Raw genomic sequence first — 56,371 nt, 5'->3', positions numbered from 1 at the left:
CGACGGCGCGGTACTTCACGGCGTGGGCCTCCTAGTGAAGGGGTTCAGACGACATCCCTGACTGGGGTGGATATCGCACACAGGTATCTCTCACCCTATCGGATTGCGAGCGCCTCGTGGCGGCGGCGAACCTTACCACTGGTTGATCGTGATAGACTCGATGTGAAAAGGGGTATCTATTTATGCAGTTTGAGGTCGGGGAGACGGTCGTCTACCCCCATCACGGAGCAGCAACCATCGCCGAGGTGAAGACTCGGAAGATCAAGGGCGAAGAGAAGCTCTTTCTCAAGCTCAACGTCGCGCAGGGCGATCTCGTCATTGAGGTTCCGGCAGACAACGTCGATCTCGTCGGCGTCCGCGATGTGATCGGCAAGGAAGGCCTCGAAGAGGTTTTCGACGTGCTTCGTGCTCCCATCACCGAAGAGCCGACCAACTGGTCGCGCCGCTACAAGTCCAACCTTGAGAAGCTCGCCTCGGGCGACGTCATCAAAGTCTCGGAGGTAGTGCGCGACCTGTGGCGCCGCGATCAAGACCGAGGTCTCTCGGCTGGTGAGAAGCGCATGCTTGCGAAGGCACGCCAGATTCTCATCTCGGAGCTTGCCCTCGCAGAGAAGACCGACGAAGAGCGCGCCTCGGAGCGCCTCGACGAGGTTCTCGCCTCCTAAGGTTTCGTGCGAAGCGGCCAGACGGTTCTCTGTCTGGCCGCTTCGTTGTGTCTGGGTACACGTTGCGATTCCACAATTGGTCAGTTCTAGAGGGGTATGAGCCGCATATGTGGACATCGGCCCGAAAACTGACCAATTGTGGCGGGAAACGTGCGATGCGGGGACGACTCGTGCCGGTTACCCTGGGGGGCGTGAGCGTCGCAGCAGACTCAGCCCTTGCCGGCCCCCGCACCGGCGTCGTGATCGTCGCCGCCGGAAGCGGCACGCGACTTGGCGCCGGCCAGCCGAAGGCCTTCGTTCCGGTCGCCGGCGTGCCGATGCTCGAACGGGCGTTGTGGTCATTCGTGGGCCTCCCAGGGGAGTGGGAGCTCGCGATCGTCGTCCCCGAGGGCTTCGAGGATGAAGCGCGACAGCTCGCTGAGCGGGCGTTCGGAGAATACGAATCGTCGCGCATGACCCTTCACCTCTGTCTCGGCGGGGAGAGCCGCCAAGCATCTGTGCGGGAAGGGCTTCGGTGCCTGAGTGAGCAGTGCGACGTCATCCTCGTCCATGACGCGGCCCGCTGCATGGCCTCGTCCGCACTCATTGAGCGTGTGGCCGGAGCAGTGCGAGCCACTCACGCAGGCGTCATCCCAGCGCTACCTGTCGTGGACACCATCAAACGCGTCCGGACGAACCCGAGTGGCTCCGAATCAATTGCAGAGACCGTCTCGCGAACGCCATTGCGTGCGGTGCAAACGCCCCAAGGATTCCCCGCTGCTGCCCTTCGACGTGCGTATGAAATGGCTGCTGAGGAATACACCGACGACGCGGCGATTGTCAGTGCGTGCGGCTACCAGGTGTCAACCATCCCGGGCGAGGGGGATGCGTTCAAGATCACGACCCCCGCAGATCTTCGACGTGCCGAGCAGCATGTTGAGTCGTTTGCTCCCGGGGTTCCGCTGCCCTCCGTCGGGTTCGGCGTGGATGCACACGCCTTTGACCCGTCGTGCGAGCTCTGGTTAGCGGGTCTTCACTGGCCTGGTGAGATTGGCCTTTCTGGCCACTCTGACGGTGACGCGGTGGCGCACGCCATGTGCGATGCCCTCCTGTCAGCTGCCGGGCTCGGGGACATCGGCGAAATATTCGGGACCGAGGACCCAGAACTTGAGGGGGCCCACGGCGAAGTCTTTCTCCGGCGTACGCGTGAACGCCTTGAATCTCACGGATATGTGATCTGCGGCGTCTCTGCTCAGTTTGTCAGCCAGCGACCGCGCTTCGCCTCGCGGAGGATTGAAGCGGAACGCGCTCTGAGTGCTGTCTTGGGTGCGCCCGTGAGCTGTTCTGCGACGACATCGGACCGCCTCGGCTTCATGGGGCGTGAAGAGGGCGTCCTCGCGTTCGCGGTTGCCACGGTGCAATTCCGGCAGTAGCGACGCGAGACTCGGCTGAGCCGGTGTCACAATGTCGGTGGTCCTCAATAGACTGGCGAAGTGACTCAACAGATCTATGACACCAAGGCGCAAGCCCTCCGCCCCTTCGAGCCTCGAGTTCCCGGCGAGGTGTCGCTGTATGTCTGTGGTCCCACCGTGCAGTCCGCGCCGCACATCGGCCACCTGCGCTCCGCGCTCGTCTACGACCAGGTCCGCCGCTGGTTCGAATACCAGGGCTTGCGCGTGACGCTCGTCCGCAACGTCACCGACATTGACGACAAGACGCTCGCGAACGCCACCGAAACCGAGCCCTGGTGGGCACTTGCGTACCGCGTGGAGGGCCTTTTTACGCAGGCTTACGATGCGCTTGGCATCCGTCGCCCCACCTACGAACCCCGCGCGACGGCATCCATCATGGAGATGCAGCAGATCATCCAGACCCTCATCGAGCGCGGCCACGCCTACGCCGCCGAAGACGGCTCGGGTGACGTCTACTTCGACGCCGCAAGCTGGCCCGAATACGGGGAGCTCACGAACCAGCGTCCGGACGACATGGAAGCTGCAGCCGACGGCCCCGCCCGCGCCAAGCGCAGCCCGCAAGACTTCGCCCTCTGGAAGGGACGCAAGGAGTCCGAGCCGGAGGATGCCTCGTGGTCGTCGCCGTGGGGCCCGGGTCGTCCCGGCTGGCACATCGAATGCTCGGCGATGTCGACGAAGTACCTCGGCACCGCCTTCGACATTCACGGTGGCGGCCGCGACCTTCGCTTCCCGCACCACGAGAACGAACTCGCGCAGTCGCGCGCGGCAGGCCACGAGTTCGCTGCCTTCTGGATGCACAACGGCCTCGTCTCGATCTCTGGCCAGAAGATGTCGAAGTCGATCGGCAACACCGTCTCGGGCCACGAACTGCTTGAACTCGCACGACCCATCGTCATCCGCTACTTCCTCGGCAGCGCGCACTACCGCTCGACGATCGAATTCTCGACCGATGCGATCGCTGAGGCCGACGCCGCGTTCTCACGCATTGAAGGCTTCCTCGAGCGCTCCGCCCGCCTCGATGGTGTGACGGATGCCGAATCCGACGCGCCCAAGCAGGTGCCGGATGCCTTCGAAGCGGCTATGCTCGACGACTTCGGCATTCCGCAGGCGCTCGCGGCGCTCCACGAAGAAGTCACGCTCGGCAACCAGGCAATCGACCGGGCAGATGTGGCAGAGATCGCACGTCGCCGCGCAGCAGTTCGCGCCATGCTCGGTGTCCTCGGGCTCGACCCGGAGGCACCCGAGTGGCAGAGCGAAAGTGCTGGCGGTGCGGCAGGCGAGCACGAAGCGCTCGACTCGCTCGTGCAGGCGCTCGTGGCAGAGCGTGCCCAGGCGCGTGCCGAAAAGGACTTTGCTCGAGCTGACCGCATCCGCGACCAGCTCGCCGACGCAGGAATTCAGGTCGAAGACTCGGCCCAGGGAACACATTGGAGCATCGCACGATGAGCAGCTTGAAGAAGAAGGGCCCCCAGAAGGGCACTGGCGGTCACGGCCGCAAGGCACTCGAGGGCCGCGGCCCGACGCCGAAGGCAGAGGACCGTTCGTGGCACGTTGCCGGTAAGCGCAAGGCTGCCCGCGAGCGTCTCGCCGCGGCCGGTGGCGGCAAGGGCGCGCGCAAACTGCAGTCGCACAGCAGCCGTCCGGCAGGCCGTGACGGTGGCGCGCCGCGTCGTCGCCCCGCCGACGAGCATGAGCTCGTGACCGGCCGCAATTCCGTGCTCGAAGCGCTGCGTGCAGGCATCCCCGCCACCGCGCTCTACCTCGCCATGCGCACCGAAATGGATGAGCGCATGAAGGAGATCGTGCAGATCGCCTCCAAGCGCGGCATCGCGATCATGGAGATCATGCGTCCCGAGCTTGATCGCATGTGCGGGCGGGATGCCGTCCACCAGGGCGTCGCGATCAAGGTCCCGCCGTACGAATACAAGGATCCGATGGACCTGCTCGACGCGAGCTTCGACCGTGCCGAGCAGCCGCTCTTCGTCGCGCTCGACGGCGTGACCGATCCGCGCAACCTCGGCGCGATCATCCGCTCGGTGGCAGCATTTGGTGGACACGGTGTCATCGTTCCGCAGCGTCGCGCTGCGGGCGTCACGGCATCCGCGTGGAAGACGTCCGCCGGCGCCGCATCCCGTCTCCCCGTCGCGATGGCCGCGAACCTCACTCAGACCATCAAGGCCTACAAGCAGGCGGGTGTGTTCGTGATCGGTCTCGACGGCGACGGAGACACGACACTTCCTGGTTTTGAACTCGCGACCTCGCCGCTGCTCGTTGTGGTCGGCTCGGAAGGGAAGGGCCTGTCGCGCCTCGTGACCGAACACTGTGACGCCGTCGTGTCGATCCCGATCGATGGCGCGACCGAATCGCTCAACGCTGGCATTGCGGCCTCGATCACCATGTACGAGGTCGCGAAGCTGCGCGCAGAGGCTGCCGCGCGCCGCTAGAGGCAACCTCCGCGCCGCCAGTAGCCCATCACGCTCGTTTCTTCGCGTGAGTAGCTTGCGCGGAGGGCACGGCGGATGCTTCGAACCCACCCACATTCGCCAGCAACCCAGGCGTAGCGTTCGCGGCCGAGGCCTTCATCCCAAAGTTTCGCAGTGCAGTCATCGGCTGTTTCCTCGGCACGACAGGGGAGAAGCGTCGTCCTCGGAAGATCGTCAAGAGCACTGTGCCCGTCTGCGCGCACGCGCCACTCAACGGTCATGCGCTGTGGGATGTCGAGCAAGCGCACGTCGCCGGCCTCGGCCACTTCAATCACGAGCCGCCCGCATGCTGTGGCGGGCAGCGTCGGAACGATGTTGGCGACGGCAGGGAGTGCCGTTTCATCAGCGATGATGAGGAAATCGTCTGCTGTGCCCGGCGTCCACGCCACTCCTAAGGTTTCGTGGCCCTCGCGGCGGGCATCGGCAGCTAGGAGCCCCACTTTCGTGCCGGGCGTGCCGTATCGGGCGAAATCTGACCCTGGCCCCGAAACGTCTGCATGGATTGCAACATCGATGCAGGCAAAGGGGCCCCGCTCATCCTCCGCGAGGGCGGAAAAGGTATACGTGCGCACGATGGGGCGGTCGTCCCCGAGGTCGCTCCATGCGGCATACCAGCGATCGTCAGCGCGTTTGAGGTGCTCGAGATGTTCTTCGCTCCCGAGGACAAGCTTCATGCGCTGGTCAAGCATGGTACGCCCGATGTGTTCGAGGCCTGGGGCCCGGAACGTGAGGCGAACAAAGCTCGGACTCAGGATGCGCCGTTCGGTGAACTCAGCCAGGAACAGGGAATAACTCGTCATGAGGAAACTCGCATTCGATGAAGGAGCCAGGCGAAGAACGGGAGGCCGACGAGGGCACACACAATGCCAACAGGCAACTGGATCGGGGAGAGCACGGTACGCGCAACGGCATCGGCGAACACGACCAGGAGCGCTCCGAGGATAGCTGTGAGCGGAAGGTGGACGCGGTGCCGCCCACCGAGCAGCATGCGGGACGCGTGGGGTGCGGCAAGTCCAACGAAGCTGATGACTCCGATGGCCGAGGTTGCGGCAGCCGTGAGGACGACCGCTACGACGAGGACGACGGCCCGGGTATGTTTCGGTTTCGCTCCGACGACCGCAGGTGTGACGGCATCCAATTGGATGAGGTCCAGACGTCGATGCAGCACCACTGCTATGAAGGTTGCCGCCCCGAGTGCCACGAGCACGGGGACAGCGCGGTCAAGCTGTGCGCCGTAGCTCGATCCACCGAGCCACGTCACTGCCCGCGTCTTGTTCCACGGATCGGTTGACACGATGAGGAACGTGGTGAGCGCACCGCTGGCAGCGTTGAGGCCAAGCCCTGCAAGGACGAGGCGGGTGGGATCCCATCCACTGCGAGCAGCAAGCAGGAACAGTAGGGCTGCACTCACCGTCGCGCCGGTCAAGGCGCCAAATGACAGGATGAGTGACCCCGTGCCAGTGCTCGTGATCACCATGAGGGCACCGACCCCCGCACCGCCGGACACACCCAGCAATCCGGGGTCAGCGAGCGGGTTTCGAGTGACGGCCTGGACGAGTGCCCCCGCAAGAGCTAAGGCAGCCCCTGCAGCGAGCGAGACGACGACTCGCGCGAAGCGTGCGTCGAGCATCCAGGTGATCCGGGATGAAGCCTGGGCTTGCAGCCAGTTCGCGACATCGCCGAGCAAAAGGGGGAGTTCTCCGGGAAGGAGCGCCAGCGTGGCGGTTACGAGGAGTGCGACGAGGGCCGCGACAATCGTGACGACGGGATGCCGACTTGGCCAGCCTCGACCAGCGATCGCGGCTGGCGAGTCACCGACGGTCCCGGATCGCATTGATCTCCCCAAGATGAGCAGGGCGAGACCGCCCATGAGTGTGGTCACCACACCGCTCGGAACTTCGACCGCAGCTTGGGCTCCAAGCACGGCTCGAAGGAGGACGTCCGCGCCGAGCAAGAGCAACGCGCCGGTGAGTGCTGCAAGGCTGAGCTGCCACGGCATCCGATTGGGGTACCGGAGTCTGCGGGCAATCCAGCGAGCGATTGGCGGCGAGCACAATCCCAAGAATCCGACGGGCCCCGCGATTGTGACGGCACAGGCAGCCAACATGACTGCCGCAATGGTGAACGCAATGCGGGTGCGGCCGATGTGGACGCCGAGCGCCCGCGCGGTGTCGTCGCCGAGCTGAAGGAGATCAAGGAGGTCTCCACGAACGATGAGCCCGGTCAATGTGAGCAGGATGAGCGGTGCGAGCTGTATGACGGCATCCAAGCCAGGCTGGGAGAGCGTTCCCGCACCCCACGCAAACAGTCCCTGCGTTTCTTCGGACGCCACGAGAATGAGGGCAGACGCGATCGCCATCAACCCGAGCGTGAGGGCTGACCCCGCGAGCACGAGTCGCACCGGAGAGCCTGTGCGTCCTGCCAACATAAGGACAAGTCCGGCGGCTGCGAGTCCGCCGAAGAACGCTGTCGCTGTGTCGAACCACAGGCCGAGGTGGAGGCCGCAGGCCGCCGTCACCGTGAGGCCGAGCTTTGCACCTGCGTTGACTGCGAGCGTATCCGGCGAAGCGAGTGGGTTTCTCGCGAGGGCCTGCATCGTGGTGCCGGCAGCGCCGAGAGCAAGCCCGACAAGGATCGCAGCGAGAAGTCGCGGAATGCGGGACGCGACGAGCACGTCGAAGGTGAGATGCGCGGCGTTGCCCTGGGTGAGATGGATAGCGCCGAGGCCAGCCACGAGGGTGAGCGCGCCGAGCAGCACGAGCGCGTGCTGTGCAGTGGGCGCAGCGTGCTCACGAGCGGTGACTGGCCTCGGGGAAGGGAGTGTGAGGGTCATGCCGAGGTCATGACGGCGGCGAGTTCGTTCGCCCACTGCGCCATCGAGGCAGGCCCGCCGTAAATCCAGACGCCGTTGGCGACATCGTGAACCCTGCCAGCAGCAACGGCAGGGTGCTGGGACCAGAGCGGGTTGTCCTTGAGCGTGCTTTGGGCACTGCCCTCGCCTCCGCTTGTCCAACTCAAAATCGTGATGTCGTCGGGAAGGTTGCTGAATCCTTCAAGGTCCAGGGACCCGGTTCCCCAATCACTTTCATCGGGGCCATCCCACGCGTTTTCGAGGCCGAGTTCTTGAGCGAGAGCGGCGGTCTGGGCGCGGTCGGAGTGCATGCGGATGCCGACGTTGTTGCCGGTGACGTTGAAGTACGCGAAGACGTACTTCTTGTTCTCGATCTTCGCGATCTGTTCGCGAGCGTCGGCGAGTGCAGCATCCAACTCGGTGAGCTTGGCTTCGGCCACATCGCTCTTGCCGAGCAAGTTCGCAACGGTGGTGAAGTTGTTGCGCATCATGTCGAGGGGAGCATTGGGGTCAGCATCCTTGAGGAGCACGACCGGGGCGATTTGCTCGACCTGCTCGATGGCGTCCTCGGGAATGGAGCCCACGTCGCCGAGAATGAGGTCGGGATTCGCCTGCGCAATCGCTTCAATGTTCGGCTCGGTGCGAAGTCCGACATCGACAGGATCTCCGCTGACCTTCACGGCGGTGTCCCACTTACTGAAACCGTCGATGTCGGCGATGCCGACCGGTTCAACGCCGAGATGCAACACGTTCTCGGTGGCACCCCACTCGAGCGTGACGACACGCTCTGCCGGGCCGTCAATCGTGACGCTCTTGCCGTTCCCGTCAGTGACGGTGATGGCGGCTCCTGCGGGGGCGGCTTGGTCTGGTGTCGCTGCATCGGTGGTGCCGCAACCGGTGAGCGCGGCGAGGATCGCCCCGCATAGGGCTGTCATGCCAAGCCCTCGTTGAATGTTCATACCGTCATGTCGCTTTCTGTCATGGTGGTGGCTTTCGCGGTGGGGGACATGGGGGAGGTTGGAGGCGTGGCCCGTGGGCGAGTCTGCTGCGCGTGTGCGGATGCCACGTCTGGCAGAGGTGCGTCAAGTGAGCGCAGTGCATCGATGCTGATGCGAGGGCCATTGCGTGTCACTGCGACCGGGATCTCATAGCACTGGCTGAGTATCGTTTGGGTCAGGACCTCGTGCGGGGCTCCCTGTGCTGCGATGCGTCCTTCGTGAAGGAGCACGAGGCGATCAGCGACGGCGGCCGCCTGGTTGAGGTCATGCAGTACCACTCCGACTGCGACGTCGTGATCGTCAGCGAGACGTCGTATGAGACGCAGCAGCTCGACCTGATGGCGGAGATCCAGGTGGTTTGTCGGCTCATCGAGCAGCAGCGTCGTGGCCTGTTGAGCAAGACAGCTCGCAAGCCACACGCGCTGGATCTGGCCTCCGGAAAGCTCATCGACGTACTCATCGGCGAGGTCATCGAGTCCTGTCATGAGCAGTGCCTGCCTGACGTGTTCCGCGCCTTCGGCGTCGCGGCCAAAGAGCCCATAGCGGTGTGGATGGCGTCCATAGTGGACGGCTTCGCGAACCGTGACTCCGGCAGGGGTCGGGCGATGCTGGGCCAGGAGTGTGAGGCGCTGGGCGAGTGTTCGTGCGCTGAAGGTTTCGAGGGGTGCGCCGTCGAGCGTGATGGCACCGCTCTCGACGTGATGGAGTCGTGCGAGGGCTCGGAGCAGCGTTGATTTGCCAGAGCCATTTGGGCCGACAAGTGCCGTCACGCTGCCGTGGCGGAGGCGAAGGCTCGCGTTCACAACGGTGACGCGATCGCCGTACGACAAGGTCAGCTTCTGGGCATCGAGCGCGGCATAATCGGACATGAGTGTAAGGTTAGGCTTACCTAACTCACTGTTGCAAGTGGAGGGTTGTTGTGGGTGTGTGGGTTGTGTCGCGCGCGAGTTCCGTGTCATGACTAGACTGATGAGCCGCTCGAGGTCCCTCGGGCGTAGGCCGGCTTAGCTCAGTTGGTAGAGCAGTGCTCTTGTAAAGCGAAGGTCGCGGGTTCGAGTCCCGCAGTCGGCCCCACCCCTTTACCGCTCAGGTCGCAGTTTCGACCTCAGGTCGCGCGACCTAGGGTCGAAACTGCGACCTGAGCGGGGATGAGCCAGGAAGAGGCGGAGAAGGCACGGAACGGGCACACGTTCTGGACGTCTTGCAGCGCCATGGTGTGCAGTATTCGATCGTCGAATACCCCGCTGTCGAGACAACGGCGCTCGCGGACGAGTTCATCGAGGGATACGAGGGCGTTCGGACGAAGAGTTTGTTTCTCGTCAATCGCAAGAAGAACCGTTCGTACCTCGTCATCATGGACGGCGCGAAGGAACTCGACCTTGATTCGCTGGCCGAGCAGTTCGGTGAATCGCGACTGTCGTTTGGGTCGCCGGAACGTCTCCAACCTGCCCTCGGGCTCGAGCCCGGCATCGTTTCATCGTTCGAGATGCTTGATCCGGACCCACGGGAGGTGAAGCTCTGCTTCGATGAAGTGATACTCACCGAGCGGTCTTGACGTTTCACCCGGGTGACAATAGGGGACGGTGTTTGTTGAGACGGATGCATTCCTCAAGATGCTCGCGGCGGAGGAGATCGCCTACGAGTGGATCAACATTGAGTGACGGGCCGGATCGGAGGGGCCGCGTGAAGACCGAGAAATCGAATGTCGGTGGTCCCTCATAGCCTCAGGACATGATCCGAGAACTCCCGCAGAACCCCTGGAAACCCAAGGTCGAACTCATGCTGCGCTCACTTCATCGTGAAGCCGAGCGCGAGCTCAACGAAGCTGCCGATGTCGATGCGGCGATGGCCGCTTACGAACGCGAGCAACTCCTTGAACTGCTGCTGCGCACGCTCCGCGAATCCGGTCCTGATGCCTCGGGGCTTCGCCGCTTCCGCCACCACATCGTTGCGGCCGAACGGCACGCACGCGCGGAACTGCATCCGTTGCTCGTTTCAATTGCCGAGCGTGTACCAAGCGAAGTTGAAGAGCTTGCTGCGCAGCCAACTCCCTTCTGCCCTGGGAAGCGCCGTTTCGCCACGCGGCTTGACGCTGAACTTGTCGTGGCGAATTCGGCCCTTCGTAGCAAGCTTGGCAACGAACGACGCAATGAGTACCGAAGCTACTTCTGCCGCTCATGCAATGCCTGGCACGTTTCCAGTCGTCACCGGTGGAGCTACGAGGAACGCCGCGCGCACGAAGCCGAGCGCCTCGCGGCTGCGGCCTAGCTTCGGTGCATTGTGTGGCTGTGGCTGCCGTTGTAGTTGCTGGTGTGGCTGGGGCGGGACGTGGCCGTGTCGCGGTCCTCGCACAGACGGCCAGTCCGGTGATCCCTTCCGCACCCCGGTGCGGGGGAGCATCGTCACTCCGAGCTCCATCACGGGCCCGACGCAGCTCACTCATCCTTGCCCACCTGCGGTATCCCGCATGTGTGCAGGTAGACGGCGAACTCGTGCTTGCCTATCCCTGCCCGGCCGGCACCACAGATCTCCGCTACGACCGGGGCATCGAGTACCTCGGCGAAGCGCTCGCCGCCCGCGGCTTCACGGTGCTCATCCCGGAACTCTCACCGCTCTACCTCAACGCCTTCACCGAAACCTACGACCAGACGCAAGGTTTCCTCGCCGAGTAGGACCTTATGAACACCGAGCTCGGTGCGGCCAACGTGGGCGCGCCCAACCGGCTCGAACTCAACTTCTACGGCCAGCTTGACAGCTCCTGCATCGGCTTCATGGGCTACTCACGTTCCGGCAGCCTGGTGCCTGAGCTGGTCGAACCGTGTGCCGCAGGGGCTACGCCCATCGCGAGCATCGCCAACTACGGTGCCTCGTACCCCGTCCCTGACTCACTAGACGTACCCTGGGCAGCACCACTCGCTGCCGACATCCCCGTCTTGGACGTCATGGGGTCACTGACGGTGACGTGTACGGAGCCCCGCGCTCTTCGCCTCGACCTACCCGAGCAACACCCTGCGCTTCGTCCTCCCCACCGAAGCCCGAAACAGCACGATCGCCTCGCTCACCATCTCAAGTGACGACGCCGCCGTGCTGTCGCTCCAACAAGTGGACGTCCTCCGCGAGTCGTAGCGAAGCCCCGACGTCAGCGCTCGTCGTCGTCCGTCTCGTCCGCCTCAAAGCTCAGCGCGAGCGAGTTCATGCAGTAACGGTCTCCGGTCGGCGTACCGAACCCGTCCGGAAACACATGCCCAAGGTGGGAACCGCACCGTGCACAACGCACCTCGGTGCGGAGCATCCCGAGCGAACGGTCCTCACGCAACTCCACCGCTTCCGGGCGAATCGTGTCGTAGAACGACGGCCACCCGCAGCCTGACTCAAACTTCGTCCCCGAACGAAACAGCTCCGCATCACACGCACCACAGCGGTACAAACCATCCCGGTGTTCGCCGAGCAACTCGCCGGTTCCAGATCGCTCCGTGCCAGCACGCCGAAGCACCTCAAACGCTTCCGGACCCAGGCGCGCGCGCCACTGCTCGTCGGTGAGAGAAAATTCGTAACTCATCGGGGGGAATCCTTCGCTCGGGGGAGGGAGTGTGGGATTTCCCGAGTGTATGCGCGCCCTCCGAAACTGCGCTCAGAGATCGTCATAGACTGGCCCGATCATGCGTTCGTGACCGTGACGCGAAGCGGAGGAGGATCGCCCTATGGGATATGCCCTTCCGCATGCAGTCCACGATCCGCACTACGAGACGTCTGATACTCCGAGCAGGGAAGCACACCCCGATCAAGCGGACGCAGCGTCGAATCTCAGCGACTTGGAACAGGTTGTCCTCCGCCTCGAGAATCAGTTCCCACGCCACAGCGCACGAAAGAACGAGCGCATCCGTCGAGATCTTCGCATCTCCACGACGCGGTACTACCAAATCCTCGGTACGCTCATTGAGAAGCCGGAAGCGCTTGCGTTTGATCCCACGCTGGTTGCGCGTTTGCGTCGGCTCCAGCACACTCGAGCGAGCGAACGTCTCGCCCGCCGTGAGATTCGACAGTCCCTTTCGCGAGCCACACAAGAAAAGATCCGGTAAGGCATGAGCAACTACCCCAAGGACCGATTCGACGATCTTCCCGTTGATCTGGATCGTCGAGGCGCCCACCGTGCACCGCGCAGCCGCGGCGCCAAACTGGCATCGTTCCTGTGGGGCCTCGCCGCCGTCGCTGTGCTCGTGATCATCGGCCTGGTCGCGATGAACATCATCGACAACATCGTCTCGGGCCGAGCGGGCGGCGAACAGCCGGCCGCGACGGAAACCACCGGCGCAACGCCCACGAGCACGCCGACCCCGACATCGGCGGTCGACCCGAACCTGTCGCTCACGGTGCTCAACGGCACCGACATCGGTCAGGTCGCCGCGAACTTCACCGCCACGCTTGAAGAAAAGGGCTGGTCCGTTGACGTCACGGACGGCGCCGATTCCTCGAGCTACGACACCACCACGGTGTACTACCCGAGCGACGACACAAAGGCTGCCGCAGAGCAGATCATCAGCGACATCGGAGGCGGCGAAGCCGTCATGAGTTCCGAGATTGCTGGCGAAGGACAAATCGTTGTCGTCATCGGCTACGACCTCGCGCAAGGCTAGATCTTCACGCGCTCATCGGCCCCGGTTCGCTGCCTGCGAATCGGGGCCGATGAGGTTTGCACTCACTGGGGCAGAGTGCCAATATTGGATTCGCACTCGGTCGCCTCGAGTGCCAACTCAGAACGCTCGTAGACGTCCGGGAAAGGACGAACCACATGGCAAAGATCATCGCTTTCGATGAAGAGGCCCGTCGCGGTCTTGAGCGCGGTCTCAACACGCTCGCCGACGCGGTCAAGGTCACGCTCGGCCCGCGCGGTCGCAACGTTGTCCTCGAGAAGAAGTGGGGCGCCCCCACGATCACGAACGACGGTGTGTCGATCGCCAAGGAGATCGAGCTCGAGGAGCCGTTCGAGAAGATCGGTGCTGAGCTCGTCAAGGAGGTCGCCAAGAAGACCGACGACGTCGCCGGTGACGGTACGACCACCGCAACCGTGCTCGCCCAGGCACTCGTCCGTGAGGGCCTCCGCAACGTCGCCGCTGGTGCAGACCCCGTCTCGCTCAAGCGCGGTATCGACAAGGCCGTTGAGGCTGTCACGCAGGAACTCCTCGCGTCAGCCAAGGACGTCGAGACCAAGGAGCAGATCGCTGCGACCGCTTCGATCTCGGCTGCTGACCCGCAGATCGGTGAGATCATCGCCGAGGCCATCGACAAGGTTGGCAAGGAAGGCGTCGTCACCGTCGAAGAGTCGAACACCTTCGGCACGACGCTCGAGCTCACGGAGGGTATGCGCTTCGACAAGGGCTACCTCTCGCAGTACTTCGTCACCGACCCGGAGCGCCAGGAAGCCGTCTTCGAGGACGCCTACATCCTCATCGTCAACTCGAAGGTCTCGAACATCAAGGACCTCCTCCCTGTTGTCGACAAGGTCATCCAGGCCGGCAAGCAGCTCCTCATCATTGCTGAGGACGTCGACGGCGAAGCACTCGCAACCCTCGTCGTGAACAAGATCCGCGGCATCTTCAAGTCGGTTGCCGTGAAGGCTCCGGGCTTCGGCGACCGCCGCAAGGCCATGCTCCAGGACATCGCCATCCTCACCGGTGGCCAGGTCATCTCGGAGGAGGTCGGCCTCAAGCTCGAGAACACGACCCTCGAGATGCTCGGTCGCGCACGCAAGGTTGTCATCACCAAGGACGAGACCACCATCGTCGAGGGCGCTGGCGACCCCGAGGCCATCGCTGGCCGCGTTGCCCAGATCCGCTCGGAGATCGCGAACACCGACTCGGACTACGACCGCGAGAAGCTCCAGGAGCGCCTCGCCAAGCTCGCCGGTGGCGTCGCCGTCATCAAGGCTGGTGCTGCAACCGAGGTCGAGCTCAAGGAGCGCAAGCACCGCATTGAGGACGCCGTCCGCAACGCGAAGGCTGCTGTTGAAGAGGGCATCGTCGCCGGTGGTGGTGTCGCCCTCATCCAGGCTTCGGCGAAGGTTCTCGACGCGCTCGAGCTCTCGGGCGACGAGGCAACCGGTGCCAACATCGTCAAGGTTGCGGTTGAGGCTCCGCTCAAGCAGATCGCCCTGAACGCTGGCCTCGAGCCGGGCGTTGTCGCCGACCGTGTGAAGGACCTCGAGGTCGGCAACGGTCTCAACGCTGCCACGGGCGAGTACGTCGACATGATCGGCGCGGGCATCCTCGACCCGGTGAAGGTCACCCGCTCGGCGCTGCAGAACGCGGCATCGATTGCTGGCCTCTTCCTCACCACCGAGGCTGTCGTCGCCGACAAGCCGGAGCCGGCGGCTGCTGCTGGCCCCGACATGTCGGGCGCACCGGACATGGGCTTCTAAGCACCTTCCACACTGAGCGGCGGGCGGTTCCTCACTTCGAGGGGCCGCCCGCCGCCGTTGTGCTGGGAGTGCAACGCACGAAGACGGGGACAGGGCCTTGGCGTGCGTGTGTACGCAGCAGATGGGCGCGGCACCTAGGCGGCGAACATTGCGTGGACGTCCTGTTCGACGCTGCCGTAGCTTGCCGACGCGGTACCGAGCGCCGCGTTGATGTTCTCGAGCGACTGCTCCACTGTGAGCTGGGTGGCGCGCCAGTCTTCGACGACCGTCTGGAACGCCGAGGAGGCGCCACCCTGCCACGTGGTCTGGAGGCCTTCGAGTCGAGTGAGGAGCGTCTGCACTTCCGCGCGGACGGTTTCGATAGAGGTCTGAGTGTTCGTGACGGTGAGATCCATCTCATCCGAGTCGACGCTGAACACAGCCATGATGCTTCCTTTCCTCGGTGCCGCCTGGCCGGGTGCCGGGCTTGGTGCAACCGAGAAGGACGCTAGGCGTCTGCCGTGTTTCCCGCAGATTTCCGCTGCAGAACTGTAGAAAGTTCGTTTTCCACATCCTCGGCGAGGAGCAAAGGGAAGATCAGACGGAAGGTCGCGCCGCCACCGGGCGTATCGACCACGTCGACCTTGCCGCCGTGCGATTTCATAATTGCGACCACGATCGCGAGGCCAAGGCCCGAGCCGCCAGTTTCACGAGCACGCGAGGTGTCGGCCCGCCAGAACCGTTCAAAGATCTTCTCGCGGATTTGCTCCGGCACACCCTCACCGTGGTCAATGATCTCGACGCTTGCCTCGCGGCGGGCCGGGTCGATGACGACGCCGAGCTCGAGCGGGCTGCCATCGGGGGAGTAGCGCATGGCGTTGCCGACGATGTTCTGGATGCACTGGCGAACCTTGTTCTGCTCGCCGTGAATCATCGCCGGAATTTCGACGAGCTCCTGCGGGATCGGTGCATCACCGGGGGTCGACGGAGCGACATTCGGTGCGGGGGCGGGCGTCGGGGCGCTCTGCGCGCGGCGGGAGCGCAGGAGCTTCCGGCTGCGAGGTGCGACGGCGGTCGCGCCAGCGGAGCCGGTGCCGCGTCCATCCATCGTGTTCCGGGACGCCGACTTCGAGGCTTCTACGGGTGCTGCCGGCGCCGAGGCGGCATCCGCCACCTTCTTCGAACGCCAGCGGAAGCGGCGTGCATTCGACACAGCATGATCCGCCGACTTCGAGCGGAAGGACTTCGCTTTCTCATCCTTCTCGCGGCGGTCGCGTTCGGCTTCCTCCGGGCTGATGATCGCGAAGGACTGCGTCGCGAGGATGTCGGAGACGGCAGCACCGCGGCGGTCCCGCTCGGCCTGATCGATGAGCAGCTCTTCGGGGATCTCGAGGCGCTTGCCGCCAACGAGGACGGTCGTCGGCGCATCCGGCGACGCATCCAGCGTTGCGAGGTGTGAGCCGGTGCCCTTTTTCGGCTGCTGCGGAGCCTGGGCGAACTCGTCACCGAAAATGACGCGCACGGGGAGCACCTGGACGGGACGGTCGGGGGCGCTCGCGTGCGCATCCATGGCTGCGTCTTCAACGAGGGATTCCAGATCGAGGAGTTCGCGCTCGGCCGCGGTCGACTCGTCGAGGCGCGCCAGTTGGAGAAGACCCTCGACGAGCGCCGTCATGCGCTTTGCCTCGGACTCGATGCGATCCATGGCGAGCGCGACCTTCTCTTCTTCGTCCAGCGCGCCCATGCGGTAGAGTTCGCCGTAGCCGCGCACCGTCACGAGGGGAGTGCGCAGCTCGTGGCTCGCGTCGCCAATGAAGCGGCGCATCCGCTCAATCGTCCGGTCGCGCTCCTCCAGCGCGGTGTCGATGCGGCCGAGCATTGCGTTGAGGGCACGCGAGAGACGCCCCACCTCGGTGTTCGGGGCGGCGCCAGGAAGACGCGCGTCAAAGTCACCCGCGGCGAAGGACATCGCCGTCGATTCGACGCGGCGCAGCGGCTGCAGGGTGGCGCTCACGAGCAAACGCGTGAGCGCAGCTCCAAAAATAACGACCGAAATACCGAAGCCCAAGAAAATGGCGAGGAAGGACGCCATCGTCGCGTTGACGTTCGACATCGGCAGCGCCATGACGAGCTGCCCGCTCAATTGCTGCCCGGAAGTCGACTCGACAGGCACGGGGATACCACGCCACGAGCCACCAACAGCGTCGTGCAGCGTGATGATCTCTTCGCCGGTGTCGGCCGGATCCTGAGCGAGTACCGCGAGCTCGCTCACATCCGGTGCGAGTGCGCGAGGTTCATCGCCCCAGTTGTCGACGAGCACCGTGCCCGTGTCGGTCAAGAGCGCCACATAGTAGGGGCGTGGTGCCGAACGAACATTTTCGAAGCCGAATCGGTTCGTTGTCGCGCTGCCACCAATGACGGTCTCAGGTTCGGCTGCGGCAGAGCGCAGCTGTGAGTCCATCTGGTCGACCAGCGTCGGGCGAAGCAGCAGCGTTGTCCCGATGCCAGCAACAATCAATCCGAGTGTCAGCAGCGCAATGATGACGAGCGTCAGCTTGTTGCGCAGCGACATCCGGCTCCAACGGAGCCCTCGAGTTGGCATGAATGGGGTACCGAGGGGAGAAGCTTAGGAAGCCTTACCCGCGGTGGGCACCTTGAGCATGTAGCCGAAGCCGCGCTTGGTCTGGATGAGCGGCTCTTCCGTGTGCTGGTCGAGCTTACGGCGAAGGTACGAGATGTACGACTCGACGATGCCGGCGTCGCCGTTGAAGTCGTACTCCCAGACGTGGTCGAGGATCTGCGACTTCGAAAGCACGCGGTTCGGGTTGAGCATGAGGTAACGCAGGAGCTTGAACTCGGTCGGCGAGAGGTCGATCGAGATGTCGCCGAGGAAGACCTCGTGCGTGTCCTGGTCCATGGTGAGTTCGCCCGTGCGGATCACAGCCTCTTCGTCCTCGGCCATGGTGCGGCGGAGGATCGCCTTGATGCGGGCCACGATCTCGTCGAGCGAGAAGGGCTTCGTGACGTAGTCGTCGCCGCCAGCGTTGAGGCCCTCAATCTTGTCTTCGGTGTCGTCCTTCGCCGTGAGGAAGAGGATCGGCGAGGTGAAGCCCGAAGCGCGAAGACGCTTGGTGACGCCGAAGCCGTTCATGTCCGGGAGCATGACGTCGAGGACGATGAGATCGGGCTCTTCTTCGATCACGGCCGAAATCGCGGCTGCACCATTGCCCACTGCGCGAACCATGAAGCCCGAGAAACGCAGGCTCGTCGCGAGCAGCTCGCGGATGTTCGGTTCGTCGTCAACAACAAGGATCTTGGGTCCGTCGCTCATGAGATCAAGTATGCCGCCACATCCCCTGGAGAAAAGCTGATGAGGGGCTGATTGACGGGCTGGATCGTCGCGGGCAGCTCATGGGGAGTGCTCCCCATCGCAGTTATGTGAGGTGTCGACGACACTGGAGGCAACGATCGGCGGCATCGCGGATCGAGAGGGGATCTCATGCTCGCCGCGCACCGCGGATCGGGATGGCCAACCAGGGGTGGGTGGCCGTCCCTGAGCTGAGCTTTCATGCGAGTGTTCGCTGGGCAGCAACGACGCGCCCAGGCCACCAGACCGCTATTCCGTGTCGGGTCCGGTCACCGTGTGGCCGTCGAGGATCGAGTACGCGTAGCCCTGCTCAGCAAGGAAGCGCTGACGGTTCTGGGCGAAGTCCTGGTCGACCGTGTCGCGCGTGACGATCGTGTAGAACGACGCGGAGACACCACTCGAGCTCGGTCGCAGCAAGCGCCCGAGGCGCTGTGCCTCTTCTTGGCGCGAGCCGTAGGAGCCGGAGATCTGAATCGCGACGGATGCGTCGGGCAGATCGACCGAGAAGTTCGCGACCTTTGAGACGACGAGCACGCGTTCCTGGCCTTCGCGGAACGCGGCGAACAGTTCTTCACGCTCGGCGACCGGGGTCTGGCCCGTGAGCTTCGGCGCGCCAATGTGCTCGGACACCTCGTCGAGCTGGTCGAGGTACTGGCCGATGATGAGGATGCGTTCCTCGCGGTGCTTTTCGAGGAGCGCGTCGATGACGGGGAGCTTCGCGGCGGCTGAGGCGGCGAGGCGGTAGCGCGCGTCGTCATCCGCTGCGGCGTACTCCATCCGCTCCTCGTAGGGCAGATTCACGCGGATCTCGAAACACTCAGCCGGCGAGATGAAGCCTTGGGCTTCGATGTCCTTCCACGGTGCATCAAAGCGCTTCGGCCCGATGAGCGAGAACACATCGCCTTCGCGGCCGTCTTCGCGCACGAGCGTCGCAGTGAGCCCGAGTCGGCGACGGGCCTGCAGCTCCGCGGTGAGCTTAAACACGGGGGCCGGCAGCAGGTGCACTTCGTCGTAGACGATAAGCCCCCAGTCGAGTGCATCGAGCAGCGAGAGGTGCGCGTACTGGCCCTTCCGGCGCGAGGTGAGGATTTGGTACGTCGCGATCGTGACGGGCTTGATTTCCTTCATCTCGCCCGAATATTCGCCGATTTCGTCTTCCGTGAGGCTCGTGCGGCGGAGCAGCTCTGCCCGCCATTGACGTGCCGACACCGTGTTCGTCACGAGGATGAGCGTGGTCGTGTCGGCGGCGGCCATGGCACCCGCGCCGACAATCGTCTTGCCCGCACCACAGGGCAGGACGACGACCCCGGAGCCGCCCTCGAAGAACTGAGCGACTGCCTGCTGCTGGTACCCGCGCATTGCCCAACCGTCCTCGACGAGGTCAATGTCGTGCGGGGTGCCGGGCGTGTAGCCGGCGAGGTCTTCGGCGGGCCAGCCGAGCTTCACGAGGCGCTGCTTGAGTTCACCGCGTGCCCAGTCCTGAACGCGGATGGCGTCGTTGCCAAGAGTCGCACCGAGGAGCTCCTTCACCTTCGCGTTGCCGGAGACCTGGCGGAGGACGGCTTCGTCGTGAGAGCGCAGCACGAGCCCCTCATCATCCCGTTCAATGACGAGCCGGCCGTAGCGGTTCACCGTTTCGGTGAGGTCGAGCGCCACCGAGGGGGGCACCGGGAACTTGGCGAAACGATTGAGGGTGTCGAGCATTTCCTCGGCCGTGTGGCCCGCAGCACGCGCATTCCAGAGTCCGAGACGCGTGAGGCGGTACGTGTGGATGTGCTCGGGTGCCCGCTCGAGTTCCGCAAACACTGCGAGCGCGTGACGAGCTTCCTCCGCCTCGGGATGCGCAATCTCGAGGAGGACGGTGCGGTCACTTTGGACGATGAGCGGTCCGTTCGGCATAGCGGACAAGGGTAGCAATGCCGGGTGAGGCAGAGCCCTAGTCGTCGGTGTCGTGGACGCCGGTGAGAGCGGAGAAGGGGATGGTGCGTTCCACGTCCGCTTCGAGATCGCGTCCACGGAACCGCGGGCCCGTCACGCTCGTCGGGACAAGCTCGAGCGAGCGGATGTCGCGGCCCATATTCACGTCGACCCGCACCGCACGCTTGTCGCGGCGGGCGCGGTCGAGTTGGCGGCGCAGCCACGCTTCCTCACCGTCACGGGCTTCTTCACGCTCGACGTCGTCGAGGAGTGCGTCGACAAGGCGCTCTTGCGACGGCGACAGCGTGGGTGCAGCGGCGACCGCCGTGCGCGGCACGTCGATCCGCCAGGGCGATCCATCCACGTGCTCGGCCGCGACGGGGACCTTGGCTTCGAGGAGCGAGTGGTAGACGCCCTCCGGATGCACGCGCGCCGAAAGCTCGTGCTGCCCGTGGCGGCGGAGGCCGAGCGCGGCGAGGGAGCGGTCAACTTCGAGCGCGTCAAGCAGTTTCGGGTCGTCGGCGAGGACACGGCATCCCCTCGCGAAGGGATCGTCGTGAGGGCGCACGCGAATCTCACCGTAGTGTTCGGCCACGTCGCGGATGAGGTAGTCGATGGGCTGCGGGATGCCGCCGATGCTCATGGCGTCGAAGGCTTTGCGAAGCGCATCCGGGGAGTCTCCGGCGGCGAGCGCGCGCGTGAGCGACTGCCGCGTCACGCGGAAGCGTGTGGCAATCCCGGACTGCTCAATCTCTGCCCGTGCGCGGAGCTGCTCATCAATCTGCGGCACGAGCGGACCGGGTGCGATGACGGCGCCATCGGCCTGGAAATACACCTGGTCAACGGCGTGCGGAAAGAGTTCAGTGAGGAGATCGCGCGCGGCGTCGACGTCGCCGTCGAGGACGAGCGCGCCGATGCTGCTGAGCGCGGTGCCCGAGTCGGGGTGCTCGGCGATGACCCCGAGCGCGTGCGCGGAATCGAGCTGCGCGGCGCTCGGCGTACCGGTAAGGAGCAGAGCGCGTTCGTGTGCGGTGACGGAGGTGAGCCAGCTCGTTGCAAGCGTGTGCCAGCGCTCGGGCATGCTTGCGAGGAGCCAGTCGCGTCCCGCCTGCGTGAGGGCGAGCGAGTCGCCGCGCTCGGCCATGACCCCAGCTCGGATCGCAAGTGATGAGAGGGCCGAAATGCTTTCGTGCCGGGCCTCGAGGCTCGCGGCGAGGCGGCGCACGTCGACACCTGCCATCCGCACGCCGCGGCGGTCATTGCGGGATGCGATCTGGCCCGTGTCGACGCGGTGGAGGAGTTCTGCGGCAAGCTGCAGCGCAGTGAAGGACTGCTCAGCAGCCGAAGCATCCAGTTGGCGCTGCACCGCGTCATCCTCTGGGTCCCCGGCACGTGCGGGGCCACCGTCCGCGGCACGGAGCTCCTCGAGCAGCCGCGCGACCTCGGGGAGGAGCTCGCCATCGTGATTGGTCAAAAGGAGCGCCCGCGCCTGGGTCATGGCATCGGCCTCACGGCCTTGCATGGCGACGACATCGCGCCAGGGGAGACGGCCGAGCGCCTCGGCAAGCTGCTCGGGATCAACGAGCCACTCGGCGAGGTCGATGAGCCCAGTGATGCCGCGGCTCGGTACCGCGCGCGCCTGCACAAGCTGTGCGAGCGATTCGCGATCAAGGTCGCGAAGCGCCGGCAGAAGCTCGAGCGGGGTGGTCACGAGGTGATCGACTCGCTTGCTTCGCGGCGTCGCGTGTTCGCGAGGATGCGGCGCACGAGCAGCACGATCGTTGCGGTGAGGGCGAGAGGAAGACCCCAGTACGCGATCGTGAAGCACACCACCCACTGCGGTTCGTGCCAGGTGCTCGCGCTCGTACCGTTCATTGTGGCGATCATGACGATGGCGAAGGCGATGAGTGCTGCGATGGAGCACACGACAGCGACGGCGACCAGAATCCGGTCAATGATCGGCGAATTGCTGCGTGAAGGCACCGAATCAGTTTAGGGGACGGGGCCTGTGCAACATGAGAGGAAGGGCACCCGGATGATCTCCGGGTGCCCTCGAACAGGCTGCGAGACGAGCGAATTACGCCTTCTTTTCTGCATCCTCGATCGTCGGGATGGCATCCGTGAGCTCAACGTCGGCCATGTGGCGGCGAATCCACGGCGACATTGCGAACAGCGCGATCGCGAAGACCGTCGTCATGCCACCAAGAATCCAGTAGAAGACCGTGTCCGACTGGTCCTCGAGGCCCGAGATGAACTGAGCAGCGAGGCTCTGGCCCACCGCCGAGGTGAGGAACCAGAGCGCCATAGCCTGCGAGGCGAAGGCGCGCGGAGCCATACGGGTCGTGGCCGAGAGGCCAACGGGGGACAGGCACAGCTCGCCGACGGTCTGGATGAGGAAGGCGACGGCGAGGATCCACCACGGCGAGGTCGCGCCCGGGAACATGTCCGAGGTGATCGCGAGGAACACGAACGAGAGGCCCGCGAGGAGCACACCGATCGAGAACTTCTGCGCGGTTGAAGGGAACTTGCCCGCAAGCTTCACCCAGAGCACGGCCATGAGCGGCGAGAGGAGCACGATGCCGGCCGGGTTCACCGACTGGTAGAGCTCGGGGTTGATGACGAACAGACCCGTGTCGAGGTTCGTGCGCGACTCGGCGTAGGTCGCCATCTTCGCGGCAGCCTGCTCAAAGATCATGAAGAAGAGCATCGCGCCGATCCACAGCGGCACGTAGGCCATGAGGTGGCTGCGCTCGTTCGCGGTGACCTTCTTGCTGCGGAACATGAGCACGAAGTAGCCAATCGAGAGTGCGATCGACACGAGGCTGATGGCATCCACGACACCACCGAGGATGATCTCCTGCGTGAAGCCCTCCGAGAGCGCGCCGCGGAGCATGGCCGCGATGAAGAAGACGGCGACGCAGGCGAGGACGATGCCGAGGAACTTGAACGGCAGCTTCTTAAGGTCGTCCGAGGACAGCGGGTTCGAGATGTCGTCCACCGTCGAGGTGAGCTGCTTGCGGCCGAACACGAGGGTGATGAGGGCGAGGGCCATACCAATGGCGGCGGCGAGGAAGCCCAGGTGGTATCCACCGACCATGCGCAGCGCACTCACCACGAAGGGTGCGAGGAGCGAGCCGATGTTGACCGACATGTAGAAGATCGCGAAGGCACTGTCGCGGCGCGCATCCTTCATCGAGTAGAGGTGGCTCACGAGCGTCGACACGTTCGGCTTCAGGAAGCCCGTACCGAAGGCAACGAGGATGAGGCCGAGCCAAGCCGTCTGCTCCATCGGCAGTGAGAGGAAGATGTGACCGGCCATGATGACGACGCCACCGTAGAGCGTTGCCCGTCGTGCACCGAGCATGCGGTCGGCTGCCCAACCACCCACGACGGTGAGGAGGTAGACGGAGGCACCATAGGTCGTGACGATCGCTTCACCGAGCGACTGGTCGAGTCCGAGACCGCCGTTGGCGATCGTGTCGACGATGAAGTAGAGCAGGATGGCGCGCATACCGTAGTAGGAGAAGCGCTCCCACAGCTCGGTGTTAAAGAGGAATGCCAGGCCAATGGGGTGGCCGACGAATCGCCGGTCGCTGAGGATCGCGGCGTCGCGCTCGCTCGGCGAAGACGGTGCCTTGGGCGTCGTCACAGTGGTGCCTTTCACAGGGCGACGACGGTCATGGAACCGTCGCCGCAAATGGATGCCCCCACCTATGGAAGGGGTACTACATAGGAGCGGCCCATGTTAGGTGAGTGACGCTGAGAGCGAAATAGCGCTGTTGAATGTCGCACGATCTCGACCGAGCAGGCCCCTCCGGTGGTGGGCCTCGTACAATAGGGAGCGCGATCGCGTCATCCAGCGCGCCGAGTCCGCCGGATGAGCGAGACGTTGCGCGGGAAGCGATCCCTGAAGAAGGAGTACGCATGCCCACCGGCAAGGTGAAGTTTTACGACGAGGACAAGGGTTTCGGGTTCGTTCAGGCGGACGACGGTCAAGAGGTGTACCTCCACCGCACCGCACTCCCGGCCGGCGTGACCTCGCTGCGCACTGGTGCGCGCCTCGAATTCGGTATCGCTGATGGCCGCCGCGGTGCCCAGGCGCTCTCGGTGCGTCTGCTCGAGCAGCCGCCGAGCGTCGTCAAGATGAAGCGCAAGCCCGCTGACGACATGGCCGTCATCGTGGAAGATCTCGTGAAGCTCCTCGACGGCGTTGGTGCGCAGCTTCGCCGCGGACGCTACCCCGAGGGCCGCAACGCTGAAAAGGTCGCCGCGGTGCTTCGCCGCGTCGCTGACGAACTCGACGCGTAGCCCTCGAGACGCGCGCCGCACACGAACGCTAAGGAGTACCGCATGGATGTCGATGAGCAGATCGACGCCTTCGACGACCCGGAGGCCCTCGTCCCTGTGTATGCGGGGCCGGAGCTTGACCCTGAGCGTGAAGCCGTCGCCGTGAAGCCCGCCCCGATCGACCGCGAGCTCAACGACCCTGAGCTTGCGCCGTCGATCGAGCTGGCTCGTGCTGCGCTCGCGGAGGTTACGAACCCGGACGACCTCGGCGAGCTCTGCGGCATCGTCGATGAGGGCGAAGGTGTCTACTCGCTGCAGTTTGAGACGAAGCGTCCCGGCTACCCCGACTGGCGGTGGACGGTCAGCCTCATCCACCTCGCGGATGAAGAGGCGCCGACGGTGCTCGAGACGGAACTGCTGCCGAGCGAAGACTCGCTCCTTGCACCGAGCTGGCGTCCGTGGGCGGAGCGCCTCGCCGAGTTCGAAGAGGCGGTCGCTGAGCGTGAGGCTGCGGAAGCTGCTGCTGCCGAGGGTAGCGAAGGGGAGGATGGCGAAGGCCGCCCGGTTCGCCGTGTGCAGCGTATTGAACGCACGCGCCGTCGCCGTCGCACCCGCAGCGGTGAGGTCATTATCGAGGACTCCGCGGATGCTGCTGCTCCCGCTGCTGAGGCTGAAGCTGAGGCGACTGAGTCGCAGGACGTGGCCGACGTCGAGCAGGACGACGCAGCCTCGGTTGCCGAGGTGGCAGCGGCAGAGGCGGAGGCAGCGCCCGAGCCGCAGGCTGAGGACACATCCGAGGGTGCCGAGCCTGCTGACGACGCGAGCCAGGCTGAAGAAGCCGCTCCTGTCGCCGAGACAGCACCGGCGACGCCCGCCAAACGCCGTGGCCGTCGCCGCATCGTCGTCGACTCAGCGAGTGAGTAAGGACCGACACAAACAACTGGGGAGTCACCAATCCAGTGACCCCCAGTGTTCGTCTGACGCTCGTTACGCGAGGCGTTCGACGACCCAGTCGATGGCCTTCGTGAGGCGCTTAATGTCGCTCGGGTCGATCGAGGTGAAGCACGCGATGCGCAGCTGGTTGCGCCCGAGCTTCCGATACGGCTCCGTGTCGAGGATGCCGTTCTCACGGAGCACAGCCGATGCCTTCGCCGCATCCACGCGCTCGTCGAGGTCAATCGTGGCGACGACGCTCGAGCGAATCTCGGGGCGGCTCACGAACGGGGTCGCGAAGGACGACGCCTCAGCCCACTCGTACATGATCGCGGAGGAAGCGTTCGTGCGGGATGCCGCAAAGTCCATGCCACCCGAGGCATTGAGCCACTCGAGCTGCGATTCGAGGAGCAGGAGCGAGGCGATCGCCGGTGTATTCAGCGTCTGGTTCTTCCGCGAGTTGTCGACCGCGTGCTTGAGCGAGAGGAACTCAGGGATGTAGCGGTCGCTGGCGGCAATCCGCTCGATCCGCTCGATTGCGGCGGGGGAGACGGCCGCGAACCAGAGCCCGCCGTCGCCACCGAAGTTCTTCTGCGGGGCGAAGTAGTAGACATCGGTCTCGGCGAGGTCGACCTTCGTGCCACCGGCCGCACTCGTGGCGTCCACGACCGTCAGCGCGCCGTCTGCGGCGACACGTCGCACCGGGAGCATCGCACCCGTCGAGGTCTCGTTCTGCGGGTAGGCGTAGACGTCGATGCCCTCTGCTGGTGCACACTCGATCGCGTCGCCCACTGGCGCTTCGCGAACCTCAGGCTTCTCGAGCCACGGAGCTCGTGCAGCCTTGGCGAACTTGCCACCGAACTCACCGAACACGGCGAGCTGGGCGCGGCGCTCAATGAGGCCAAAGGAGGCGGCATCCCAAAACGCGGTCGAGCCGCCGTTTGCGAGGAGGATCTCATAGCCGTCGGGGAGCTCGAAGAAGGTTGCGAGGCCCTCGCGCACGCGCCCGACGACATCCTTCACGGCAGGCTTCCGATGCGAGGTGCCCATGATCGACTGCCAGGAGTTGGCGATGTGCTCGGTCTGTTGTTTGCGAACGAGCGACGGTCCACAGCCAAAGCGTCCGTCGGAGGGGAGAAGATCGGTGGGAAGCTGCAGATCGGTCATGTCATCACCCTAGAAGCTGGCACCGAGCAGGACAGTCATCCAGTGGCGATAAGCTGACGAGCGCTCGTGCGGAAAAGGAGGGAGGCGGTATGGCAAATCTGGTCGACACGACTGAGATGTACCTTCGCACCATCCTCGACCTCGAAGAAGAGGGCATCACGCCGCTGCGTGCGCGCATTTCAGAGCGTCTTGGGCACTCTGGCCCGACCGTCTCGCAGACGATCGCCCGCATGGAACGGGACGGCCTGGTCGCCGTGGCGAAGGACCGCCGGCTCGAGCTCACGGACGAGGGGCGCGAGGTGGCTGTTCGGGTGCTCCGCAAGCACCGTCTCGCTGAGGGACTCCTCTCACAGGTGATTGGCCTTGGGCTCGACCAGGTGCACGACGAGGCCTGCCGCTGGGAGCACGTCATGAGTGACGAGGCGGAAGTGAAAATCTTCGAACTGCTGGGCCGCCCGAGCCAGTCGCCGTATGGCACGCCCATCCCGGGGCTCGAAGCCTTGGGTGCGCCGGCGGCCTGTGACTTCTTGGCCGGGGTGGATTCCGTGGGTGAGCTCGCGTCGAACTCGGTCGAAGGGGAGCGCTCCTCCGAGGTGATCGTTCGTCGTCTCGGGGAGCCGATCCAGTCCGACCAGGCAAGCCTTGAGGTGCTCGTCGAGGCGGGTGTGCTGCCGGATGCGCGAATCACGATCGAGCGCGTGCCGGATGGTGTCGCGGTGTTCCGAACGGGATCGGACGCCGGTGTCGTGCTGCCGCTCGAACTCGCAGATCATCTCTACGTCGCCGCGCAGTAACGCCGCCGCCTGTGCCCTGATCTGCAGGTGGTTGGGGCGGAATGTGCCCCGATTTGTGAGGGCTTCGGCACCAATTTGAGACCAGGGCGTGACTTTTCCGTGATCTTTGCGTACAGTAACTCCCAGTCACGAGGCGCTCCCCGCGCCTCAGGCCCCGGATGACGCGCTGCACTTCCCACCCGTCGCCGAGGTTCCCCTGGAAACACCACGGGGTGGGCGGTGCGAGGCACCGAAGCGCAGGAGGTACTACCCGTGACCAACACTCAGACCCAGGCGCCGCTCACGCGCCGCCAGGCCCGTGAAATCGAGCGTCGTACCGGCGTTCGTCCGATTGCTGTCGCACCCGCTGCGCCCGCTGAGCACATCCAGCTCGCTGAGGCCTCGGCTGCTGCTATCCGCCACGACACCGGCTTCATTGAGCGCAACGACGTCGTTGAACTGCGTTCGGTCGTTCCCACCGAGGTCTTCGACCGCGAGGAGCTCTCGAGCTTTGCGAACCGTGGCCTCACCATTCGTGCCCAGAAGCCTGCCGCCCTCGTGGCCAAGCAGCGCCGCCGCAACGTCGTGACCGTCGCTGCCGCCGCCTCGGTGGCTGCCGTCGCATCGACGGGCCTCCTCGTTCCGCTCGCCCAAGGCCAGTCGAACGAAGCGCACCAGGCTGACCTCGCTGCCGCTGCGCAGGCTCAGGATGCAGAGGCTGCTGACGTCGTTGCCGCAAAGCCTGAGGTTGAGCGCGTGGTGACCGAAGTTGTTGAGGCGCCGGTTGAGGCGTTCGATCGCACGGATGTCGCATCCTTCGACTCCGAAGTTGAGGCGGCCACCGTCACCCAGGCCGCGACGACCACGAACAACACGCAGGCCTCGAATGGCAACTCGCAGGCCTCGAACGGCAACTCGTCGTCGACGAGTCAGGCAAACTCGCCGGTCGCCATCCCGGCCGATGGCTCCACGCTCGACATTGCCGTTGCGCTCGGCTCCGGTGCCTCGTATGTGTTCGGTGCTGAAGGCCCAGGCGCGTACGACTGCTCCGGCCTGGTCAAGGTTGCGCTTGCACAGCGCGGTATCTCGGTTCCGCACTCCGTCTCGGGCATTGCCGCTATGGCAACGCCGATTTCTGCCGCTGAAGCTCAGCCCGGCGATCTCGTCGTGGTTCCCGGTACACACATCGGTATCTACGCGGGTGGCGGCCAGCAGTTCTCCGCCATGAGCCCGAGCATGGGCATCGGTTACGGTGCACTCTGGGGTAACTACCAGTTCTACCGCATCTAAGACACGCCGCACGCGGACATCGATCCGCCTGAACACGGGCCAGATCCCAGGGGATCTGGCCCGTGTTGTTATTTTTCCGAGATTTAGCGTGACAATTTCGTGATCTTTCGTTACCGTAGGTTCATCAAGTCATCAGGTGCTGCTTGCCGGCGCCACAGACCCAGCGTCGCGCTTCATTCCCGCCCGCCGCTGAGGCACCTTGGTTCCAGACCACGGGCGGGAGATGTGAACATCGGAGCGCCGGAGGAATGACGTGACCTACACCCAGACCACTGCGCCGCTCACGCGCCGTCAGGCCCGCGAGATCGAGCGTCGCACAGGCATCCGCCCTATCGCGGTTGCGCCCACGACCAACAACGAGCAGCTCCCTACTGCATTCCGCCACGACACGGGCCGCATCGAGCGCAACGCCCTCGCCCAGATCACTTCGGTCGTCCCGACCGAGATCTTCGACCGCCAGGACTTCGGCAAGCAGCTTGCTGAGCTTGCTGAGACTCAGAGCGTTGAGCGCGGCATGACCGTCCGTGCGGCGGTCCCGGCGGCCCTCGTTGCCAAGCGTCGCCGTCGCACAGCTGCCTCGTTTGCCGCTGCGGCATCCGCAGCTGCTGTGCTTTCGACGGGCGTGCTCGTTCCGGCCGCAGAGTCGAACCAGACGGCCGACGCCCACGCCGCTGATCTCGCGGCCGCAACCGCCGAGCAGGAGCAGGCTGTCGCCGAGGCTGCACCGGCTGAGCCCGCCGCCGAGCAGGTCATCACTGAAATCGTCGAAGCCCCCGCTGAAGCATTTGACCGCGGTGACGTTGCCTCCTTCGACGGTGGCGTTGATGGCGGGGCTATCGCCAACTCGAGTTACGACACCCCCGTGTTCAATGTGTCCAACCCGTACCCGGGCGGACAGTGCACATGGTGGGCCTTCCAGCGCCGTGCCGAGCTTGGGATCGGTATCTCTGGTGCCTGGGACAACGCCAACATGTGGGCGTCGCAGGCTGCCGGCGACGGCTACACGGTTGATGACGTGCCGACCGTCGGCGCGATCGCTGTGTCGCAGGAAGGTCCCTACGGCCACGTGGCCGTCGTGGAGTCGGTTGAGCGCGGCGCCTCGGTCACGATCTCGGAAGGGAACTACGCTGGGCACTCGATGGGTCAAGAGCGTGTGCTCTCCTGGAGTGAAGCGATGCAGCTCCAGTACATCCACTAGGTCATCGCGACATATTGCAAGGGGTCAGCCGCCGTGGGCTGGCCCCTTTGCCGTCCCGGCTCAACATCAGGTGAACGCCTGGTGACGCTCTCTCGAGGAATGCGCGTGCATTCGCCCGTGCGCCAGATCGGTGGCGTACCCTATGCCCCAAGACCGACAAGAGGTGGTGACAGGTGCAAGATCGGAGCGGACGCAGTCGCGTTGCTCTCGCGCGCCTGGGCAGCGGATTCGAGCTGTGTATGCCCTTGCTCACGACCGCAATAGTTGCGGTGCGCAAACAAGTGTTCGCGACGAGCGACCTCGGGACTCTGCAACGGGTGCTGCCTGCAACGGCGGCGCCCGTTTGTTGTTTGTCGGGCCCGATTGGTGAGGAGGCCTTGTGCGCACGCTCGTGTTGAACGCTGGATACGAACCGCTCGGAGTCGTCACTGACCGACGCGCACTCGTGCTCGTCCTGAAGGGCAAGGCCTCTATGCTCGAGGCTGACGCGACGGTGCCGCTCCACGGCGCGAGCGACACGTGGCCGCGCCCGCGGGTCATCCTTCTGAGCCGCTACATCCGCATCCCCATGGCCCGCATGCAGCCAGTGAACCGCCGGGGCGTACTTCGCCGCGATGACAACGTGTGCGCGTACTGCGGTGCCTTCGCCAACACGATCGACCACGTGCTGCCCCGCTCGCGCGGGGGAGCGGACAGCTGGGAGAACCTCGTCGCCTGCTGCCTCAAGTGCAACAACGTGAAGGGCGACCGTACCCCGCAGGAGATGGGATGGCGTCTGCGCTGGGAGCCGAAAAAGCCGAAGCCGCAGTCGCGCTTCGCCCGCGGCTTCGAGAACGACCTCCCAGACTGGGCGCCGTACCTCCCCGAGGTGTTTGCGAGCGTCGAGCAGCACGCCCCGCAGGCGATTGCCGCGTAAGGCAGGGACTTCGCTCGCTGGTGTTGCGCCGGCGCTTCGGCGCCTCGCGCGTTACTCGGAGAACGCGAGCAGGTGCGCGGCCGACTCGAAACCGGCCATGCGGCGGTTCGTGCGCGCCGTGATCCACTGCTCGATACCTGCTGCGGTGAGCTTCGGAAGGAAGGCTCGCTTCACGGTCGCGGTGTGCTTCCACGTCACCTTCGTGCCGCACGCGGTGTCTTCCACCCGGATGCTCTCGCCGTAGCTCTCGAGCCAGCTCGGTCCCTTCACCATCTTGCAGGCGGATGCTGCCGGCTCATGCCACGCGGTCGTCTGCAGGAGAAAACGCATTCCGTCACGACCCTTGATGAAGCGGATCGTGCCCTGTTTGTCTTCCTCGGCGCCGCGAACGAATCTGGATGTCGCGGCGCCCGGATCCCAGGAGGCGCGTTCCACGCCGAGGGAATGAGCGAGCTCGAAGGCACGCTCGGGGGCGATGGGCACGTACACGGTGGCTTCGGCGAACGGCATACCCACAGCCTAGAAGTGCGAAGTGCCCAGCAGCTGAACTCGGCAGAATCGAAACCTTGCCTGGTTAGAGTTTCCACCATGAACGACGCGTCATCCGGCACCCCGGAATCGGCCGACCTCGAGGCGGCCCGAAAAGCATTTGAAGAAGCTCAGGCAGCCCTCGCGAAGGCCGAAGCTGAAGCCCAGGCGCGAGCCGCCGCCGAGCAGGCACCCGCACCCGCGGCGGCTGACGCAGCCGGTGCGGAAGCCGAAGCGGCCGTTGCCCACACGGCAGCCGCCGAAGCCGCTCCGGCCGCCCCAGCAGCGGCTCCTGCCCCGGATACTCCTGCAGCCGCCGCGATCACCGTCCCCGCCGGACCGCTCAGTCCGGAGCAGGTTGAGACGATCCGCGCCGGGTACGCCTTCGACGGGCTCGCCCTCGAAATGGGTGCGCTCGTCAACGGCGAGGCGATGCCGGAGGTGCCCATCCGCATCCCGATCGCCATGACGAACCGCCACGGTCTCATCGCCGGTGCCACCGGTACCGGTAAGACGAAGACGCTGCAGGTGCTCACCGAGCAGCTGTCGGCGGCTGGCGTGCCGGTGTTCGCTGCCGACATTAAGGGTGACCTCTCGGGCGTCGCGACGCCGGGTGAGCCCAACGAGAAGCTGCTCGCCCGTACGAAGGGCATTGGCCAGGACTGGACGCCGCAGGCTGCGCCGGTCGAGTACTACTCGCTCGGTGGCCGCGGCGCAGGCATCCCGATTCGCGCGACCGTGTCGAGCTTCGGCCCGCTCATGCTCGCCCGCGTCCTCGGCCTCAACAAGACCCAGGAATCGAGCCTCGGACTCGTCTTCCACTACGCGGATGCTGCTGGCCTGCCGCTCGTGGATCTCGGCGACCTGCGCTCGCTCCTCAGCTACCTCACGAGCGACGAGGGCAAAGCTGAGCTCGAAGGTATCGGCGGCCTTTCGAAGCAGACCGCCGGTGTCATTCTCCGCGAACTCACCGTCTTTGCGGACGGCGGCGCGGACGCGTTCTTCGGTGAACCCGAGATCGACACCTCGCTCTTCCTCCGCCAGGCGCCCGATGGGCGCGGCATCGTGTCGCTGCTCGAGGTGCCGGGCGTGGCGCAGCAGCCGGAAGTGTTCTCGACCTTCCTCATGTGGCTCCTCGCAGACCTCTTCAACGACCTCCCAGAGGTCGGCGACCTCGAGAAGCCCAAGCTCGTCTTCTTCTTCGATGAGGCCCACCTGCTCTTCACCGGCGCCTCGAAGGAGTTCCTCGAGCAGGTGACGCAGACCGTGCGTCTCATCCGCTCCAAGGGCGTCGGTATCTTCTTCGTCACCCAGACGCCGAAGGATGTGCCGAACGACGTCCTCGCCCAGCTCGGTTCGCGTGTGCAGCACCAGCTTCGTGCGCACACTCCGGATGACGCGACGGCGCTCCGCGCGACCGTGCGCACCTACCCGAAGTCGGGCTACGACCTCGAGCAGACCCTCACGAGCCTTGCCACCGGTGAAGCCATCGTGACGGTGATGGGGGAGAAGGGTGCTCCGACGCCGGTGGCCTGGACGCGTCTTCGTGCCCCGCAGGGATCGATGAGCCCGACGCCCGCTGCCCAGATCGAGCAGCACGTGAATGCATCGCCGCTCATGGCACAGTATGCGAACCGTGTCGACCCGCAATCGGCGACGGAGATGCTGGCGCAGAAGATGAACGCCGCGGCCGAGCAGGCTCGTCAGGAAGCTGAGGCGGAAGCCCAGGCGAAGGCTCAGGCGCAGGCTGAGGCTGATGCCCGGAAGGCGCAGCAGCCCTCGCGCAGCCGCACGACAGCGCGTCAGGACAAGAGCATCGTTGAAGAGGTGCTCGGTTCACGCACCGGCCAGACGGTTGTGCGTGAAGTGGTGCGCGGCGTACTCGGCACGCTCCTCCGTGGTGGCGGACGCCGCCGCTAACGCTCGGAACATACGCGAGGGGCGGGAACCGAATACGGTTCCCGCCCCTCGCGTGCTGGTGGGTGACAGTGCGCCCAGGCTGTGGCGGCTAGGAGAGCAGGTCTCCGATCAGGCCGGCAGTGTCCGAACCACTCCCGCCGCTCTACGCAGCGGCCGTGACCGGTGCGCCCTCGGACGGCTGGACCACCACGAAGCCGGGGCCGTGGAAGGCGAGCTGGAACGATTCGCCCGAGCCGCGGCCGATGAGCGAACCGAACTTAAAGTCGTTCTTGATGGTCGGGACGAGGTTCGACGACCAGCACACAGCAGCCTGCGGGTCGACGAAGGTGGGCTGACGCGAGCAGTCGAGGAGCATGGGCGGGCCATCGCTCGTGACCGCGACAACACCCTGGCCGTTCACGACGAGGTTGAACAGGCCGCCAGCCAGCATGCCGCCGTTGACCATCGACTTGATGTCCCAGTTGAGGTTTGCGTCGAAGGCGAGGAGCGAGCGGGTGTTGATCGTGATGCCGTCGCCGGTGAGTTCGAGGAGGAAGATGTCCTCGGCCTGACGTGCGAAGAAGACCTCACCCATGCCGCGAACGCGCATGAGGTTGCCGCCCTCACCCGAGACCATCTTCTTGAGGAACTTCGAGGCCGAGCCCGAACCCTCGTAGTTGAAGTCCATCTGGCCCTGGTAAGCGACCATGGCACCCTGTGCGGCGAGCACATCGAGCTGGCCGTTCATCGCGGTGCGGAGCATCTTCGACGACTGCAGCGTCCATCGCTGGTCGGTCTGACGCTCCTGGTTCGCCTGATCAAAAAGTGGACTGCGCATTGAGGCCTCCTGAGGACCGCCGAGGAGCGGTCATGATGAGTGAGATCAGCGTCAGTGTAGGCATCCGAAGTGGCCCACGAGTGAACTTTCAACCCCGAGGATGAGGCGCTCGATCCTTGAGTTTGAGTGGAAGACCGGGGTCGAACGCGATCGATCGTTGGGCCTTCGATGGTCATGTTTAGAGCGCACAAAAAGTGCCCCCGGAGGGACTCGAACCCCCAACCCTTCGCTTAGGACGCGACTGCTCTTCCATTGAGCTACGGAGGCAGGCCAAGCCAGTCTAGCTGGGATGAGGCTGAAGAATCCTCCTCATCTGGCGAAACTCGGGGTCAGTGGGTCGGGAGAGGGCCGCCATCCCCGTACAGTGGCGAGTGTGTGGGGTCTGTTCAAGAAGCGCAGTGCAGAGTCCGACGAGCAGCAGCATGGCTCGTCGGCCGAACAGTCGAGCCAGGATTCGTACTCGACTGAGCCGCTCCCCGATTTTGAACCGGTCCGTCGTCGCCTCGCCGAGCAGGAGAGGCTGAGCGCGAGCGAACTGGATGATGCGAGCGGTGCCGCCGCGGCATCCCGCATCACCAGCCGCGCCATGCACGATGAGATCGACGGTGACGTCACAGAGCTTGATGACCTCAACACCGAGCAGAGCGCGAGCGATTTCGTGACCAGTGCTGTCGCGCAGCGCCAGGCGCGCCGCCGCGCCGAAGAAGAGCGCGCCCAGCAGGACAGCGACGCAGCGGCTGTCGAGCCTGCAGTCGAGGTGCCGAGCGGGCAGGCAGCAGCGGGCGACGCGCCGAATGATGACCGCGTCACCATCCCGAGCGTTCCCAGCCGTGAAGAGATTGACGCGGCGGTCGAAACGATCGCCCAGCAGTGGCTTGACGAGCTCGCCGTCGTTGGCGGAGCTGCTCCGCTGCGCTACTTCTCGGACGAAGCGGGCACCTTCATCGAGCTCACGAGCGCCCACCCGGGCGGCATCGCCATGTTTGCGGCTGGCAAGACCACGCACCTCTCGAACCTCGTCCGTGAGACGCACGCCTTCCGCGAGGCTCGCGATGCCGCAGACCTCATCGCGCAAAAGAGTGTTGAGCTGCTCGCAAGCCGCGCCATGAGCACCGTCCAACTCGCCACCGGTATCGCCGAGTGGACGCACGAGGGCATCCACCACCGCGCCCCGGTCCTCATCCGACCGGTGACGCTCCGTCGCGTCGGCCGCGACTACGAGGTCGCCCTCAAGGGCCGTCAGCACGTGAACCCCTCGCTCGTGCAGCTCCTCGCACGACAGCACGGCATCCGCCTGCACCCGGCCACCATCCTCGAACTGGCGCAGGGGAGCGACTCGTTCCTCCCACAGCAGGTGTTCGAACACGTCCGCCACGAGGGTGCGCACATCTCCGGATTCTCAGTCTCGGCCCGCGCGGTCATCGCGAGCTTTGGGGATGCTGCGGATGCCATGCTCGACGATGCCCGCCTGCCGGAGTCGCTTGACGAAGGCTCGCTCGCGAAGCCCGGCACGAATATCCTCCGCGCACTCGCAGGCGACCCGCGTGCCGTGCACCGCGTCGCAAAGGCCCAGGTCACGCCGGAAGACCGCCCAAGCCCTGACCTGCGCGACCCCGCATCCGAGCGGCTCCTCCTCGACGCCGACACCGAGCAGGAGCGCATCGTGGATGCGATCTCCGCTGGCAACACGATGGCCGTCGAAACCCTCCCCGGCACGGGCCTCACCCAGACGGTCGTGAACTCACTCGGCCAGCTCGTCGCCGACGGCAAGCGTGTGCTCGTCGTGAGCCCCCGCTCCTCGAGCCTCCGCGCCATCCGTCAGCGTCTGCGCGGCGTGGGTCTTGAAGGTCTCGCCGTCACCCCGCGCACGCTTCGCCGTGACGCGATCGCCGCGATTGCCCGCAATGAAAAGGCCGAACGTCCCTCCACGGGTGAGCTCGACGACGCCCTCGTGCGTCTTCGTCACGTGCTCGTCGACTACCGTGCGGCCCTCACGAACGTCGACCCGAGCCTGGGCGTTTCGGCGCTCGACGCGCTCGAAGAGCTCTCGCGCCTCGAACTCATCGACGAACCGCCGGCCACGACCGCACGCATTGACCGTGAAGGCATCGAACGCATCGCGCGCCGTCGCGACGAAGCCGCATCCATGCTCCGCGAACTCGGCGCACTCGGTCAGTTCAAGTACGGGCCGGATGACTCGCCCTGGTACGGTGTCTCCTTCGCCTCGACCGAAGAGACCCGCGAAGCGAAGACCACCGCGAAGCGACTTGCCGAAAGCGAGGTCGCCGAGATCGTCGAACGCGCACGAGAACTCATCTCACGCACGCACCTGCGCCCGGCAGAAACCTTTGCCGAGCTCGGCATCTACCTGCGTCTGCTCGTCGACATTCGCGAAACACTCGACCGCTTCAAGCCGGACGTCTTCGACCGTTCGCTCACGGAGCTCATCAAGGCGACCGGCCCGCGCCGCGACAACGCCGACATGACGAGCCAGCGCCGTCGTCAGCTGCGTCAGCTCGCGCGCGACTACGTGCGTCCTGGCCTGCAGCCGGGTGAACTCCACGAAGCGCTCACGCTCATCCAGCGCCAGCGCATCCTCTGGCACCGCTACGTTGAAGACGGCGCAGCGCCAGAAGTTCCGACCGGTATTGAAGAGGTGCGCGCCGAATACCGTCGCGTCGCCGGTGCGCTGCAGTCGATCGACGGCCCGCTCATGGATGCTGGCCGCTCCTCGCTCGCGAACCTGCCCTTCGACGAACTGTTCGAGCAGCTCGACGAGCTCGCCGCCGAAAGCGAAGTGCTCAACAACCTGCAGGAGCGCCTGCGCATCACCGAGCAGCTTGACGTGCTGGGCCTTGGTGAGCTCGTCCACGACCTCGCCGAACGTCACGTCGCACCAGAACTCGTCGACTCCGAGCTCGAACTCGCCTGGTGGCAGTCGGTGCTCGAAGACCGCCTCAAAGGCGACAAGGCCCTCCTCAACGCGAACACGCGTGTGCTCACTCGCCTCGAGAGCGACTTCCGCGTCGTCGACCAGGCCCATACCGAGTCAAGCGCAGGCCAGCTCGCGTGGAGCCTCGCCGAATCCTGGAAGGTCGCGCTTGTCGACTACCAGGACGAGGCAGAAGCTCTCCGCGGGATGCTCCGCAAGGCGGGCGTCTCCTCGCGCATGCTCGCCACCCACGCGGGCCGCCTCTCCCGCTCGATCACGCCCGTGTGGCTCACGACCCCGTACGACGTGCCGCTCATCTCGGACGACATCGAATTCGACGTCGTCATGATCGTCGACGCGGGCACGGTCTCGGTTGCCGAGGCTGTTGGTGCCATCCGCCGCGGTCGCCAACTCGTCGCCTTCGGTGACCCGGTCACCGAGTTCCCGGCATCCTTCTCGATCGCCGTCGAGCCGAAGGCTCGCGTCGTCGAGGCGCAGGAGGCGAGCAGCGAGGCAGAGCTTCGTGCCCGCGAAGAAGACTCGGTCTTCAACCGCCTCGCACAGGTCGCCCCGGTGTACGCGCTCACGCGCAGCTACCGTGCCGGTGGCGAGGACCTCGCCGAGCTCGTGAACAACCGCTTCTACGAGGGCCGCATCCGTTCCATCCCGTGGGCTGGCACCTTCCTCGGGTACCCGAGCCTCTCGTACTCCTTCGTTGAGGGCGGCACGGGGATGCCGGATGAGATCACCGGCGCCGTCGAATCGCCCGACGCTGAGGTGACCCGCATCATCGAGCTCGTCATCGACCACGCCATCCACCGTCCGCGCGAATCGCTCATGGTCATCACCGCGAGCACCCGCCACGCACGCCGCGTGAACCAGGCCGTGTACTCGCTCGCCGCGAAGCGCCCCGAACTCACGAGCTTCCTCACACACGAGCGTGGCGAACCGTTCGTGGTGACCACACTCGAGCAGGCCTCGGGCCTCTCGCGCGACCGCGTCCTGTTCTCACTCGGCTTCGGCCGCACCCCGCATGGCCGCGTGCTCTCGAGCTTCGGCATCCTGAGCAGTGCACACGGTGAACGGGCGCTCGCCATTGGTATGACGCGCGCCCGTCGCTCGCTCACGATCATCTCGAGCCTTGCGCCAAGCGAATTCGACCCCTCGCGCATGACGCGCGGCACGCTCGGCCTCGCGCAGATTCTCGGCGAGGCAGAAGAGCGCGCGAACGCTGCTGAGCGCCGTGAGCTTGCCGCCCGCACGAGCAGCAACCTCGAGGAAGACGAGCACGCCGCACCGATGCTCCTCGACCTCGCCCGCCGCCTGCACGGCTTCGGGATGCGTGTTGAGCTCGCATACCGCGAGCGAGTGCCGCTGGTTGCCGCCTACGGTGGCCGCGCGATCGCGATCGACACCGATGGCCTGGATGCTGTTGTTGCCGCTGACCGCGAGCCGACCCTCCGCGAGCCGCTGCGCCTTCGCCCCGAACTCCTCAAACGTCTCGGCTGGTACTACATCCGCGTCCACGCCTTCGAACTCTTCGCCGACCCGGATGCTGTCGCTCGACGCATTGCCGTCGCGCTGCAGGTGCCGATCCCGAGCGAGCGTGACGAACTCGACGGTCCGCGCGTGAGCGGCGAACTGCAGCGGGGGAGCGGTCATCTCGAAGCCCGCCCGGATGCTGCAGAGCTGGACGCGCCCGAGAGCGACAAGGTGCGTGAACTCACAGGCCAGGAGCCTGCTGGCGCCACCGCCATGGATGCCGCCCCGCAGGCCGAGGTAGCCGATGACGAGCCCGACCTCAACGACACGAACGCGGTCCCGGGCCCGCCCCGCTAGACGCATCCCGAATCAGGCGATGCCCGTGCGTCCCAGCGACGTCTCGGGCCTCGCCTGACGCGTTTGTCGGCGGTGCATGCAAGAATCTCAGCGGTCGAAGAAAGGGGATCCCATGGCCAAGCCCACCCGGCGGGTGCGTATTCCTGCGGCACCGGGTGTCGACCCGCATCCCGCAGGAGGAGCCCCGTTCGTTGACGGTGCCGAGCTGCGCACTGAATCCCCGAGCGGCGTCAGCGCCTCCGAAGAGCGCGGCGTCGAACTCGACGACGACAGCGTGGAGATCGTTGACGACCACGCATCCCTCGACAACACGTCCCGTCTCGAGGTAGACCGACCCCCGCACTATGCATAGCCGCGGCGAAGCGTCGCCGTACGGCGCTGGCGACGCGCCCGCCCCGTACGAGCCAGAGAGCCGCCTCGATACCCCGACGAGCGAAATCCCCATCATCGCGGGTGCCCACTGCGACAACGACGCCCCCGGTGCCCATCGCGTCGCCGAGAAGGAACGCATCCCCGTCGAGATTTGGATCATCCTCTCGGCAACCTGCTTCATCGCGCTCGGCTTTGGCCTCATCGTGCCCGTACTGCCGCAGTTCGCGGCAAGTTTCGGGGTGACGGCACTCCAGGTGACGATTGTCGTGAGCGCCTTCGCGTTCATGCGTCTCGTTGCGGCGCCCCTCGCGGGCTTCAGTAGCGAACGCTTCGGTGAGCAGCGCGTGTATACGGTGGGCCTGCTCATTGTTGCCGCGTCGAGCATCGCCTCGGCCTTCGCCGCCGACTACTGGCAGCTGCTCATTTTCCGCGCCCTCGGCGGTATCGGCTCTGTCCTCTTTACCGTCGCTTCGGGTGCGCTCGTCATCCGTTTCTCGCCGCCGAGCCTGCGCGGCCGTATCTCCTCCATGTGGGGCGGCGTGTTCCTGCTCGGGTCGGTGGCAGGCCCCGTCATTGGCGGCCTCCTCGGCCAGCTCGGGATGCGAGTGCCGTTCATCGCCTACGGCATCGCACTCATCATCGCCGCCGGCATCATTGCCTTTGCCCTGCATCGGCCCGCGCAACGAAGCGGCAGCGAACCGCAAGAGAAGCTCCCGCCGCTGTCGCTCAAGGCAGTGATCGGCGACTCCGCCTACCGCGCAAGCCTCGTCACGGGGTTTGCCGGTGGATGGGCGAACTTCGGTGTCCGCTCGGCCGTTATCCCGCTCTTCGTTGCAGGCCTCATCTCGGCGGAGCCGTGGGCAGCTGGCACGGTTGTTGCGGTGGGCGCGCTTGGCAACATCCTCTCGCTCGTGGTGGCAGGATCCGCATCCGACCGCCACGGTCGAAAGCCCTACCTTCTGCTCGGCCTCGCCGTTGCCGCGATCGGCTTTGCAGCGGTTCCATTGAGCACCGACCTCGTCATGATCATGCTCGTGTCGCTCGTGTGCGGCATCGGCTCCGGCATGATGGCGCCAGCACTCCAGGCGACGGTGGCGGATGTCATCGGGCGTGAACATTCGGGTGGCCGCGCCCTCGCGACCTTCCAAATGTCGCAGGACATCGGCATGATCCTCGGGCCGATCGTAGCGGGCGCCCTCATCGACGCCTCGGGCTATGGCTGGCCGTTCTGGTCCTCAGCGCTCCTGCTCGCGGTTGCGGCACTCGCGTGGATGCCTGCGCGCGAGACCGTGCGCAAGGCCGCGAACTAGCGATCTCAGCCCCGGCGCGGCCTCGTACCGCTCGCTGTCAGACGCGACGGTTTTGTGCCGTCGATATCGCGCACACAAAAGCGCGGGATGCCAGCTGGCACCCCGCGCTTCGTGGATCGAGAACTTACGCCTGCGGCGTGTTGTTCGCGCGGCCTGCGAGGAGGTCGCGGATCTCGACGAGGAGGTCAGCCTCGGTCGGCTCAACCTCAGCCTCGGCCATCGGGTGGCCGTGCTTCTTGAGGTAAGCGCGCTCCTGGAGCTTGTTCATCGGGAGGACGAGGCAGAAGTAGACAACGGCTGCGATGAGGAGGAACTTGATGACCGCGGCGATGACGAGGCCGATGCCGAAGTTCACGGGGCCGACGGTGAGCGTCGCCTTCGAGATCTCGTCTGCGTTGAAGATGGCGGCAATGAGCGGGTTGAAGATGCCGTCAACAAGAGCAGTGACGATGGCGGTGAACGCGTTACCGATAACGACTGCGACAGCAAGCTCGATGACGTTGCCGCGCATGATGAATTCCTTGAAGCCCTTCACGGGTCTCCTTTCAATGGTGTCCCTCTTGTCGACATGCATGACAAGAGGAGGCCCACAGGGGCCGGTGGGGGAACAGGTGATCGTTCAGACCTTGGGTCGAACCGCTGGGGAACTCAGTCGAGCCGCTATGCAGCGGAGCTCGAACCAATCGATGCAGGGGCGGAGGATGCGCTCGAGCTGGTGCTCGATGCAGCCTTCGTCACGGTGCGGGCAGCACCCGACGACGCTGAGTCGGTGCGGTAGAACCCAGACCCCTTGAACGCGATGCCGACCGCGCTGAACACCTTGCGAAGTCGCTTGCCGCAGGCCGGGCACTCGGTGAGTGCCTCGTCCGTGAACGACTGAACGATGTCGAAGGCTTCCGTGCACTCGGTGCATCGGTAGGAATACGTGGGCATGCCCCTCCTCGGCTGAACGTGTTGCATCCTAACGAGCGAGCATTCACACTGCTTGTACCTTGAACGGTTCGCCGGGAAACACTGGGTGACGTTTAGCGGTCCTCGGTGAGGGGGAGGGGGATGACACGAGTCGGGGTGATGACGCCGTCCACCGGCATGTCGTGGATCTCTGAGGGCAGGCTCGGCACGAATTCGTCATCGTGCACGATCGCCCAGATGGGTGGACGCTGTTCCATCGAGCCGAGGGTCTTGTCGTAGAAACCGCGGCCCCAACCAAGGCGTGTGCCGTCGTGGGCGACAGCAGCGGCGGGGACGAGGAGGAGGTCAACGCGGTTGATGGCGATCGGGCCAAGGATTTCGCCGACCGCTTCCGGGAACCCCCACTGGTGAGTGCGCTCCGAGACGCCGTCCGAGAGCGTCCAGTCGAGGAGTCCGTCGTCGCGCGTGATGGGGAGGAGCACATCCACCTCGTGCTCGAGCGCCCACTTCAGGAAGTGGCGCGTGTTCGGCTCAAACTCGCTCGAGAGGTAGCAAGCGACGCGGCGTGCGTCGGTCTGGGTAAGCAGCTCTTGAATCTGAAGGGAAATGCCCTCGCCAGCCTGCGAGGCGCCAATGGCACCCTGCGCCTGGCGGCGTTGTCGCACATCGGCGCGGATGGCGCGCTTCTCATTGACCTCGGGGTCAGTCATGCCTCCAGCCTACGATGTCGGAGATATTCTGTTGGCTCGATTCATCGGCGCGATAGCATGTCAGCTATGCCTGCTAGTCGTCTCACGAAGGCCGTTATTCCCGCCGCTGGCCTCGGCACGCGCTTCCTTCCCGCGACGAAGGCGATGCCGAAGGAAATGCTGCCGGTGGTCGACCGGCCGGCGATCCAGTACGTCGTTGAAGAGGCAGTACGCGCGGGCCTTGCGGATGTCCTCATGATCACGGGCCGAAACAAGAACGCGCTCGAGAACCACTTTGACCGTGTCACCGAACTCGAGGCGCTCCTTGAGTCGCGCGGCGATCTCGCGAAGCTTTCGCGCGTGAACGAGTCGACCGACCTCGCCGACCTCCACTACGTCCGCCAGGGCGACCCGAAGGGCCTTGGTCATGCGGTGCTGCGTGCACACATGCACGTGGGCAACGAGCCGTTTGCGGTGCTGCTCGGCGACGACCTTATCGACGAGAAGGAGCACCTCCTCGAGCGTATGGTCGAGGTGCAGGAGCGCGGCAACGTCACCGCCATTGCCCTCATGGAGGTCGAACCCGAGCAGATTTCCTCGTACGGCTGCGCGGTTGTGGAGCCGATCGGTGGCGTCTTCGAGGGTGAAGAGGACCTCGTTCGTGTGACGGGTCTCGTGGAGAAGCCGAAGGCCTCGGAAGCGCCCTCGAATCTTGCGATCATCGGCCGCTACGTCCTTCGCCCCGAGATTTTCGATGTGCTTCGTGAGACGAAGCCCGGCCGCGGCGGCGAGATCCAGCTCACCGACGCGCTCAATGTGCTCGCTCGCGACGAATCGATTGCCGGTGGCGTTGTCGGCGTCATCTTCCGTGGACGCCGCTATGACACGGGCGACAAGCTCGGTTACATCCAGGCCATCGTCGAACTCGCCACGGCGCACCCCGAGCTGTCCGAGAAGCTCAAATCATGGCTCGCGGAGTTCGTCGCTGGCGGCTTCGGCGAAGCAGGGAAGTAGTCATCATCCGCACCCCCGGCTTCGTTCCCACACTCCGCGACGGGGGCCTCACCCTCCGACCCGTGCGACTTCGGGATGCGAGAGAACTCGAAGGGGTGCTGCTCGCGCACCGCGAATGGCTGCAGCCTTGGGAAGCGAGCAACCCGCAGGGGAGTGGCGCCTGGAATATTCGCGCCGGGATCAAGAACCTGCTCGAACAGGCACGCAACTATCAGAGCCTGCCGTTTCTGCTCGAGTTCGAGGGGCGGATCGTTGGCCAGCTCACGGTGTCGAGCATGCTGTACGGGGCGATGTCGTCGGCCACGCTCGGCTACTGGGTGAGCCCGGATGCTGCCGGGCGAGGCCTTGCCCCGACTGCCGTCGCCCTTGCCACGGACTACTGCTTCCAAGAACTTGGCATGCACCGGATGGAAATCTGCATCCGCCCCGAGAATGCGAAGTCGCTTCGAGTGGTCGAGAAACTTGGCTTCCGGTACGAGGGGCTTCGGCGGCGCTACATCCATATTGACGGAGACTGGCGAGATCACGTCTGTTTCGCGGTCCTTGCGGAAGAGGTGCCGCAGGGTGTGCTCGCCAGGTGGCGGCAAGGCTTCGCGGATGAGCGGCTGGCGCAGATTCGCGAAGCCGATGCGGCGCTCCTGTCGGAGCCGTGGCGCCCTGGTGGGCTGTAAATTCTTGTATCTCAGGCGATCTTCACGTTTGTCACACGAGACACACCCGTGACAATGCGTCTCGTGACCTTGCGTGCCGCCTACCGTTGCAGCTATGGGGTTTACTGGCGCGAGCAGCATTGTCATCGCCCTGGCCGTCGGCCTGTGGCTGTGCTACGCCGTGCCCACGTGGCTGCGGCGTCAAAATGAAGTTGCCGTCGAGCGGAACGCGCTTCGACTGCAGCAGACGATTCGTGTGCTCGCCGAGTCATCCGAAACCCCTGACCAGCCTTCGGTGCACCACAGCAACAGCCGTTTCGCCAGCGTGGAGCGCCCCCGTCTGAAGCGCCACCACGACGCCGTTGCTCCGGTTGGGCTTGACGCGGACGCTCGAGCCGCCAAGCAGCTTCGCCGCGGACGCCTGCTCTCGACCGCAGTGCTTGCGCTTGGTCTCATCGGTGCAGGCATTGGTGGGTGGATCGCGACCTCCGTCTCGAACTGGTGGATGCTCGCCATCTCGCTGCTCGCGATCGCTGGCGCGATCATGATGTTGCAGCGCCTGCAGCACGTCGCAGAGGGTCGTCGCGCTCGCCGCGCCCAGCAGGCGGCAACCTCCGCCGTTGTGGCTGAGCGTCGCGCGCACGCGCTCCCCGAAGAGGTCCTGAGCTTTGACGCCGTCACCGAGCAGCCGGCCGTTGCCGAGCCTGAGAAGGCACTCGTTGGCTGGACGCCGACCCCGCTGCCGAAGCCGCTCTACCTGAGCCGCGACCTTGGTGACGGCCCCGATGGGGGACCGGACGGGGATGGTCCCCGCGTTGAGCGCGACCACATGGCCGAACTCATGGCGGCCGTCCGCCGCTCTGAAGAGGCGATTCGTGAGGCGCACCGCGGTGCAGGCGTCGCCACCTTCGGTGCCATGGAGGCGATCACCGTCCCGGATGACCGTCCGCTCGTTCGCGAGCCGCAGGGTGCCGAGGCTGCTTCGGCCACGCTTCGTGCGGTTGACGCAGCGCCCGAGGCAGCTCCGTCGCGCTGGGCATCGATGGGCGTCCTGGGCGAGATCGAACCCGAATTTGACGACCTGTCCCAGGTGCTGCGTCGTCGCCGCGCGAGCTAGCACGACCCGCTCTGCATGCCACATTGTTCCTGAGTGTTCGGTCGATGTTTGATCTCGCTTAGGTGACGGATTTCCACTCGGCAGGATTCTCCGGGGTAGCCTGAAGGGCACCTCTTTTCGGGGTGTTCGTGTGTTGTGCGTAGATTCGCCAACCGAGTGTTCCCGATTGACGAAGGAGTGCTGCCACCGAAAGGCTGGCGGCTCGATGCCTATGGCAAATTCGATGAGCGACAACGTGGCCGACGGCTACGGCTCCTTCGGCGAGCCTCAATCGAGCAGCACGGTGACCGCTTCGAAGCTCCCGTGCGACCGCCGCGATGCCTACCGCATTGTCGAATCGATTGACATCGAGCTCGAGGAACTTGGCGAGGCAGCCGAGGACTCTCAGCGTGGGCGACTCCTGAAGGCTCGCCGTCGTTTCTGGGTCAGCCTGCTTGGCGTGCTCCCGATCGTCGGCGTTCACCGTGCATACGTTGAGTCGACTGCGGCGGCTACCCTCGGCGCGACCGCCGTCCCCTCAGGGATGTCGTTCGAACGCGTGGCCACGTCCGGTGGTTCGGTCCGTCTGCTCGGCCGTCCCGCAGCTCCGGTGACGGAGGCTGCAGCACCCGCGGATGCCGCGATTCCCGCTGCGTTTGTCCAGCCGCGCCGTCGCCGTCAGCGCATCGGCGCCGTGGCCGCCGTGGCCGTTGGCGTCGCTGCGGTCGGTGCGATCGTCGTGCCTTCGGTGGCATCTGGGCCGCAGGCTGCGCACACGAGCGTCGTGTCGGGGAGTGAACAGCCCGGCCACAGCACGGCCGCTGCCTCGGCTCAGGCCAACCTCTCGCAGGCTGTTTCGCAGGCCATCCCGGCGGAAGTCACCGCCGATCTCACCTCGATGCAGGATGCCTACTCGGTGTCGTATGGCCTGGCGTCCTCGGCGACCGGCTCGAAGATGGGTGACCTCATCGTCGCTGTCGTGCTGGCCACGCAGGCTGGCGACGCCACGAAGGCGAGCGACGGCATGGCAGAGGCTCGCAAGTACTTTGTCGAGGGCTACGCCGACGAGTTCGCGAAGAACGCGAGCATTCTGCGTGAGTCGTACACGTCCGCGAGCAAGTCCTCGCTGACGACGCTTGACCGTGAGCTCACCGACCTCGAGAAGGCAATTGATGGTGGCGTTGCCTCGGTGAACAAGGTGTCGTCGGCGATCACGAAGACGACGTCGGCGCTTGTCAAGGCTCAGCACGAGCACCTCGCGAACGGTGGCACGATGACCACGCCCGAGGAGCTCCAGGTGACGCCGGTGAGTCCGCCGCCCGTGAGCTGGCCGGGTATGGAACTCCCGACGCGCCCGCAGAACGAGCTTGCGGCGCCCGCGATTGTTCCTCCCGAGGTGACGGTTCCTGAGGCTGAGGCGCCGGTACCGACAGATCCGTCGAAGCCTGGAGACGGTGATGACCAGGGCAACGACAACGGCGGGGACGACGGCGAGGGCAACCCGCCGACGACGCCCACGCCGACGCCTGGCCCCACGGAACAGCCGACCCCGACACCGGTCCCCACTGACGTGCCAACTCCGGCCCCGACGCCGGTTCCGACGGAGACGTCGACTCCGGCACCTGTTCCGACAGAGACCCCTGCCCCGACGCCTGTGGCCGCGCCGGATGTTCCGACGCCTCGCGTCGACAACAATCCCTTCGACGCAAACGGCCCCTGGCATGATCCGGCTTCCGCGCCGGCCCCCGAACAGCCCGTCGTGAGCGAGGCTCCCGCACCGGTTGACACGACCTCGCCGGACATGGGGACGATGGCGCCTGTACCGGACTACGGCACCGTCACGATCACCTACAGCGTGCATGTCGATGCCGACCCGGCAACGCTTAGCCCTGAAACCGGTCCTGGCGTTGCGCCGAGTGAACAGGCCGAAGCTGCACTGGTGTCCAATGTGGCCCGTATCAACACCGAGACGGCGACCCCTGTCACGAACGACATCACCACCTCGCAGTAGCGCGCGAAGCGTGTGGGGCTCGGAGCCCCTGATGGATGATCGTTTAAGCTGCACGCACCCACGTTCTTTGGTGCTCGAGGAGGCCAGCCATGCCGAAGCGTGATCTTCAGGATCCGTTCGCGTCCGTTGAGGATGCGAATCCGATCCAGATCCCGGCCGGAGTGTTCCGCGCGGGCGGGCCGACCGAGCGCACGGGTTCGACGAATGCTCGAAGCGCAGGCAGCGGCATGCTGAACGCCTGGCGTGCCTCGTCGTCGAAGCAGCGGATGGGTTGGCTCACGGCGGCGCTGCTCGTGCTGCTGCTTGTTGTGGTCATCCCGAGCGGCATCGCGATGTTTGGTTCGGTGCGCAAGGCGCAGCTTGAGGCTGAGGCGAATGCTGCCAAGGCCCCGACGGTTGTCGTCATGACGCCGGAAGCACAGGCTGTGCAGGACAAAATCGACACGATCGACGTGGCGTATCTCATGTCGAACACGGTGGGTGACAAGAAGCAGTCGGAGGAAATGGGCAAGCTCCTCACCGAAGCGAAGCAGCTCGTGCTCAATAATGACGCGGCTGGTGCGGAAGCGAAGTACCAGGAGGCCCTCAAGTACTTCATTGGTACGTACTCGCAGGGTCTTGCTGGGGTGGTTGAGTCGTGGATCAGTGAGTACTGGGGTGTGAACTGGGAGACCGAGGAGCGTCTTCGTGAGCTCGCCAGCACGATTCAGGTGAACGCTGACGGGCACGATCTTGAAGCACTCTCGGCGGCGGTGATTGAGCTTCCGCAGCAGCTGGGTAATGCGAAGGCTCAGCACCTGCAGTCGTTCGAGTCGTACGTGCCGCCAGCTCCCGTCCAGACGCCGAAGCCGACCGAGACGCCGAAGCCGACCGAGACGCCGAAGCCGACCGAGACGCCGAAGCCGACCGAGGAAGCGAAGCCGTCGGTGCAGCCGAAGCCGAGCACCGACAGTGGCAAGCCCGGCAACGGCAAGCCGGACAAGCCGAATGGCGGCTTCACGAACGGCAACAACGGCTAGCCGACGCTGCGGGGATTCGAGCAGCGGGCATTGTGCGGATGCGCTTTGCCGCGCTATGCTAGATCTTCGCTAAGGGCCTATGGCGCAGTTGGTAGCGCGTCTCGTTCGCAATGAGAAGGTCGGGGGTTCGAATCCCCCTAGGTCCACAAACGAAAGGCCCCGTCAGGGGCCTTTCTTGTTTGTGGGACAAGCACCGATGAGAACCCCCTTGGGTGGGCCCCGAACGCTGGAGGCTCCGCGCGCTGCGGAGCAGCGTGTGGAGGGGCGTTTGGGAGTCGAATCCCCCAGGTGTAGTGACCGGGGACGTTGGTCAAGCGGGTGATGGGTGGCTTGTTGCCGCAAGCTGAGTGGGGCCTGTGGTGATTTTAGAAGTGGATCCAGCCAGCCAGGGCATCGCGCCGTTCCTGTTCGGAGCTGTAGCAGCGGGCGTATGCCCATCCGTCGGCCAGGGGGCGGTGAAATCTCTCGATCTTGCCGTTGGTCTGAGGACGATACGGCCGCGTGCGCTTGTGCTTGATCCCGAGCTCGGCACAGGTGTCTCGCCACAGGTGTGAGCGGTAGGCTCCACCGTTGTCGGACAGGACCCGTTCGACGGTGACGCCACGGGTGTTGAACCACTCGACGGCCCGGACGAGGACGGCTGTCGCTGTGAGGGCGGTTTCGTCGTCGTGGATCTCGGCGTAGGCGACGCGGGAGTGGTCGTCGATGACGGTGTGGACGTAGGCCTTGCCAACCAACGGGTCGCGGTACTTGTTCTTGGGCTTGCCTGGTGTGGCTGAGCGGTTCTTCTCGCCTTGGCGTCGGCCGACGTAGCGCCAGCCTCCGCCGTCAGGGATGTTGCCCAGCTTCTTCACATCAACGTGCAGCATCGCGCCAGGATGGTCATGCTCGTAGCGACGAATGGGCTCACCGGTGGCGCGGTCGACATGCGACAGCCGGTTCAGATGGGCGTCGGTCAGGATCCGGTGGACTGTCGACGGAGCGATCCCGAGCTGGCAGGCCAACTGCACGGGTCCTTCTCGCAGTCGAAGCCGGAGCTGGATGCAGCGCTTCGTCGTCGCTGGGCTCGTCTTGTTGGGTGAGTGATGCGGTCGTGAGGAGCGGTCCTGCATGGACTGGCCGGTCCGGTAGCGGTCGGCCCAGCGCCTCACGGCTGGCCAGGAGACCTGGAACCGGGCAGCAACCTCGCTGATCGGTCTTCCATCGTCAACTACCAAGCGGGCAACGAGCAGCCGGTGGCGCGGAGTCAGCGCAGCGTTGGGGTGGGACATGGGCGTCCTCCAAGGTGTGATGGGCGGCCACCTCGCGGTGACCGCCCATCACAAGCTTTTCGCCGCGGAGCATCCGGCCAGGGCTGTCAGTTGTTCTGGTTGCTCATTTCCTCGGCCCAAGCATCGACCCGGCGAGCTGATTCCTCATCGCTGAGGTCCTCGATGCGCGTCATCACCGACCACCGGATCCCGAACGGATCGCGGATGCTCCCGTAGCGGTCGCCGGAGACAAAACCCGTCACAGCCTCGCGCTGCACAGCGCCACGAGCGACTGCGGTCTCAACGACCCTGTCCACGTCCGAGACGTAGATGCCAAGGGAGAACTGCGCGTCTTCGGCCTCCGGGTCCAGCGCCAGCAGATGATAGTCCTTCATCGCCGGCCCCAGCTGGAGGCGACCACATCCGAAGTCGAGCTCGGCATGGATGATCATCCCCTCCATCTCGGTGGAGTTCACCACGCGCGCGCCGAACACGTCCGTGTAGAACGCCAACGCCGCCTTGGGATCTTCGAGCGCGACGAACGGAGTCAGGCTGGAGAATCCCTTCGGACGGCCGTTGTCGGTGTACTCGCCATGTGCAGGGGCAACTGGTTCATTCGTCATGACCTCCACGCTAGGGACTGGTGGCGCGGGTGGTCTTGTAGATTCCTGCCATGACCACGCTGCTTGACGTCAGTGGACGGGGCCCATTGTTCCCGGCGGAACTTCCCTTCGATTTCGCCCGGGTCCCACCCGGCCCCGCGGCCAAGGACTTGGTGGCCTGGTGGTGGACCTCCACGTGGGACCTCCCCTCGGGGCACCACTCGTCGCAAGAACTTCTAGCCTTCCCCGCGAGCAACCTCGCCTTCGAAATGAACCAGGTGCGCTTCTGGGGACCCACCACCCGGCGCTCCACACGAGTCCTGGTCGGGCAGGGCTGGGTGCTTGGCGCCCTGTTACGTCCGGCAGCAGTGCCCGCCTTCACTCAACAACCGGCAGCCTGCCGTGACGATTCTGTCCCTGTCTCCGCCCTCAAAGTCCACGAAACAGTTCAGGCATCAGACACTAATCTCGCCGAGGTCGTTGGAACGGTCGAGATTTGGCTTGCAAACCACGTGGGTCCGTTGACCGATGAAGCTCACCAAGCCAACCGCTTGGCCGACCTCGCCATCACCGACTCCAACATCGCCACGGTGCAAGACCTCGCGGACGCCTTGGGGGTCTCGACCCGGACGGTCAACCGCCTAACTACCAAGTACGTGGGCCTATCGCCCTACACCATGATCCGCCGACGCCGCCTCCAAGAAGCGACCGAATGGATCCGTCGCCACCCTAGTGAAGCGCTGGCCGATGTCGCAGTCCGCTACGGCTTCGTTGACCAAGCGCACCTGAGTCGTGAAGCACGAACTCTCCTCGGATTGACCCTCACGGACTACCGCTTGCGCACGATCAGAACGTGACGAGACCCTCCCTGCCTCAATCAACGTCCCCGGTCGGTACACTACGAGCTGGTCGAATACGTCGTTGAGGATCTTCCGGACGTGCTCAGCCTGGGTCTGGGTCAGGGAGTTGCGCTGGTAGGTGCGTTCGATCTCCGCTTCGGCGCGTTCGGCGAGGATCGCGGAGCGGGTGCAGTTGGTGGTTTTGCGGCGTCGTCCGGAGCAGGTGAAGTACTCGTAGCGGTCCCCGGTCTTGTCGCGGGGGCGTTCGATCATGAGCTTGGCTCCGCAGGCGCAGTACAGGGTGCCTTTGAGGTAGTGGTCGTACTTCTGGGGTCGTTCGCCGCGGGTGTTGTTGGTGTCCAGGTTGGTCTGGACGCGCAGCCACGTGTCCGCGTCGACGAGGGGCTGGTGGGTGCCGTCGTAGGTGCCCCCGCGGAAGGTGACGGTGCCCTGGTAGTAGGGGTTGGTGAGGATCTTGTGCAGCCCGGTGGTGGTGACTAGCTTGGCCGGCTGGGAGCGCCGCGCGACCCCCCCATTGCACGAGCACCGATTGCATCGGTCCATACCGGGGCGTGCAGGATGCGTCGCAGCATGGCCGTGGTCTGGTGAAACGGCAGGTTCCCGACGAGCACATGCGCCGATGTTGGAAGCCGGTAGTCCAGGGAGTCGTCGGCGACGACCTCCACGTGCGACGGCAACCGCTCGGCCAGGCGTTGGGCGAGCCGGGTGTCGATCTCGACGGCTGTCACCGGTCGCCCGAGCTGGGCCAGCGGGGTGGTGAGTGATCCGTCACCGGGGCCGATCTCGATGATCGGGCCATCGGTGGCGGCCACGAGCCGGGTCATCGTGGCAATGATGGATGGGCCAGTCAGGAAGTTCTGGCCGTGCTCATGACGGGCGCTTCGATAGATAGGCACTGTTTGCTACGTGGTTGTTGCGGAGCCGGGCACGCTGAAAGAGCCGCCCGGCCGTGATCACCGGGGCGGGAGCAACAATCTGTGGAGGGTGCCCGCCGCTGTTAGCGGCTGCGCAGACGCAGCGAAGCAGTGCCGTAGAACAACATGCCCACCGGCGTAGCGTAGGTGACCCTGCTGCCGGTCAGCGACTCAATATCCCGTCTCTGCCCAAAGACGCGGAGATCCGTATCAATGATGGCCAGTACGAATCCCGAGCTAACCCACGGCCACAGAGCCTCGACAGATCTGCCACGCCTCTTGCAGATCGAGGTTGGGAGGCTGCCAGCTCACCTGTGTGGCGACCAGGTGGGGTTGACTCGGGGTGGCGATGCTGACTCTGTTGACGTGCTACTGCGCCGACGCGGGCACCTTGCGTCTCGACTTGGTGGACTGTGATTGTCATCCTGTTTCGGGCAGCGTCAACCGCTGGCCTTTCCATCGTTTGCGCAGCCATCGGTCGTGTGATGCAACGACGACAGTGCCAGGGTATTGGGCGAGTGCGTATTCGAGCGCGGTGACGAGGCTGAGCGACAAGTGGTTGGTCGGCTCATCCAGCAGCAGGATCTCTGGGGGGTCAGCCAGGAGTACCGCGAGGGCAAGGCGACGCTTTTGGCCGACGCTGAGTTCCTGCACGCATCGATTGTGGTCTCGACCAGCAACCAGTCCGAAGGTGCCCAGCGGCACTCGTGCCGCACGTTCCATGCCGACCAGATCCGTGTAGGCGTCGAGTGCGGTGCGAGCCGGACCTCGATCGAAGGGGTCAGGTAGGGTGGTCTCTTGCGCAAGCAGCCCTACGCGGTCGACCGGTGCGCGAGTGACCTGCCCGCTACTGGGTTCCAGCGTGCCTGCGAGCAGGCCGAGCAAGGTCGATTTGCCCGACCCGTTCGGGCCGGTTATGAGCCACTTCTCGCCTCGGCTGATGCTGAGCGACGTGGCCGGGAGCCGATTTTTCAGCGTTACGTTGACGGTGGTGAGCACGGGTTCAAGGGCGCCGATGGCACGCGGGGCGCCAGCAACGGTGAGCCCTTGGAATTCGAGTTCCCGTGGCGGCTTCCGGATCTGACGGTCTTCAAGGTCCGTCAGGCGTGCGCGAGCGTCGTTGACGCGGCGAGACACGACCTGCGCGTTGCGATCAGCGTAAAACTTCTGTGCCCCGCGTACCTCGGTACGCGGGCGCCAATCCGAGTGCCCCACCGTCTGCTGTTCCTTCACCGCGGCACGAAGCCGGGAAAGCTCGGCCTGTTCATCGCGATACTGCCGTTCCCACCTCTGCCGTGCTTCAGCTCGTGCGGTCAGGTAGTCGCTGTAGCTGCCTGTGAAGCGGGTGAGGCCGATCCCGGTTCCCGCGCCGTCGTGCACCAGCGGCCCCGCGACCGCGTGCGGGAGTGGCGAGGGGTCGAGATCGAGCAGTGACGTGACCGTCTCATCGAGAAAGGCCCGATCGTGACTGGCGATCAGTAGCGGACCCCGCCACGCCGTGAGCACGTTGACGAGATAGGCGGTCGCGGCATCATCGAGGTGATTTGTCGGCTCATCCAGCAGCAGCACATCCGGTGCACTTAGCAGCAGCCACGCTAGGGCGAGCCGAGCTCGCTGCCCTCCGGAGAGCGCTCCTACAAGCCGGCGGCGGTCGATGTCCCCGAGCCCGAGACCAGCCAGCATGCCGGAAATCCTCGCGTCGATCTCCCACGCTCCAAGGCGCTCGGCCGTCTCTAAAGCACGTGCGTAGTCGTCGGCCATTACAGGATCGTCGGGGCGGTCCGCAAAGGCGACGCCGAGCCTGCTGACCTCTTCGGCGGCACGACGAGACGGCGCGACCGCGGTCTCGATAGCATTATCGATGGTCTCGGTAGCAGAGAATGGGTGCTCCTGATGGAGCAGCCCGAACACCGGCGCATCGGCATCCGGCGCATTTACGGTAACCGTTCCCGATGCCGGCTCCAAGACTCCGGCGATCGCCTTCAGCAACGTCGACTTACCCGACCCGTTTTCCCCGATGAGTCCTACTCGGGCACCGGCAGGCACGACGAACGACACATCTGTGAGGACCCGCCGATCAGGATAGGAGAACGAGAGACCCTCCACCCGTAGATGCGAGCCCGCGGCAGTGAACGACGATGAAGTAAGTACATGAGACATGAGCAAGATCCCGAAGACGTGACTAAACCTGCCGGGCAGACGGCCTCGGACGCAGATCAGGGAAACGCTCAAATGCTCACGGATCCAGTCTACCGAATCTTGTCATCGGAGCAACCAAGTGGGATGCCGATTGGGTACGGAGCACTCGACGCCTACTCCGGTGCCCGGCGGTTCAAAAGGCCACTGGTCTGGCTCACCTGCTGAGTATGACGGTGTCGATGCGGGTGATGTCGGCTGGTGACGGCTATAGGTACCTGCTGCGCACCGTGGTGGCTGGTGATGGTGACCGGTCGCTGTCGACTCCGCTGACCCGCTACTACGCCGAGGCTGGAACCCCACCTGGATGCTGGCTCGGCTCCGGCGTCACCGCTCTGGGACATGGTGAACTCACCTCTGACGCCCAAGTGTCGGAAGAACAGCTTCGGCTTCTGGGTGGTATGGGGCGGGACCCGATCACGGGTGACCCGCTGGGGTGGGCGTATCCGGTGTGCCGCTCGACGGCGGAGCGGGTCGCGGACCGTGTCGCGCAACTGGACTCTGCCTTGGGGACGGTGGCGCGGGAACGCTCCGTTGCGCAGATTGAGGCGGAGGAGGCTGCGCGGGGGTCGCGGCGTGCGGTGGCGGGGTTTGATTTCACGTTCAGTGTGCCGAAGTCAGCATCGGTGTTGTGGGCGGTTGCGGACGCGGGGACACAGACGTTGATTGCGCAAGCCCATCATGAGGCGGTTGCGGCCGTGGTTGCGTTCATGGAGTGCGAAGTAGCAGCCACCCGCACGGGCGCAACCGCGGGCGATGGCGCGGTTGCACAGGTCGACGTCACCGGGCTCATCGCGACGGCGTTCGATCACTTCGACTCCCGCGCCGGGGACCCGCACTTGCACACGCATGTGGTGATCAGCAACAAGGCCCAAACGGTGTTGGATGGGAAGTGGCGGAGTCTGGATGGGCGTCCGATGCATGCCGCGGTGGTCGCGTTGTCAGAGCTGCACGAGGCCGTGTTCGCCAATCACATGACCCGCACCTTCGGCGTGAGCTGGGAGGCGCGGGAGATGGGCCGGGACCGGAACCCGTCATGGGCGGTCACCGACGTCCCCGAACAACTGGTGGCGGAGTTCTCGACCCGGTCGCGGCACATCAACGAGGCGACCGACGCGCTGATTGCTGACTACGTGACCCAGCATGGCAGGCGCCCGTCGCCGGCGACCATCATGAAACTGCGCGCCCAGGCCACGCTCGCGACGCGTCCGGAGAAACAGGTCCGCTCGCTTGCGGAGCTGACAGCCGAGTGGCGCACCCGAGCCAGCCAGCAGCTCGGTATGGATGCCACCGTGTGGGCGCGGAGCGTCACCGGCGGTGGTCGCCAGATGCTGTTGCGGGCTGATGATGTGCCGTTGGATCTGATCGGGCAGGTGGGGTGCTCGGTGGTTGAGGTGGTCGGTGAGAAGCGTTCGACGTGGCGGCGCTGGAACCTGATGGCCGAAGCCGCCCGCCAGACGATGGGGTAGCGGTTCGCGACCGTCGAGGACCGCGAAGCCATCACCGCGATGGTTGCCGACGCTGCCGAGCAGGCCTCCCTGCGCCTGGCCCCACCCGAGCTAGCGGTGAGCCCGGTGGAGTTCCGCCGCCCCGATGGCACCTCGGTGTTTCGGCCGAAGCACTCGACCGAGTTCTCCTCCGACACCCTCCTCGCCGCCGAAGACCGCCTCCTGCAACGGGCCCGCACCACCACCGGCCCGAGCATCGACCTCGCCACCGTCGAGACCATCACGAGCAAGCCCGATGCCGAGGGGCGGGTGCTCGGTCCCGACCAGGCGGCAGCTTTGGCGTCGGTTGCCGTCTCGGGCCGGGTGGTGGATGTGTTGGTGGGGCCGGCGGGAGCCGGGAAGACGACCGCGATGAACGCCTTGCGCCGGGCATGGGAGGCCTCGCATGGTACTGGGTCGGTGGTGGGGCTGGCGCCGTCGGCGGTGGCGGCGCAGGTGCTGGCCGATGATCTGGGGATCGCCACGGAGAATACGGCGAAGTGGTGGACCACCCGCCAATGCACCGGCGCCAGCTTCAAGGCCGGGCAGCTGGTCATCATCGACGAAGCCTCCCTCGCAGGCACCCTCTCGCTCGACCGGATCACGCAGGCAGCTGAAGAGGCCGGGGCGAAAGTGCTGCTGGTCGGTGACTACGCCCAGCTCCAGTCCGTCGACGCTGGCGGGTGTTCAGCCTGGTGATCCACGACCGTGACGATGCTCCCGAGCTGGTCGATGTCCACCGCTTCATGCATGCTTGGGAGAAGACCGCGTCCCTGGAACTGCGGCACGGCCGCACTCCGGTCATCGACACCTACCTGGCACAGGATCGCATCCATGACGGTGACGCCGAGGTCATGACCGATGCCGCCTACGCCGCCTGGCGCCACGACCGCCAGGCGGGGTTGGCGTCGGTGGTGATCGCCGAAACCCGCGAGAACGTCACCGCCCTCAACATCCGCGCCCGCGCCGACCTCATCCTCGACGGCACGCTGAAGCCCGGCCCCGAAATCACCCTGTCCGACGGATCGGCAGCGGGCGTGGGTGACACGATCATCACCCGCCGCAACGACCGGAGGCTACGGAACCGGCACGGCTGGGTCCGCAACGGCCAAACCTGGACCATCACCGCCGTACGTGACGACGGGTTGGTCACGATCCGCCCACCCGGGGCCCGGTTGGGCAACAGCATCGTCGTGCCCGCCGACTACGTGGCTGAGCACGTCGACCTCGGCTACGCCGTCACCGCCCATCGCGCCCAAGGCC

The 56,371-nt window shown here is 65.2% G+C and carries 48 protein-coding genes, 3 tRNA genes and 4 pseudogenes (1 of these 55 cut by a window edge); 30 read left to right on the top strand and 25 right to left on the bottom strand.

The window, feature by feature from the left end; all coding sequences use genetic code 11:
• On the bottom strand, positions 1–19 hold the beginning of the coding sequence (locus ZAL01S_RS08270) for a hypothetical protein (RefSeq protein ID WP_066082135.1). Its footprint begins 539 nt before the window's first position; the window shows 19 of its 558 coding nt (coding positions 1–19); its start codon is at positions 17–19; the stop codon falls past the left edge of the window.
• Positions 20–182: 163 nt separating this feature from the next.
• Between ZAL01S_RS08270 and ZAL01S_RS08265 the strand changes: the two genes are divergently transcribed.
• The 4 genes from ZAL01S_RS08265 (at position 183) to rlmB (ending at position 4,560) form a co-directional block, all read left to right on the top strand.
• A complete protein-coding gene (locus ZAL01S_RS08265; protein WP_066082133.1) occupies positions 183–665 on the top strand; it encodes a CarD family transcriptional regulator in 483 nt (160 codons plus the stop codon).
• A gap of 155 nt (positions 666–820) precedes the next feature.
• A complete protein-coding gene (locus ZAL01S_RS08260; protein ID WP_066082131.1) occupies positions 821–2,077 on the top strand; it encodes a bifunctional 2-C-methyl-D-erythritol 4-phosphate cytidylyltransferase/2-C-methyl-D-erythritol 2,4-cyclodiphosphate synthase in 1,257 nt (418 codons plus the stop codon).
• 60 nt (positions 2,078–2,137) lie between these two features.
• A complete protein-coding gene (cysS, locus tag ZAL01S_RS08255; RefSeq protein ID WP_066082128.1) occupies positions 2,138–3,562 on the top strand; it encodes a cysteine--tRNA ligase in 1,425 nt (474 codons plus the stop codon).
• Complete coding sequence (rlmB, locus tag ZAL01S_RS08250; protein WP_066082126.1) at positions 3,559–4,560, top strand: 23S rRNA (guanosine(2251)-2'-O)-methyltransferase RlmB; 1,002 nt, start codon at positions 3,559–3,561, stop codon at positions 4,558–4,560. Before cysS ends, rlmB begins: the two co-directional genes overlap by 4 nt.
• Here rlmB and ZAL01S_RS08245 read toward each other — a convergent pair.
• The 4 genes from ZAL01S_RS08245 to ZAL01S_RS09855 are packed head-to-tail and all read right to left on the bottom strand — an operon-like array spanning position 4,557 to position 9,317.
• Entirely contained in the window at positions 4,557–5,399 is an 843-nt protein-coding gene (locus ZAL01S_RS08245) for a siderophore-interacting protein (RefSeq protein ID WP_066082124.1), read from the bottom strand. The two genes, rlmB and ZAL01S_RS08245, sit on opposite strands and share 4 nt — an antisense overlap.
• On the bottom strand, positions 5,396–7,432 hold the full coding sequence (locus ZAL01S_RS08240) for an iron ABC transporter permease (RefSeq protein WP_066082122.1): 2,037 nt from the start codon (positions 7,430–7,432) through the stop codon (positions 5,396–5,398). The genes ZAL01S_RS08245 and ZAL01S_RS08240 overlap by 4 nt, the downstream gene beginning before the upstream one ends.
• Positions 7,429–8,385: an ABC transporter substrate-binding protein gene (locus tag ZAL01S_RS08235; protein ID WP_066082118.1), complete on the bottom strand. Its 957-nt coding sequence runs from the start codon at positions 8,383–8,385 to the stop codon at positions 7,429–7,431. Before ZAL01S_RS08235 ends, ZAL01S_RS08240 begins: the two co-directional genes overlap by 4 nt.
• A 20-nt stretch (positions 8,386–8,405) precedes the next feature.
• Entirely contained in the window at positions 8,406–9,317 is a 912-nt protein-coding gene (locus ZAL01S_RS09855) for an ABC transporter ATP-binding protein (RefSeq protein ID WP_083523206.1), read from the bottom strand.
• 129 nt (positions 9,318–9,446) lie between these two features.
• Here ZAL01S_RS09855 and ZAL01S_RS08225 point away from each other — a divergent pair.
• The 5 genes from ZAL01S_RS08225 (at position 9,447) to ZAL01S_RS08205 (ending at position 11,522) form a co-directional block, all read left to right on the top strand.
• Positions 9,447–9,522, top strand: a tRNA-Thr gene (locus ZAL01S_RS08225).
• 142 nt (positions 9,523–9,664) lie between these two features.
• On the top strand, positions 9,665–10,003 hold the full coding sequence (locus tag ZAL01S_RS08220; RefSeq protein WP_159421654.1) for a YbaK/EbsC family protein: 339 nt from the start codon (positions 9,665–9,667) through the stop codon (positions 10,001–10,003).
• A gap of 176 nt (positions 10,004–10,179) precedes the next feature.
• Entirely contained in the window at positions 10,180–10,716 is a 537-nt protein-coding gene (locus ZAL01S_RS08215; RefSeq protein ID WP_066082108.1) for a hypothetical protein, read from the top strand.
• Between the two features lie 203 nt (positions 10,717–10,919).
• Positions 10,920–11,120, top strand: coding sequence for a hypothetical protein (locus ZAL01S_RS08210; RefSeq protein ID WP_066082106.1), 201 nt, complete (start codon positions 10,920–10,922; stop codon positions 11,118–11,120).
• Between the two features lie 6 nt (positions 11,121–11,126).
• Positions 11,127–11,522, top strand: coding sequence for a hypothetical protein (locus ZAL01S_RS08205; RefSeq protein ID WP_066082104.1), 396 nt, complete (start codon positions 11,127–11,129; stop codon positions 11,520–11,522).
• A gap of 65 nt (positions 11,523–11,587) precedes the next feature.
• Here ZAL01S_RS08205 and msrB read toward each other — a convergent pair whose 3' ends face one another.
• A complete protein-coding gene (msrB, locus tag ZAL01S_RS08200) occupies positions 11,588–12,007 on the bottom strand; it encodes a peptide-methionine (R)-S-oxide reductase MsrB (protein WP_066082102.1) in 420 nt (139 codons plus the stop codon).
• A gap of 142 nt (positions 12,008–12,149) precedes the next feature.
• On the opposite strand from msrB, the gene ZAL01S_RS10800 reads away from it, so the two are divergent.
• From ZAL01S_RS10800 to groL, 3 genes are all read left to right on the top strand, one after another.
• Entirely contained in the window at positions 12,150–12,527 is a 378-nt protein-coding gene (locus ZAL01S_RS10800; protein ID WP_066082099.1) for a DUF3263 domain-containing protein, read from the top strand.
• Positions 12,528–12,530: 3 nt separating this feature from the next.
• Entirely contained in the window at positions 12,531–13,082 is a 552-nt protein-coding gene (locus tag ZAL01S_RS08190) for a LytR C-terminal domain-containing protein (protein ID WP_066082097.1), read from the top strand.
• A gap of 155 nt (positions 13,083–13,237) precedes the next feature.
• Entirely contained in the window at positions 13,238–14,863 is a 1,626-nt protein-coding gene (groL, locus tag ZAL01S_RS08185) for a chaperonin GroEL (protein ID WP_066082095.1), read from the top strand.
• Positions 14,864–14,997: 134 nt separating this feature from the next.
• Here groL and ZAL01S_RS08180 read toward each other — a convergent pair whose 3' ends face one another.
• From ZAL01S_RS08180 to ZAL01S_RS08150, 7 genes are all read right to left on the bottom strand, one after another.
• Complete coding sequence (locus ZAL01S_RS08180; RefSeq protein ID WP_066082094.1) at positions 14,998–15,288, bottom strand: WXG100 family type VII secretion target; 291 nt, start codon at positions 15,286–15,288, stop codon at positions 14,998–15,000.
• A 62-nt stretch (positions 15,289–15,350) separates the two neighbouring features.
• A complete protein-coding gene (locus tag ZAL01S_RS08175; RefSeq protein ID WP_066082092.1) occupies positions 15,351–17,414 on the bottom strand; it encodes a HAMP domain-containing sensor histidine kinase in 2,064 nt (687 codons plus the stop codon).
• Positions 17,415–17,468: 54 nt separating this feature from the next.
• On the bottom strand, positions 17,469–18,173 hold the full coding sequence (locus tag ZAL01S_RS08170; protein WP_066082090.1) for a response regulator transcription factor: 705 nt from the start codon (positions 18,171–18,173) through the stop codon (positions 17,469–17,471).
• A 285-nt stretch (positions 18,174–18,458) separates the two neighbouring features.
• Positions 18,459–20,108 carry a DNA repair helicase XPB gene (locus ZAL01S_RS08165; RefSeq protein ID WP_066082088.1) on the bottom strand — a complete coding sequence of 550 codons (1,650 nt, stop codon included), beginning with the start codon at positions 20,106–20,108 and terminating at the stop codon, positions 18,459–18,461.
• A 37-nt stretch (positions 20,109–20,145) separates the two neighbouring features.
• Positions 20,146–21,837 carry a helicase-associated domain-containing protein gene (locus tag ZAL01S_RS08160; protein WP_066082087.1) on the bottom strand — a complete coding sequence of 564 codons (1,692 nt, stop codon included), beginning with the start codon at positions 21,835–21,837 and terminating at the stop codon, positions 20,146–20,148.
• Positions 21,834–22,109: a hypothetical protein gene (locus ZAL01S_RS08155; protein WP_066082085.1), complete on the bottom strand. Its 276-nt coding sequence runs from the start codon at positions 22,107–22,109 to the stop codon at positions 21,834–21,836. Before ZAL01S_RS08155 ends, ZAL01S_RS08160 begins: the two co-directional genes overlap by 4 nt.
• A 94-nt stretch (positions 22,110–22,203) precedes the next feature.
• Positions 22,204–23,775 carry a peptide MFS transporter gene (locus ZAL01S_RS08150; protein WP_066082083.1) on the bottom strand — a complete coding sequence of 524 codons (1,572 nt, stop codon included), beginning with the start codon at positions 23,773–23,775 and terminating at the stop codon, positions 22,204–22,206.
• A gap of 275 nt (positions 23,776–24,050) precedes the next feature.
• Between ZAL01S_RS08150 and ZAL01S_RS08145 the strand changes: the two genes are divergently transcribed.
• Positions 24,051–24,434, top strand: coding sequence for a cold-shock protein (locus tag ZAL01S_RS08145; protein ID WP_066082081.1), 384 nt, complete (start codon positions 24,051–24,053; stop codon positions 24,432–24,434).
• A 42-nt stretch (positions 24,435–24,476) separates the two neighbouring features.
• On the top strand, positions 24,477–25,337 hold the full coding sequence (locus ZAL01S_RS08140; protein ID WP_066082079.1) for a DUF3027 domain-containing protein: 861 nt from the start codon (positions 24,477–24,479) through the stop codon (positions 25,335–25,337).
• A 63-nt stretch (positions 25,338–25,400) separates the two neighbouring features.
• Here ZAL01S_RS08140 and serC read toward each other — a convergent pair whose 3' ends face one another.
• The gene (gene serC, locus ZAL01S_RS08135) at positions 25,401–26,513 is read right to left on the bottom strand and encodes a phosphoserine transaminase (RefSeq protein ID WP_066082078.1); all 1,113 of its coding nucleotides are present in this window, start codon (positions 26,511–26,513) and stop codon (positions 25,401–25,403) included.
• A gap of 89 nt (positions 26,514–26,602) precedes the next feature.
• On the opposite strand from serC, the gene ZAL01S_RS08130 reads away from it, so the two are divergent.
• The 4 genes from ZAL01S_RS08130 to ZAL01S_RS08115 all read left to right on the top strand — a co-directional run bounded on the left by ZAL01S_RS08130 (position 26,603) and on the right by ZAL01S_RS08115 (position 30,690).
• Positions 26,603–27,307 carry a metal-dependent transcriptional regulator gene (locus ZAL01S_RS08130; protein WP_066082076.1) on the top strand — a complete coding sequence of 235 codons (705 nt, stop codon included), beginning with the start codon at positions 26,603–26,605 and terminating at the stop codon, positions 27,305–27,307.
• Positions 27,308–27,559: 252 nt separating this feature from the next.
• Positions 27,560–28,576 carry a C40 family peptidase gene (locus ZAL01S_RS08125; RefSeq protein ID WP_066082074.1) on the top strand — a complete coding sequence of 339 codons (1,017 nt, stop codon included), beginning with the start codon at positions 27,560–27,562 and terminating at the stop codon, positions 28,574–28,576.
• Positions 28,577–28,829: 253 nt separating this feature from the next.
• On the top strand, positions 28,830–29,774 hold the full coding sequence (locus tag ZAL01S_RS08120) for a CHAP domain-containing protein (protein WP_066082072.1): 945 nt from the start codon (positions 28,830–28,832) through the stop codon (positions 29,772–29,774).
• 379 nt (positions 29,775–30,153) lie between these two features.
• Positions 30,154–30,690 (top strand): HNH endonuclease, encoded by a 537-nt coding sequence (locus tag ZAL01S_RS08115; RefSeq protein ID WP_066082070.1) that lies wholly within the window; start codon positions 30,154–30,156, stop codon positions 30,688–30,690.
• A gap of 51 nt (positions 30,691–30,741) precedes the next feature.
• Here ZAL01S_RS08115 and ZAL01S_RS08110 read toward each other — a convergent pair whose 3' ends face one another.
• On the bottom strand, positions 30,742–31,200 hold the full coding sequence (locus ZAL01S_RS08110) for an SRPBCC family protein (protein WP_066082067.1): 459 nt from the start codon (positions 31,198–31,200) through the stop codon (positions 30,742–30,744).
• Between the two features lie 78 nt (positions 31,201–31,278).
• Between ZAL01S_RS08110 and ZAL01S_RS08105 the strand changes: the two genes are divergently transcribed.
• Positions 31,279–33,138 (top strand): helicase HerA-like domain-containing protein, encoded by a 1,860-nt coding sequence (locus ZAL01S_RS08105; RefSeq protein WP_066082065.1) that lies wholly within the window; start codon positions 31,279–31,281, stop codon positions 33,136–33,138.
• Positions 33,139–33,280: 142 nt separating this feature from the next.
• Here the strand turns inward: ZAL01S_RS08105 and ZAL01S_RS08100 are convergent, their stop codons facing one another.
• Both ZAL01S_RS08100 and ZAL01S_RS08095 read right to left on the bottom strand, forming a co-directional pair.
• A complete protein-coding gene (locus ZAL01S_RS08100) occupies positions 33,281–33,955 on the bottom strand; it encodes an AIM24 family protein (RefSeq protein WP_066082063.1) in 675 nt (224 codons plus the stop codon).
• A gap of 195 nt (positions 33,956–34,150) precedes the next feature.
• Positions 34,151–34,222: transfer RNA gene (locus ZAL01S_RS08095), tRNA-Arg, on the bottom strand.
• 106 nt (positions 34,223–34,328) lie between these two features.
• Between ZAL01S_RS08095 and ZAL01S_RS08090 the strand changes: the two genes are divergently transcribed.
• From ZAL01S_RS08090 to ZAL01S_RS08080, 3 genes are all read left to right on the top strand, one after another.
• The gene (locus tag ZAL01S_RS08090) at positions 34,329–38,726 is read left to right on the top strand and encodes an AAA family ATPase (RefSeq protein ID WP_159421653.1); all 4,398 of its coding nucleotides are present in this window, start codon (positions 34,329–34,331) and stop codon (positions 38,724–38,726) included.
• 112 nt (positions 38,727–38,838) lie between these two features.
• Positions 38,839–39,078, top strand: coding sequence for a hypothetical protein (locus tag ZAL01S_RS08085; protein WP_066082059.1), 240 nt, complete (start codon positions 38,839–38,841; stop codon positions 39,076–39,078).
• A complete protein-coding gene (locus ZAL01S_RS08080; RefSeq protein ID WP_083523202.1) occupies positions 39,071–40,408 on the top strand; it encodes an MFS transporter in 1,338 nt (445 codons plus the stop codon). The genes ZAL01S_RS08085 and ZAL01S_RS08080 overlap by 8 nt, the downstream gene beginning before the upstream one ends.
• A 124-nt stretch (positions 40,409–40,532) precedes the next feature.
• Here the strand turns inward: ZAL01S_RS08080 and mscL are convergent, their stop codons facing one another.
• The 3 genes from mscL to ZAL01S_RS08065 all read right to left on the bottom strand — a co-directional run bounded on the left by mscL (position 40,533) and on the right by ZAL01S_RS08065 (position 42,030).
• Complete coding sequence (gene mscL, locus ZAL01S_RS08075) at positions 40,533–40,943, bottom strand: large conductance mechanosensitive channel protein MscL (RefSeq protein WP_244875373.1); 411 nt, start codon at positions 40,941–40,943, stop codon at positions 40,533–40,535.
• Positions 40,944–41,068: 125 nt separating this feature from the next.
• On the bottom strand, positions 41,069–41,341 hold the full coding sequence (locus ZAL01S_RS08070; RefSeq protein WP_066082056.1) for an FmdB family zinc ribbon protein: 273 nt from the start codon (positions 41,339–41,341) through the stop codon (positions 41,069–41,071).
• A 92-nt stretch (positions 41,342–41,433) separates the two neighbouring features.
• Complete coding sequence (locus ZAL01S_RS08065) at positions 41,434–42,030, bottom strand: 5-formyltetrahydrofolate cyclo-ligase (protein ID WP_066082054.1); 597 nt, start codon at positions 42,028–42,030, stop codon at positions 41,434–41,436.
• 66 nt (positions 42,031–42,096) lie between these two features.
• Between ZAL01S_RS08065 and galU the strand changes: the two genes are divergently transcribed.
• The 6 genes from galU (at position 42,097) to ZAL01S_RS08035 (ending at position 47,945) form a co-directional block, all read left to right on the top strand.
• Positions 42,097–43,023 carry a UTP--glucose-1-phosphate uridylyltransferase GalU gene (gene galU, locus ZAL01S_RS08060; protein ID WP_110467156.1) on the top strand — a complete coding sequence of 309 codons (927 nt, stop codon included), beginning with the start codon at positions 42,097–42,099 and terminating at the stop codon, positions 43,021–43,023.
• Positions 43,024–43,028: 5 nt separating this feature from the next.
• Complete coding sequence (locus tag ZAL01S_RS08055) at positions 43,029–43,694, top strand: GNAT family N-acetyltransferase (protein WP_066082177.1); 666 nt, start codon at positions 43,029–43,031, stop codon at positions 43,692–43,694.
• Between the two features lie 94 nt (positions 43,695–43,788).
• Complete coding sequence (locus ZAL01S_RS08050; RefSeq protein WP_066082050.1) at positions 43,789–44,790, top strand: hypothetical protein; 1,002 nt, start codon at positions 43,789–43,791, stop codon at positions 44,788–44,790.
• Positions 44,791–45,013: 223 nt separating this feature from the next.
• Positions 45,014–46,780, top strand: a complete 1,767-nt coding sequence (locus tag ZAL01S_RS10460) for a hypothetical protein (RefSeq protein WP_176572872.1) — start codon at positions 45,014–45,016, stop codon at positions 46,778–46,780.
• Between the two features lie 89 nt (positions 46,781–46,869).
• On the top strand, positions 46,870–47,799 hold the full coding sequence (locus ZAL01S_RS10685; protein ID WP_066082047.1) for a hypothetical protein: 930 nt from the start codon (positions 46,870–46,872) through the stop codon (positions 47,797–47,799).
• 73 nt (positions 47,800–47,872) lie between these two features.
• Positions 47,873–47,945: transfer RNA gene (locus ZAL01S_RS08035), tRNA-Ala, on the top strand.
• Between the two features lie 144 nt (positions 47,946–48,089).
• Here the strand turns inward: ZAL01S_RS08035 and ZAL01S_RS08030 are convergent.
• A pseudogene (locus tag ZAL01S_RS08030) lies at positions 48,090–49,070 on the bottom strand (IS481 family transposase); the annotation flags it as partial.
• A gap of 86 nt (positions 49,071–49,156) precedes the next feature.
• On the bottom strand, positions 49,157–49,672 hold the full coding sequence (locus ZAL01S_RS08025) for a VOC family protein (protein ID WP_066082175.1): 516 nt from the start codon (positions 49,670–49,672) through the stop codon (positions 49,157–49,159).
• A gap of 50 nt (positions 49,673–49,722) precedes the next feature.
• Between ZAL01S_RS08025 and ZAL01S_RS10795 the strand changes: the two genes are divergently transcribed.
• Positions 49,723–50,508, top strand: a complete 786-nt coding sequence (locus ZAL01S_RS10795; RefSeq protein WP_083523200.1) for a helix-turn-helix domain-containing protein — start codon at positions 49,723–49,725, stop codon at positions 50,506–50,508.
• 132 nt (positions 50,509–50,640) lie between these two features.
• Here the strand turns inward: ZAL01S_RS10795 and ZAL01S_RS10790 are convergent.
• The 3 genes and pseudogenes from ZAL01S_RS10790 to ZAL01S_RS08005 form a co-directional block, all read right to left on the bottom strand.
• Positions 50,641–51,054: pseudogene (locus ZAL01S_RS10790) on the bottom strand (recombinase family protein); the annotation flags it as partial.
• Positions 51,039–51,362 (bottom strand): annotated as a pseudogene (locus tag ZAL01S_RS08010) (rRNA adenine N-6-methyltransferase family protein); the annotation flags it as partial. The pseudogenes ZAL01S_RS08010 and ZAL01S_RS10790, both read right to left, overlap by 16 nt.
• Positions 51,363–51,845: 483 nt before the next feature.
• The gene (locus ZAL01S_RS08005) at positions 51,846–53,531 is read right to left on the bottom strand and encodes an ABC-F family ATP-binding cassette domain-containing protein (RefSeq protein ID WP_083523199.1); all 1,686 of its coding nucleotides are present in this window, start codon (positions 53,529–53,531) and stop codon (positions 51,846–51,848) included.
• A 260-nt stretch (positions 53,532–53,791) separates the two neighbouring features.
• Between ZAL01S_RS08005 and mobF the strand changes: the two are divergent.
• Positions 53,792–56,371: pseudogene (mobF, locus tag ZAL01S_RS08000) on the top strand (MobF family relaxase); the annotation flags it as partial.

Source organism: [Zimmermannella] alba NBRC 15616, assembly GCF_001570905.1.
Taxonomy (GTDB): Bacteria; Actinomycetota; Actinomycetes; order Actinomycetales; family Microbacteriaceae; genus Pseudoclavibacter; species Pseudoclavibacter albus.
This window is presented reverse-complemented; position numbering and strand designations above follow the sequence as displayed.

What these genes read in the sequence shown, in the direction of transcription:
- ZAL01S_RS08165 (WP_066082088.1), bottom strand. Translation starts at nt 20,108, where the DNA reads ATGCCGAACGGACCGCTCATCGTCCAAAGTGACCGCACCGTCCTCCTC.
- ZAL01S_RS08070 (WP_066082056.1), bottom strand. Translation starts at nt 41,341, where the DNA reads ATGCCCACGTATTCCTACCGATGCACCGAGTGCACGGAAGCCTTCGAC.
- serC (WP_066082078.1), bottom strand. Translation starts at nt 26,513, where the DNA reads ATGACCGATCTGCAGCTTCCCACCGATCTTCTCCCCTCCGACGGACGC.
- ZAL01S_RS08100 (WP_066082063.1), bottom strand. Translation starts at nt 33,955, where the DNA reads ATGCGCAGTCCACTTTTTGATCAGGCGAACCAGGAGCGTCAGACCGAC.
- ZAL01S_RS08260 (WP_066082131.1), top strand. Translation starts at nt 821, where the DNA reads ATGCGGGGACGACTCGTGCCGGTTACCCTGGGGGGCGTGAGCGTCGCA.
- galU (WP_110467156.1), top strand. Translation starts at nt 42,097, where the DNA reads ATGCCTGCTAGTCGTCTCACGAAGGCCGTTATTCCCGCCGCTGGCCTC.
- ZAL01S_RS08105 (WP_066082065.1), top strand. Translation starts at nt 31,279, where the DNA reads ATGAACGACGCGTCATCCGGCACCCCGGAATCGGCCGACCTCGAGGCG.
- ZAL01S_RS08235 (WP_066082118.1), bottom strand. Translation starts at nt 8,385, where the DNA reads ATGACAGCCCTATGCGGGGCGATCCTCGCCGCGCTCACCGGTTGCGGC.
- ZAL01S_RS08065 (WP_066082054.1), bottom strand. Translation starts at nt 42,030, where the DNA reads ATGACTGACCCCGAGGTCAATGAGAAGCGCGCCATCCGCGCCGATGTG.
- ZAL01S_RS08085 (WP_066082059.1), top strand. Translation starts at nt 38,839, where the DNA reads ATGGCCAAGCCCACCCGGCGGGTGCGTATTCCTGCGGCACCGGGTGTC.
- ZAL01S_RS08180 (WP_066082094.1), bottom strand. Translation starts at nt 15,288, where the DNA reads ATGGCTGTGTTCAGCGTCGACTCGGATGAGATGGATCTCACCGTCACG.
- ZAL01S_RS08145 (WP_066082081.1), top strand. Translation starts at nt 24,051, where the DNA reads ATGCCCACCGGCAAGGTGAAGTTTTACGACGAGGACAAGGGTTTCGGG.
- ZAL01S_RS08110 (WP_066082067.1), bottom strand. Translation starts at nt 31,200, where the DNA reads ATGCCGTTCGCCGAAGCCACCGTGTACGTGCCCATCGCCCCCGAGCGT.
- ZAL01S_RS10460 (WP_176572872.1), top strand. Translation starts at nt 45,014, where the DNA reads ATGAGCGACAACGTGGCCGACGGCTACGGCTCCTTCGGCGAGCCTCAA.
- ZAL01S_RS08050 (WP_066082050.1), top strand. Translation starts at nt 43,789, where the DNA reads ATGGGGTTTACTGGCGCGAGCAGCATTGTCATCGCCCTGGCCGTCGGC.
- ZAL01S_RS08240 (WP_066082122.1), bottom strand. Translation starts at nt 7,432, where the DNA reads ATGACCCTCACACTCCCTTCCCCGAGGCCAGTCACCGCTCGTGAGCAC.
- ZAL01S_RS08190 (WP_066082097.1), top strand. Translation starts at nt 12,531, where the DNA reads ATGAGCAACTACCCCAAGGACCGATTCGACGATCTTCCCGTTGATCTG.
- ZAL01S_RS08140 (WP_066082079.1), top strand. Translation starts at nt 24,477, where the DNA reads ATGGATGTCGATGAGCAGATCGACGCCTTCGACGACCCGGAGGCCCTC.
- ZAL01S_RS10795 (WP_083523200.1), top strand. Translation starts at nt 49,723, where the DNA reads ATGACCACGCTGCTTGACGTCAGTGGACGGGGCCCATTGTTCCCGGCG.
- ZAL01S_RS08170 (WP_066082090.1), bottom strand. Translation starts at nt 18,173, where the DNA reads ATGAGCGACGGACCCAAGATCCTTGTTGTTGACGACGAACCGAACATC.
- ZAL01S_RS09855 (WP_083523206.1), bottom strand. Translation starts at nt 9,317, where the DNA reads ATGTCCGATTATGCCGCGCTCGATGCCCAGAAGCTGACCTTGTCGTAC.
- groL (WP_066082095.1), top strand. Translation starts at nt 13,238, where the DNA reads ATGGCAAAGATCATCGCTTTCGATGAAGAGGCCCGTCGCGGTCTTGAG.
- ZAL01S_RS08215 (WP_066082108.1), top strand. Translation starts at nt 10,180, where the DNA reads ATGATCCGAGAACTCCCGCAGAACCCCTGGAAACCCAAGGTCGAACTC.
- ZAL01S_RS08130 (WP_066082076.1), top strand. Translation starts at nt 26,603, where the DNA reads ATGGCAAATCTGGTCGACACGACTGAGATGTACCTTCGCACCATCCTC.
- msrB (WP_066082102.1), bottom strand. Translation starts at nt 12,007, where the DNA reads ATGAGTTACGAATTTTCTCTCACCGACGAGCAGTGGCGCGCGCGCCTG.
- ZAL01S_RS08025 (WP_066082175.1), bottom strand. Translation starts at nt 49,672, where the DNA reads ATGACGAATGAACCAGTTGCCCCTGCACATGGCGAGTACACCGACAAC.
- ZAL01S_RS08265 (WP_066082133.1), top strand. Translation starts at nt 183, where the DNA reads ATGCAGTTTGAGGTCGGGGAGACGGTCGTCTACCCCCATCACGGAGCA.
- ZAL01S_RS08245 (WP_066082124.1), bottom strand. Translation starts at nt 5,399, where the DNA reads ATGACGAGTTATTCCCTGTTCCTGGCTGAGTTCACCGAACGGCGCATC.
- ZAL01S_RS08080 (WP_083523202.1), top strand. Translation starts at nt 39,071, where the DNA reads ATGCATAGCCGCGGCGAAGCGTCGCCGTACGGCGCTGGCGACGCGCCC.
- ZAL01S_RS10685 (WP_066082047.1), top strand. Translation starts at nt 46,870, where the DNA reads ATGCCGAAGCGTGATCTTCAGGATCCGTTCGCGTCCGTTGAGGATGCG.
- ZAL01S_RS10800 (WP_066082099.1), top strand. Translation starts at nt 12,150, where the DNA reads ATGGGATATGCCCTTCCGCATGCAGTCCACGATCCGCACTACGAGACG.
- ZAL01S_RS08205 (WP_066082104.1), top strand. Translation starts at nt 11,127, where the DNA reads ATGAACACCGAGCTCGGTGCGGCCAACGTGGGCGCGCCCAACCGGCTC.
- rlmB (WP_066082126.1), top strand. Translation starts at nt 3,559, where the DNA reads ATGAGCAGCTTGAAGAAGAAGGGCCCCCAGAAGGGCACTGGCGGTCAC.
- ZAL01S_RS08175 (WP_066082092.1), bottom strand. Translation starts at nt 17,414, where the DNA reads ATGTCGCTGCGCAACAAGCTGACGCTCGTCATCATTGCGCTGCTGACA.